The 55,933-nt window shown below is 64.5% G+C and carries 54 protein-coding genes and 1 riboswitch (1 of these 55 cut by a window edge); of the genes, 21 read left to right on the forward strand and 33 right to left on the reverse strand.

The annotated features are described in order from the left end of the window. A partial coding sequence (locus RFM40_RS22120; RefSeq protein ID WP_320278232.1) for a caspase family protein occupies positions 1 to 1,718 on the forward strand: 1,718 nt, incomplete at its 5' end. 92 nt (positions 1,719 to 1,810) lie between these two features. Here the strand turns inward: RFM40_RS22120 and RFM40_RS22125 are convergent. The 4 genes from RFM40_RS22125 to thiB form a co-directional block, all read right to left on the reverse strand. After that, positions 1,811 to 3,280, reverse strand: coding sequence for a M48 family metalloprotease (locus tag RFM40_RS22125; protein ID WP_320278233.1), 1,470 nt, complete (start codon positions 3,278 to 3,280; stop codon positions 1,811 to 1,813). A gap of 153 nt (positions 3,281 to 3,433) precedes the next feature. Then, on the reverse strand, positions 3,434 to 4,222 hold the full coding sequence (gene thiQ / locus RFM40_RS22130; RefSeq protein WP_320227648.1) for a thiamine ABC transporter ATP-binding protein: 789 nt from the start codon (positions 4,220 to 4,222) through the stop codon (positions 3,434 to 3,436). Continuing rightward, entirely contained in the window at positions 4,219 to 5,799 is a 1,581-nt protein-coding gene (gene thiP, locus RFM40_RS22135) for a thiamine/thiamine pyrophosphate ABC transporter permease (RefSeq protein ID WP_320227659.1), read from the reverse strand. Before thiP ends, thiQ begins: the two co-directional genes overlap by 4 nt. A gap of 190 nt (positions 5,800 to 5,989) precedes the next feature. After that, the gene (gene thiB, locus RFM40_RS22140; protein WP_320227647.1) at positions 5,990 to 7,000 is read right to left on the reverse strand and encodes a thiamine ABC transporter substrate binding subunit; all 1,011 of its coding nucleotides are present in this window, start codon (positions 6,998 to 7,000) and stop codon (positions 5,990 to 5,992) included. Positions 7,001 to 7,043: 43 nt separating this feature from the next. Then, positions 7,044 to 7,158: riboswitch (TPP riboswitch) on the reverse strand. Between the two features lie 145 nt (positions 7,159 to 7,303). On the opposite strand from thiB, the gene RFM40_RS22145 reads away from it, so the two are divergent. From RFM40_RS22145 to RFM40_RS22155, 3 genes are read left to right on the forward strand one after another with little or no spacing between them, the layout of a single operon-like run. After that, a complete protein-coding gene (locus RFM40_RS22145) occupies positions 7,304 to 7,948 on the forward strand; it encodes a thiamine diphosphokinase (RefSeq protein WP_320278234.1) in 645 nt (214 codons plus the stop codon). 1 nt (position 7,949) lies between these two features. After that, positions 7,950 to 9,770 carry an ABC-F family ATP-binding cassette domain-containing protein gene (locus RFM40_RS22150; protein ID WP_320278235.1) on the forward strand — a complete coding sequence of 607 codons (1,821 nt, stop codon included), beginning with the start codon at positions 7,950 to 7,952 and terminating at the stop codon, positions 9,768 to 9,770. Between the two features lie 57 nt (positions 9,771 to 9,827). Next, complete coding sequence (locus RFM40_RS22155; protein ID WP_320227644.1) at positions 9,828 to 10,070, forward strand: type II toxin-antitoxin system CcdA family antitoxin; 243 nt, start codon at positions 9,828 to 9,830, stop codon at positions 10,068 to 10,070. A gap of 29 nt (positions 10,071 to 10,099) precedes the next feature. On the opposite strand, the gene RFM40_RS22160 is transcribed toward RFM40_RS22155, so the two are convergent. Continuing rightward, positions 10,100 to 11,869, reverse strand: a complete 1,770-nt coding sequence (locus tag RFM40_RS22160; protein ID WP_320227643.1) for a hypothetical protein — start codon at positions 11,867 to 11,869, stop codon at positions 10,100 to 10,102. A gap of 67 nt (positions 11,870 to 11,936) precedes the next feature. Beyond that, positions 11,937 to 13,235 carry an adenylosuccinate synthase gene (locus RFM40_RS22165; RefSeq protein WP_320278236.1) on the reverse strand — a complete coding sequence of 433 codons (1,299 nt, stop codon included), beginning with the start codon at positions 13,233 to 13,235 and terminating at the stop codon, positions 11,937 to 11,939. A 216-nt stretch (positions 13,236 to 13,451) separates the two neighbouring features. Here RFM40_RS22165 and RFM40_RS22170 point away from each other — a divergent pair, with 216 nt between their 5' ends. Beyond that, positions 13,452 to 14,390, forward strand: coding sequence for a DMT family transporter (locus RFM40_RS22170; protein ID WP_320278237.1), 939 nt, complete (start codon positions 13,452 to 13,454; stop codon positions 14,388 to 14,390). Positions 14,391 to 14,469: 79 nt separating this feature from the next. Here RFM40_RS22170 and serA read toward each other — a convergent pair whose 3' ends face one another. The 5 genes from serA to glmM form a co-directional block, all read right to left on the reverse strand. After that, positions 14,470 to 16,071: a phosphoglycerate dehydrogenase gene (serA, locus tag RFM40_RS22175; protein WP_320272486.1), complete on the reverse strand. Its 1,602-nt coding sequence runs from the start codon at positions 16,069 to 16,071 to the stop codon at positions 14,470 to 14,472. Between the two features lie 70 nt (positions 16,072 to 16,141). Continuing rightward, entirely contained in the window at positions 16,142 to 17,317 is a 1,176-nt protein-coding gene (locus tag RFM40_RS22180) for a phosphoserine transaminase (protein WP_320278238.1), read from the reverse strand. Positions 17,318 to 17,511: 194 nt separating this feature from the next. Continuing rightward, complete coding sequence (locus tag RFM40_RS22185) at positions 17,512 to 18,282, reverse strand: outer membrane protein (protein WP_320227638.1); 771 nt, start codon at positions 18,280 to 18,282, stop codon at positions 17,512 to 17,514. 198 nt (positions 18,283 to 18,480) lie between these two features. Continuing rightward, positions 18,481 to 19,323 (reverse strand): outer membrane protein, encoded by an 843-nt coding sequence (locus RFM40_RS22190; protein WP_320227637.1) that lies wholly within the window; start codon positions 19,321 to 19,323, stop codon positions 18,481 to 18,483. Positions 19,324 to 19,591: 268 nt separating this feature from the next. Beyond that, positions 19,592 to 20,944 (reverse strand): phosphoglucosamine mutase, encoded by a 1,353-nt coding sequence (glmM, locus tag RFM40_RS22195; RefSeq protein WP_126097456.1) that lies wholly within the window; start codon positions 20,942 to 20,944, stop codon positions 19,592 to 19,594. Between the two features lie 369 nt (positions 20,945 to 21,313). Between glmM and RFM40_RS22200 the strand changes: the two genes are divergently transcribed. Beyond that, on the forward strand, positions 21,314 to 22,171 hold the full coding sequence (locus RFM40_RS22200) for a hypothetical protein (RefSeq protein ID WP_320278239.1): 858 nt from the start codon (positions 21,314 to 21,316) through the stop codon (positions 22,169 to 22,171). Positions 22,172 to 22,241: 70 nt separating this feature from the next. Here the strand turns inward: RFM40_RS22200 and RFM40_RS22205 are convergent, their stop codons facing one another. Both RFM40_RS22205 and RFM40_RS22210 read right to left on the reverse strand, forming a co-directional pair. Next, positions 22,242 to 23,123, reverse strand: a complete 882-nt coding sequence (locus RFM40_RS22205; protein ID WP_320227636.1) for an NAD(P)-dependent oxidoreductase — start codon at positions 23,121 to 23,123, stop codon at positions 22,242 to 22,244. 40 nt (positions 23,124 to 23,163) lie between these two features. Beyond that, positions 23,164 to 23,928: an SDR family oxidoreductase gene (locus RFM40_RS22210; protein ID WP_320227635.1), complete on the reverse strand. Its 765-nt coding sequence runs from the start codon at positions 23,926 to 23,928 to the stop codon at positions 23,164 to 23,166. A 185-nt stretch (positions 23,929 to 24,113) separates the two neighbouring features. On the opposite strand from RFM40_RS22210, the gene RFM40_RS22215 reads away from it, so the two are divergent. Further along, on the forward strand, positions 24,114 to 24,482 hold the full coding sequence (locus RFM40_RS22215; protein ID WP_320227634.1) for a winged helix-turn-helix transcriptional regulator: 369 nt from the start codon (positions 24,114 to 24,116) through the stop codon (positions 24,480 to 24,482). Positions 24,483 to 24,550: 68 nt separating this feature from the next. Here the strand turns inward: RFM40_RS22215 and ftsH are convergent, their stop codons facing one another. The 9 genes from ftsH to ybgC form a co-directional block, all read right to left on the reverse strand. Further along, a complete protein-coding gene (ftsH, locus tag RFM40_RS22220; RefSeq protein ID WP_320227633.1) occupies positions 24,551 to 26,485 on the reverse strand; it encodes an ATP-dependent zinc metalloprotease FtsH in 1,935 nt (644 codons plus the stop codon). A gap of 105 nt (positions 26,486 to 26,590) precedes the next feature. Beyond that, positions 26,591 to 28,003 (reverse strand): tRNA lysidine(34) synthetase TilS, encoded by a 1,413-nt coding sequence (gene tilS / locus RFM40_RS22225; protein WP_320227632.1) that lies wholly within the window; start codon positions 28,001 to 28,003, stop codon positions 26,591 to 26,593. Positions 28,004 to 28,054: 51 nt separating this feature from the next. Beyond that, a complete protein-coding gene (gene ybgF, locus RFM40_RS22230; RefSeq protein WP_320227631.1) occupies positions 28,055 to 29,200 on the reverse strand; it encodes a tol-pal system protein YbgF in 1,146 nt (381 codons plus the stop codon). 278 nt (positions 29,201 to 29,478) lie between these two features. Continuing rightward, on the reverse strand, positions 29,479 to 29,985 hold the full coding sequence (pal, locus tag RFM40_RS22235) for a peptidoglycan-associated lipoprotein Pal (protein ID WP_192245805.1): 507 nt from the start codon (positions 29,983 to 29,985) through the stop codon (positions 29,479 to 29,481). Positions 29,986 to 30,254: 269 nt separating this feature from the next. After that, complete coding sequence (gene tolB / locus RFM40_RS22240; RefSeq protein WP_320227658.1) at positions 30,255 to 31,535, reverse strand: Tol-Pal system beta propeller repeat protein TolB; 1,281 nt, start codon at positions 31,533 to 31,535, stop codon at positions 30,255 to 30,257. Positions 31,536 to 31,614: 79 nt separating this feature from the next. Further along, positions 31,615 to 32,769 carry an energy transducer TonB family protein gene (locus RFM40_RS22245; protein WP_320227630.1) on the reverse strand — a complete coding sequence of 385 codons (1,155 nt, stop codon included), beginning with the start codon at positions 32,767 to 32,769 and terminating at the stop codon, positions 31,615 to 31,617. 8 nt (positions 32,770 to 32,777) lie between these two features. Beyond that, complete coding sequence (gene tolR / locus RFM40_RS22250; RefSeq protein WP_127857324.1) at positions 32,778 to 33,239, reverse strand: protein TolR; 462 nt, start codon at positions 33,237 to 33,239, stop codon at positions 32,778 to 32,780. A 9-nt stretch (positions 33,240 to 33,248) separates the two neighbouring features. Further along, complete coding sequence (gene tolQ / locus RFM40_RS22255) at positions 33,249 to 33,959, reverse strand: protein TolQ (RefSeq protein WP_126097447.1); 711 nt, start codon at positions 33,957 to 33,959, stop codon at positions 33,249 to 33,251. Positions 33,960 to 34,271: 312 nt separating this feature from the next. Further along, the gene (gene ybgC / locus RFM40_RS22260) at positions 34,272 to 34,745 is read right to left on the reverse strand and encodes a tol-pal system-associated acyl-CoA thioesterase (protein ID WP_320278240.1); all 474 of its coding nucleotides are present in this window, start codon (positions 34,743 to 34,745) and stop codon (positions 34,272 to 34,274) included. Positions 34,746 to 34,876: 131 nt separating this feature from the next. Here ybgC and RFM40_RS22265 point away from each other — a divergent pair, with 131 nt between their 5' ends. After that, positions 34,877 to 36,127, forward strand: coding sequence for a glycoside hydrolase family 5 protein (locus RFM40_RS22265; protein WP_320278241.1), 1,251 nt, complete (start codon positions 34,877 to 34,879; stop codon positions 36,125 to 36,127). A gap of 6 nt (positions 36,128 to 36,133) precedes the next feature. Here the strand turns inward: RFM40_RS22265 and RFM40_RS22270 are convergent, their stop codons facing one another. The 7 genes from RFM40_RS22270 to rcdA form a co-directional block, all read right to left on the reverse strand. Beyond that, positions 36,134 to 37,036 (reverse strand): metallophosphoesterase, encoded by a 903-nt coding sequence (locus RFM40_RS22270; RefSeq protein WP_320278242.1) that lies wholly within the window; start codon positions 37,034 to 37,036, stop codon positions 36,134 to 36,136. 134 nt (positions 37,037 to 37,170) lie between these two features. Continuing rightward, the gene (gene ruvB, locus RFM40_RS22275; protein ID WP_292040719.1) at positions 37,171 to 38,208 is read right to left on the reverse strand and encodes a Holliday junction branch migration DNA helicase RuvB; all 1,038 of its coding nucleotides are present in this window, start codon (positions 38,206 to 38,208) and stop codon (positions 37,171 to 37,173) included. Positions 38,209 to 38,251: 43 nt separating this feature from the next. Further along, complete coding sequence (ruvA, locus tag RFM40_RS22280) at positions 38,252 to 38,872, reverse strand: Holliday junction branch migration protein RuvA (protein WP_320227625.1); 621 nt, start codon at positions 38,870 to 38,872, stop codon at positions 38,252 to 38,254. Between the two features lie 10 nt (positions 38,873 to 38,882). Next, entirely contained in the window at positions 38,883 to 39,302 is a 420-nt protein-coding gene (locus RFM40_RS22285) for a type II toxin-antitoxin system VapC family toxin (RefSeq protein ID WP_320227624.1), read from the reverse strand. Next, positions 39,280 to 39,549, reverse strand: a complete 270-nt coding sequence (locus RFM40_RS22290) for an AbrB/MazE/SpoVT family DNA-binding domain-containing protein (RefSeq protein WP_320272472.1) — start codon at positions 39,547 to 39,549, stop codon at positions 39,280 to 39,282. Before RFM40_RS22290 ends, RFM40_RS22285 begins: the two co-directional genes overlap by 23 nt. 56 nt (positions 39,550 to 39,605) lie before the next feature. Continuing rightward, positions 39,606 to 40,115 (reverse strand): crossover junction endodeoxyribonuclease RuvC, encoded by a 510-nt coding sequence (gene ruvC, locus RFM40_RS22295; protein WP_320227622.1) that lies wholly within the window; start codon positions 40,113 to 40,115, stop codon positions 39,606 to 39,608. A gap of 113 nt (positions 40,116 to 40,228) precedes the next feature. Then, positions 40,229 to 40,759: a protease adaptor protein RcdA gene (rcdA, locus tag RFM40_RS22300; RefSeq protein ID WP_320272470.1), complete on the reverse strand. Its 531-nt coding sequence runs from the start codon at positions 40,757 to 40,759 to the stop codon at positions 40,229 to 40,231. Between the two features lie 401 nt (positions 40,760 to 41,160). On the opposite strand from rcdA, the gene RFM40_RS22305 reads away from it, so the two are divergent. Continuing rightward, positions 41,161 to 41,331, forward strand: a complete 171-nt coding sequence (locus tag RFM40_RS22305; RefSeq protein ID WP_320278243.1) for a hypothetical protein — start codon at positions 41,161 to 41,163, stop codon at positions 41,329 to 41,331. Between the two features lie 276 nt (positions 41,332 to 41,607). Next, entirely contained in the window at positions 41,608 to 42,159 is a 552-nt protein-coding gene (locus RFM40_RS22310) for a DUF2269 family protein (protein ID WP_320221547.1), read from the forward strand. Positions 42,160 to 42,351: 192 nt separating this feature from the next. On the opposite strand, the gene RFM40_RS22315 is transcribed toward RFM40_RS22310, so the two are convergent. Further along, the gene (locus tag RFM40_RS22315) at positions 42,352 to 43,122 is read right to left on the reverse strand and encodes a sulfite exporter TauE/SafE family protein (RefSeq protein ID WP_320278244.1); all 771 of its coding nucleotides are present in this window, start codon (positions 43,120 to 43,122) and stop codon (positions 42,352 to 42,354) included. 203 nt (positions 43,123 to 43,325) lie between these two features. Between RFM40_RS22315 and RFM40_RS22320 the strand changes: the two genes are divergently transcribed. Then, positions 43,326 to 43,784, forward strand: coding sequence for a GNAT family N-acetyltransferase (locus RFM40_RS22320; RefSeq protein WP_320278245.1), 459 nt, complete (start codon positions 43,326 to 43,328; stop codon positions 43,782 to 43,784). A 27-nt stretch (positions 43,785 to 43,811) separates the two neighbouring features. On the opposite strand, the gene RFM40_RS22325 is transcribed toward RFM40_RS22320, so the two are convergent. Further along, positions 43,812 to 44,540 carry a methyltransferase domain-containing protein gene (locus RFM40_RS22325; protein WP_320278246.1) on the reverse strand — a complete coding sequence of 243 codons (729 nt, stop codon included), beginning with the start codon at positions 44,538 to 44,540 and terminating at the stop codon, positions 43,812 to 43,814. A gap of 397 nt (positions 44,541 to 44,937) precedes the next feature. Beyond that, on the reverse strand, positions 44,938 to 45,990 hold the full coding sequence (locus RFM40_RS22330; RefSeq protein WP_320278247.1) for a methyltransferase: 1,053 nt from the start codon (positions 45,988 to 45,990) through the stop codon (positions 44,938 to 44,940). Positions 45,991 to 46,203: 213 nt separating this feature from the next. On the opposite strand from RFM40_RS22330, the gene RFM40_RS22335 reads away from it, so the two are divergent. From RFM40_RS22335 to RFM40_RS22375, 9 genes are all read left to right on the forward strand, one after another. Next, positions 46,204 to 46,851 carry a thiamine phosphate synthase gene (locus RFM40_RS22335; RefSeq protein WP_320227616.1) on the forward strand — a complete coding sequence of 216 codons (648 nt, stop codon included), beginning with the start codon at positions 46,204 to 46,206 and terminating at the stop codon, positions 46,849 to 46,851. Position 46,852: 1 nt separating this feature from the next. Continuing rightward, positions 46,853 to 47,950: a tetratricopeptide repeat protein gene (locus tag RFM40_RS22340; RefSeq protein ID WP_320227615.1), complete on the forward strand. Its 1,098-nt coding sequence runs from the start codon at positions 46,853 to 46,855 to the stop codon at positions 47,948 to 47,950. Between the two features lie 164 nt (positions 47,951 to 48,114). Further along, positions 48,115 to 48,681, forward strand: a complete 567-nt coding sequence (efp, locus tag RFM40_RS22345) for an elongation factor P (RefSeq protein WP_320227614.1) — start codon at positions 48,115 to 48,117, stop codon at positions 48,679 to 48,681. Positions 48,682 to 48,722: 41 nt separating this feature from the next. Continuing rightward, entirely contained in the window at positions 48,723 to 49,523 is an 801-nt protein-coding gene (locus tag RFM40_RS22350) for an inositol monophosphatase family protein (protein WP_320227613.1), read from the forward strand. Between the two features lie 206 nt (positions 49,524 to 49,729). Further along, positions 49,730 to 50,458, forward strand: coding sequence for a PAQR family membrane homeostasis protein TrhA (gene trhA / locus RFM40_RS22355; RefSeq protein WP_320221555.1), 729 nt, complete (start codon positions 49,730 to 49,732; stop codon positions 50,456 to 50,458). 102 nt (positions 50,459 to 50,560) lie between these two features. Continuing rightward, positions 50,561 to 51,580 (forward strand): MotA/TolQ/ExbB proton channel family protein, encoded by a 1,020-nt coding sequence (locus RFM40_RS22360; protein WP_320227612.1) that lies wholly within the window; start codon positions 50,561 to 50,563, stop codon positions 51,578 to 51,580. A gap of 1 nt (position 51,581) precedes the next feature. Continuing rightward, positions 51,582 to 52,610: a peptidoglycan -binding protein gene (locus RFM40_RS22365; protein ID WP_320227611.1), complete on the forward strand. Its 1,029-nt coding sequence runs from the start codon at positions 51,582 to 51,584 to the stop codon at positions 52,608 to 52,610. A gap of 258 nt (positions 52,611 to 52,868) precedes the next feature. Then, positions 52,869 to 53,261, forward strand: coding sequence for a hypothetical protein (locus tag RFM40_RS22370; protein WP_320278248.1), 393 nt, complete (start codon positions 52,869 to 52,871; stop codon positions 53,259 to 53,261). Positions 53,262 to 53,673: 412 nt separating this feature from the next. Next, positions 53,674 to 54,099 (forward strand): hypothetical protein, encoded by a 426-nt coding sequence (locus RFM40_RS22375; protein ID WP_320227609.1) that lies wholly within the window; start codon positions 53,674 to 53,676, stop codon positions 54,097 to 54,099. A 54-nt stretch (positions 54,100 to 54,153) separates the two neighbouring features. On the opposite strand, the gene RFM40_RS22380 is transcribed toward RFM40_RS22375, so the two are convergent. After that, positions 54,154 to 54,507 carry a DUF1304 domain-containing protein gene (locus RFM40_RS22380; protein ID WP_320227608.1) on the reverse strand — a complete coding sequence of 118 codons (354 nt, stop codon included), beginning with the start codon at positions 54,505 to 54,507 and terminating at the stop codon, positions 54,154 to 54,156. Positions 54,508 to 54,653: 146 nt separating this feature from the next. Here RFM40_RS22380 and RFM40_RS22385 point away from each other — a divergent pair, with 146 nt between their 5' ends. Beyond that, on the forward strand, positions 54,654 to 55,933 hold the 5' portion of the coding sequence (locus RFM40_RS22385) for a carboxypeptidase M32 (RefSeq protein ID WP_320278249.1). It continues 205 nt past the right edge of the window; only the first 1,280 of its 1,485 coding nucleotides appear in the window; it begins with the start codon at positions 54,654 to 54,656; the stop codon falls past the right edge of the window.

Genomic DNA, 55,933 nt, shown 5'->3' on the forward strand with positions numbered 1-55,933 from the left:
GCTCGAAGTCGAAGATCCAGGTGATCATCCTCGACGCCTGCCGCAACAATCCGTTTCCGCGCAAGGACTATTGGCTGCGCGACCAGTTGATCGTCGCTGGCGATACCGGCCTGGCGCAGGTGAAAAGCTCGCTGAACACGCTCATTGCCTTTGCCACAGAGCCGGGAGCGGTCGCCTATGACGGCACTGGTGCCCTCAGCCCGTTTTCGTCCGCCTTCTCCCGCCGCGCGCTGGCGCCGAACCAGGAGATACGCACGGTCATGGCCGCCATTCGCCGGGACGTCGTGAAAGCGACCAATGGTAAGCAGGTTCCATGGGAGAATTCCTCGCTGGTCGACGAGGTGGTGCTGATGCGCCACGATGAGCCCGAGGGTCGGCAGGTCATGGTCGAGCAGACGCAGCCGGCGTCGGAGCGCGGCATCCACATCACCGGCGCCGCCGAGGCGATCGAAAATCGCGACGTCAGGATTCCGGTCGGTGTCGGCCCGGTGCCGCTAAAGCTGGATTTTCCGACCAAGGACCCCGCGGTCAGCCTGAAGCTCGCGAGCTACCCGGCGACCGGCACGCTGTCGCTGCCGGATCGGACCTTGTCTCCGGATTCGAGCCTCATGGCCGACGAAGTCGACCATTTGCGCTACGAGCCCCAGATCGGCGCGGCGGCTCCCGTCGAGGTCGGCTTCCAGATCCGCGCCGACAAGGCGTCCAAGCGAGCGACGATGAAGCTGTCGCCAAGCGTCGACCCCTGCGATCAGGCGGCGGGCGCGCCGCTCGATCTGCAGGGCGTCGCCCCCGGCCGGCAGCCGAATGAGATTGGCGGTGGGGCGGTTGAAGCCTGCGAGGCAGCGGTGAAGACCTATCCCGATGTCAACCGTTTCCGCTACGAGCTCGGGCGGGCGCTGCTGGCGGCCGGCAAGGTCGACGAGGCCAGGAAGGCCATTCAGGATGCGGCTGACAAAGGGCATGTGCGGGCCATGTTCGAGCTCGGCTACATCGCCGCGTCTGGAACAGGGACGGCCGTGGATCCCGCGAAAGCCAACGGCCTCTATTCGCAAGCGTCCGACAAGGGAGACCCCTACGCCATGGCCGCCTGGGGACGAGCCCTGTTCAACGGTCTCGGCGTCCAGCCCGATACCGGCAAGGGATTGGACCTGATGCTCAAGGCAGCGGCTATGGGTCATATCAACGCCATGAACGATCTCGCGCTGATCTTCCAGGAAGGCCGCAACGGCGTGCCCGCCGATTCGGCCCGCGCCCTGGCTTTTCTCAAAGCCGGCATCAAGCGGCAAGGCGCGTATTCGATGAGCATTCTCGGCCTCCCCGCGCGCAGCGACTTAACGGTCGCGGTGTGCAAGCCCAAGATCGTGCGAAAAATAGTCACGAAGATAAAGGTGGTCCGCATACCCACGCCAAAGGCCGTCGAGACACCGGTCAAGCCAAGACAGAAGGATACTGGTCCAGCGTCCTGGCGCGGCAATGGCGGTGATCATCCCGAGCCCCGCGGCCGCGGCGGCGGCGGATCTGACAGTGGCAGCACTGATGGCGGCACTGAGGGCGGCACGACCGGCGGCACTGACGGAAGCACGACCGGCGGCACTGACGGAAGCACCACCGGCGGCGCTGACGGAGCCACCGCCGGCGGCACTGACGGAAGCACCACCGGCAGCACGGACAGTGGCACCAGCGGCGGCTTTGACACCGTCAGCAGCGACGGGCTCTGACGGACAGCGGCAGCGACGGCATGCCCGGACCGACCGAATAGACAGCGTCGAGCTAAATCCTGGCGGAGCCGCATGAACGCGGACGCCGGCCCCTACTTGTCGGTGACGATCTTTACCTTGTCGCCGGCCGACACGGTCGCGCCGGGCGACATGGCGTTCAGCACGCGGAACAGGTCGAGCTTGCGGTCGACCCCGACCATCTGGGCCGCGAGCGTGCCCATGTTCTGGCCCGGCTGCACGGTGACCACCCTGATATGCAGCGGCTTCAGCGCCGCCTTCTCGGCCGCGCTCAATGTACGGAACGAACCGCTGACCGAACGCGCAACCGGCTCCAGCGCTGTGCTGGCCGAAGGTGCCGCGGTCAGCAGCCGGTAGACCTGCCCGCCGGCCCGGATGACCGCGATATCGAACTGCCAGCCTTGCGCGGTGGCATGGGCCATCGCGGCTTCGTTGCCGTTGACCGTTTCCTGGCGCACGCTTGAGTCTTCCAGTCCGGCGACCCAGCCGCTGCGGATGTAATCGGCCAGCGCCACCGACTTGTCGATCGCCACGCCGTCGAAGCGGATGGCGATGTCGCCAGGTCCGGTCGCTGTCACAGCCGCCGCCGAATTGTCGATGACGAAGCCGTCCGGCACCGAGAACGACACGCCGAGGCCGGGATGCATGAAGGTCTGGCCGCGCACATAGCCCTCTTCCGGCGTATCGCCGTAGAGCAGGCCGTCTATGCCGGCGAGGAAGGCGTCGCGATCGCGCCTGCCGACGCCCGGTGGCCCGAAGTTGCGGGCCAGCCGCTGCGCCAAGTCGATGCGCTGCGGCGTGTTGGGGTGCGTGGCCAGGAAGTCGAGGCTGGCGTCGGTGGCGCCGCTGACCGAGCGGAAATCGGTATAGGCCGACATCGACTGCAGGAAGCGGCCGGCGGCATACGGATCGTACCCTGCCTCGCCGATCGACTTGATGCCGATGGCGTCGGCCTGCAGTTCCTGGTTGCGGGAGAACTGCGCGAGCTTCAGCTTGCCGCGGATGAGCGCTGCCTTGGCCGTCGGATTGTCGCCGAGCACATCGGAGACCACCTTGGTCGCCAGACCTTCCTCGGCCTCGAGCTGCTGCCGCTGCAATCCGTGATTGGCGGTGACGTGGCCCATCTCATGCGCGATGACGGCGGCGAGCTCGGAGGAATCATTGGCCAGCGCGAGCAGCCCGCGCGTGACATAGAGATAACCGCCCGGCAGCGCGAAGGCGTTGACGTTGGGTGAATTGAGGATGGTGATGCGATAGGTCTGCGTCGGATTGGCCGACACCACCGTCAGGTTGCCGACGACCTTGGCCACCATGCGCTCGAGCTTCGGATCGGAATATTCGCCGCCATAGGTCGCCAGGATGCGCGGGTGCTGCGCCTTCGCCATGTCGGCGAGCTTGGCATTGGCAACGACATTGTCGACCGTGATCGGCCTGTCGGAGGGCTGGAAGCCAGATTCCTGGACATCCGGCGGCGTGAACATTTGGCAGCTCGCCAGCGCCACGGCAAAGCCGGCCCACGCGAAAAATCGCGTCAGCGGCTTCATCCACACTTTCTCCGCGCCGGTCGGCAGATCGGCTTCCTTTCGAACTCTTTCGGCAAATCGCAGCCCACCCGGACCAGCATGGCCGGACCTAGCCACACTCCCCCGGACAAGGCAAGCAAACGCCGGATCACCCGTTGCCGGTTTGGCCGTAAATTATGTCCGCTTCCGGGCAATATGTTGTGATCCGGCCACGCTGCCGCCTCGATCGCCGATATAGCGCCGGAAGGCGTCCGGTCCAGAGCGGTCGAAGAAATCGGCGGCCGGTCCCGTTGCCGCGACCCTGCCCTCGTCCACAAACACGATCCCCTGGCCGATGCGGCGCGCATCCTCCGGCTGGTGGGTGACGAAGAGTACCGTCATGTGCCGTTCGGCGTGGATGTCGGCGACCAGATCCAGCATGTCGTCGCGCAGCGCCGGACCGAGCGAGGCGAAAGGCTCGTCGAGCAGAAGCACAGGCCGGTCGCGCAAGAGCACCCTCGCCAGCGCGACGCGCTGCCGTTCGCCGCCGGAAAGCTCGCGCGGCAGCCGTTTCTCTTTGCCGTCAAGGCCGACGCGCGCCAGCGCTTCCGCGACCGCGTGGCGGTCGGCGGAGGTGAGCTTGAGCGATGGTGAGCGGCCGAGCCCGACATTACCCTCCACAGAGAGATGGGCGAACAGATTGTTTTCCTGGAACACCATCGACATCGGGCGCGCCGAAGGCGGCGCATTGTCGACATCGATCCCGCCGATCAGCACTTTGCCAGCGCTTGGCTTTTCGAAGCCGGCGACCAGATTGAGCAGCGTCGATTTTCCGGAGCCGCTCGGTCCCATGATGGCGGTGATCCTGCCGGCCGCGAATTCGGCATCGAAGCGGAACGATGCCTCGCCATAGCTGAACCAAACGTCCTCCAGCCTGACGGCCAGCCCGGTCCCCGCCACAATGCCGTTGTTGGTCGTCATCATGCCTTTGCTTCCCGCCCCAGCCAATCGGCAGCGACCACCAGCATCAGGCAGACGAGGCCGAGCAGCAAGGCCAGCCCCGCGGCGTCGGCGGTCCGGTAGCTGCCCATGCGCGCGAGCAGAAGATAGGGCAATGTCTGCACCGCATCGCTGCCGAACAGCGCGATCACGCCGAGATCGCCGAGCGACAGCGCCATGGCGAAGGCAAAGCCGGTGGCCAAAGGCCGCCTGAGCGACGGCCAGTCGACCAGGCGCAGCCGGTTCCAGCCGGAGATGCCGAGCGCTACGCAGAGCCGCTCATGGCGCTCGCTTGCCGCATCGTAGGCCGGACGAACGGCGCGGATGGCGAAAGGCATCGCCATCACCGCATTGACGGCGACGACCATGACGGGCGCGATGGCGAAGACATCCGTGATGCCGCGCAGCGCCAGGAACCAGCCGGCGCCGACCACGATCGGCGGCACGACGAGCACGAAACCGGCGCCGGTGTCGGTGGCATGCTCGAGCAGCGACATGGCGCTGCCCGCGCGACGGCGCAAGGCCAGCGCGCGCCGGGCCGCGATGAGCGAGAGCGACAAAATCACCGAAAGCAGCGCCGAGACGAAAGAGAGACCGGCGCTGGTGAGCGTCGCCAGGCGCACGGCGTCCTCGCCGGCCAGCCGGCCGAGATCCGCATCCAGCCCGGCGAGTACGGTTGCCGCCATCGGTCCGGCGACGAACAGCAGGGCAAGCGCGATCAAGCCGGCGTTCAGAACGGCCTCGACCTTGCCGGTTGCAAGATAGCGGCGCGGCGCCACCGGCAGATTGGCGTCGCCGACGGTGTTGGCGCCGAGCCGCATCAGCACGGCGACGACAACGACGGTCAGGCCGATCTGCAGCAGCGTCAGCACCACCGCCCGGGCCGGATCGAAATCGAAGCGCAGCGCCTGGTAGATGGCGACCTCCAGCGTCGTCGCCGACGGCCCGCCGCCGAGCGTCAGCACGATGGTGAAGGAAGTGATGCAGAGCATGAACACCAGGCCGGCGATGCCCGGCAATGCCGCGCGCAGCGCCGGCCATTCGATCAGCCGCAACGCCGGCCAGGCGCCCATGCCGAGCTGGCTCGCCAGCCGCCACTGGTCGGTGGGCACGGTAGCCAACGACTCCAGGAACAGGCGCGTGGCCAAAGGCAGATTGAAGAACACATGCGCGACCAGGATGCCGGACAGGCCGTAGATGCCGGGCCATTCCCCGCCGCCGAATTTACCGAGGATGCCGGCGAAATAACCGGCGCGGCCATAGAGTGCCAGCACGCCGAGCGCCGCGACGATCGCCGGCAGCGCCAGCGGGACGGTGAAGAGCTGCAGGATCAGCCGACGCCCGGGAAAGGTCGGATGCCTGGACAGGGCGCGCGCGACCAGCAGCGCCGGCGCGACCGACAACAGCGTCGACAGCAGCGCCTGCCACAGCGTGAAGCGGGCGACGCGCAAGAGATAGCCGTCGAAGGCAGCGAGAGCGCCGGACGGGTCGTGCGCGCCTTCGAGGATAAGCCCGGCGAAAGCGCCGCCGATAAGCAAGGCGATAGCGGCGAGGGCAACGATGCCGGCGGTGACGCGGGTGTCAAGCGCCGGCCTTCCACCCTCCCCCTTGTGGGGAGGGTCGGTGAGCGGATGCCGCGAAGCGGCATCAGCGAACCGGGGTGGGGGTAAGGAAATGCGCAACGCCGCTACCCCCACCCCGCTCCGCTTCGCGGATCGACCCTCCCCACAAGGGGGAGGGTGAAGGGCGCCGTCATTTGCTCATCGCCGCCAGCCACTCATCCACCCAGGCCTTGCGGTTGGCCGCGACCTCTTCGGGGCTGAACAGCAGGGTCTTGGTCGGCTTCACCAGTCTGTCGAAGGCCGGGTTGAGCGGCTTGTCGGTCTTGCCGGCCGGGAACATCCAGTTGGTCTCGGGGATGACGTCCTGGAATTTCGGCCCGGTCATGAAGGCGATGAATCTTTCCGCCAGCGGGTTCTTCGCGCCAGTCGTGGTGATGCCGGCAACCTCGATCTGCAGGTACTCGCCCTCCTCGAACGAAGCCGCCTGGTAGCGTTCGGTGTTCTCCGCCACCATGTGGTAGGCCGGTGAGGTGGTGTAGGACAGCACCATCGGCGCCTCGCCCTTGGTGAACAGGCCGTAGGCCTCGCTCCAGCCGGGCGTCACGGTCAGAACCTTGGACTTGAGCTTGGCCCAGGCTTCCGGCGCCTTGTCGCCGTAGACGGACCTTACCCAGAGCAACAGGCCAAGGCCCGGCGTCGAGGTGCGCGGATCCTGGATGACGATCTTGTCGGCGGCGCTGCCCTCGACCAGTTCCTTCAAGCTCTTCGGCGGGCTCTTCAGCTTCTCGGTGTCGTAGACGACGGCGAAATAGCCGTAGTCGAAGGGCACGAAGCTGTCGTCTTTCCAGCCGCCGGGGACGTTTATGTCAGCGACCGCGCCATGCGGCGCGAACAAGCCGCTCGCCTTGGCGTCCGCGGTCAGGTTGGTGTCGAGCCCGAGCACGACGTCGGCCTTGGTGCCGGCGCCTTCCAGCTTGACGCGGTTGAGCAAGGCAACGCCGTCGGCGACCGAGACGAATTCGAGATCGCAGCCGCATTCGGCTTCGAACTCTTTCTTCACCGCGGGCCCCGGACCCCAATCGGCGGTGAAGCTTTCATAGGTGTAGACGGTGAGCTTGTCCTTCGCCTCGACAGGCCCGACGCCCGCCAAAAGCGAAACCAGGCCCGTTGCGAGAATAAGCTGGGACAACAATGAGCGCATCGGCGCCTCCTTCGTTCGCGTGACAAGGAATTGAGGCGCCGGATGGTCCGAAACGTCTAATCCCTCCGCCGGTACAAACCGGATCAGGTTCAGCGGGTTGGCATTGTCGCCTCTCAGCCGGTTCGCAAAGTCAGCGTCCGGCACCCCGTTAGAGCGTTTCGAGACATAGGCCCGGCCGAAGTGCCGCGCAAGCGGAAGTTTGCCGGGCATCCAAGGCATCACGGCTTACCCGACAACGCAGCGCCCTTCGTTTGGATGCGCCAGGCTTCCGTTTCGCGGGCGGGGCTGGTAAGGGCGACGGCCATGGGCACATTCACCATCCTGCTTGGCGGCGAGCTCGTCCGCACGCCTCGGCTCGATCGCCAGATCGAAGGCTCGCGCATCATCGCCGCCGATGCCGGCATCGGCCATGCGCACATGCTCGGCCTCGTGCCCGAACTCTGGGTCGGCGATTTCGACTCGGTGCCGGCGAACCTGCCGGACGATCTCGCCGCCGTCCCGCGTAAAATCTTTCCGGCCGAAAAGGACATGACCGATGGCGAGCTCGCCATTGCCGAGGCGCTTGCGCGCGGCGCCACCAGCCTGGTGCTGGCCGGCGCCTTCGGCGGCAAGCGCGCCGACCATGCCTTCCTGCATCAGGCTCTCAGCGTGCGACTGGCCGAGGCGGGCACGACGGTGCTGCTGACCAGCGGCGCGCAGGAAGGCGTGCCCGTCCTGCCGGGCAAAGCCCGCTTCGACTACGCCGATGGCACGCTGTTCTCGGTGCTCGGCTTCTCCGATCTCGCCGGCCTGACGGTCACGGGCGCCAAATGGCCGCTCGACCGTGTCGAGGTGGCCTTCGGCTCCTCGCTCACTATATCAAACGAGGTCAAAGGGCAGCTTGGCATCGCGCTGGAGCGCGGCCGGGCGCTGCTGCTCGCCCACCCCTATCCTCTTCCCGAAAGCTGACATGGCGCCGCCACTCCTCAATCTCGACGGCATTAAACTGACCTTCGGCGGCACGCCGCTGCTCGACGGCGCGGCGCTGAGCGCCTCCGCCGGCGAGAAGATCGCGCTGGTCGGCCGCAACGGCTCCGGCAAGTCGACGCTACTCAAGATCGCCGCCGGCATGATCGAGCCGCAGGACGGCGAGGTGTTCCGCCAGCCCTCGGCCACGGTTCGCTACCTGCCGCAGATGCCCGACATGGACGGCTTCGCCAGCGTGCGCGCTTATGTGGAAGCCGGGCTCGGGCCGGCCGACGACCCGCATCGCGCCACCTATTTGATGGACCATCTCGGCCTCACCGGCGAGGAACAGCCGAACGACCTTTCCGGCGGCGAGGCAAGACGCGCCGCGCTTGCCCGGGTGATGGCGCCGGAACCCGACATCCTGCTGCTCGACGAGCCGACCAACCACCTCGACCTGTCGGTCATCGAATGGTTGGAAGAGGAGCTTGCCCGCACCTCATCCGCCGTGATCCTGATCTCGCACGACCGCCGATTTCTCGAGCGCGTCTCGCGCGCCACAGTCTGGCTCGACCGCGGCCAGACGCGGCGGCTGGACAAGGGATTTGCGCATTTCGAGGAATGGCGCGACCAGGTTCTGGAAGAGGAAGAGCGCGAGCAGCACAAGCTCGGCCGCCAGATCGTGCGCGAGGAGCATTGGCTGCGCTATGGCGTGACGGCCAGGCGCAAGCGCAACATGCGCCGCCTCGGCGAGCTGCAGGCCATGCGCCAGCGCTTTCGCAGCCATCGCGGCGCCGAGGGCACGGCCACCATGGTGGCGAGCGACGCTGCCGAATCCGGCAAGCTGGTGATCGAGGCCAAGAACATCGAGAAGAGTTTTGGCGACCTTACCGTGGTCAAAGGCTTTTCGACCCGCATCCAGCGTGGCGATCGCGTCGGCCTGGTCGGGCCGAACGGCGCCGGCAAGACGACGCTGTTGAAGATGCTGACCGGCGAGCTGGCCCCGGATGCAGGCTCGGTGCGGCTCGGCGTCAATCTGGAGATCGCCACGCTCGACCAGAAGCGCGAGGCCGTCGACCCGCAGGAGACGCTGGCGCATTATCTGACCGACGGACGCGGCGAGAACCTTCTGGTCAACGGCGAGCAGCGCCACGTCGTCTCCTATATGAAGGATTTCCTGTTCAAGCCCGAGCAGGCGCGCACGCCGGTGCGCGAGCTTTCGGGCGGTGAACGCGCGCGTCTTCTGCTGGCCCGCGTGCTGGCGCGGCCGGCGAACCTGCTGGTGCTCGACGAGCCGACCAACGATCTCGACATGGAGACGCTGGAGCTGCTCCAGGAGCTGGTCGCCGGCTTTGCCGGAACGGTGATCCTGGTCAGCCACGACCGCGACTTCCTCGACCGCACCGTCACCAGCGTGATCGCGCCCAACGGCGGTGGCCGCTGGATCGAATATATCGGCGGCTATTCCGACATGCTGGCGCAGCGCGGCGGCTCCAGGCTGGAGGACCGCAAGGCAAGGCCCAAGGTCGAAACCGCCGACGCAAGCGCCGCGCCGAAGGCCGAACAGGCCGCCCCGAAAGGCCCGGCGAAGAAGCTTTCGTTCAAGCAAAAATTCGCGCTGGAGTCCCTGCCGAAGAAAATCGAGGCAGTGACGGCTTCGATCTCACGGCTGGAGAACAATATCGCCGACCCGTCCTTCTACGAGCGCGACCCGGTCTCGTTCCAGAAGACCATCGCCGCGCTTGACAAGGAGCGCACCACACTGGCTGCGCTGGAGGAAGAGTGGCTGGAGCTGGAGATGCTGCGCGAGGAGATGGAGGGGTGACTGGCTTGCCCGCGAGCGTCCAGGCGTTTTACGATACGCATGATCGGAGGCTCCAACATGCTTCGACTCAGTTCCAAATCTCAGCGGAAATCCGTCAGAATCTCGATCGGTGCCCGGCTGATTGAAGACGCGAAGGCTCTGGGCATCAACATCTCCAGAGCTTCTGAATCGGGCATTGCGACAGCGGTCGCGGCTGAAAAGACGCGCCGATGGCAAGAAGAGAATAGAGAAGCCATCGATAGCTGGAATGACTACGTCAGGCGCAACGGACTACCCTTAGCCAAATACCGGCTGTTTTGATGCGGTAGAATCCGAGGGGCGTCCCTTCCTCAGCCCGACGTCTTCGTCGCCCAGGCCTTCAGCGCCTCATCAAAAACCTTCTCGCCGGGGATGCCCTTTTCCATGGTGAGCAGGGCGCGCCGTCCGGTCTTGTAGACCACCGGCACGTCGATCCAGGCCTGTCCCCTGAGCAGTGTCAGGTTGGCGTCCTCGTCGGCCTTGGTGTCGTTGAGCGCGACGAGGAAGAAGCCGTCGGCGATCTTGGCCGGGATGCCGATCAGCGGACTGCCGGCGTCCTGTTCGGAACTCTTCATGGCGATGCGCAGGATGTTGTCGACGCCGCCGCCGTCAAACCCTTCCGGCGTCAGGAAGATCATCTCGATGATGTGGCTGGCCGGCAAGGTCTGGTCGGTGTTGCGCCGGATCGTCATGCGCAGCTGGATGTCCTTGCCGGGAATGGTTGCCTCGGCGCGGATTGCCGGCTCCGGCGGCAGGTCGCCGCCCGGCGATTCCTGCACCAGCGACCAGACGATGCTGCCGGGCTCGGCGGTGCCCTGCTGCGTGCTGGTGCGCTCCTCATAGAAGATCGCCTTCTGGCCGACCGGCACGGTCGCTTGCGCCGTCGCGGGTGCCGGCGTTGCGCCAGCGGGGGGTGGCGTTGCGCCAGCGGCAGGCGGTGTGGTCCCCGCTGCAGGGGTCCCGGCTGCCGGCGCGGGCGGATTGGCGGCAGCACCGGAAGGCGGCGTTCCCGCGGCAGGCGGGGTCGCGGCCGGCGTTTGCGCAGCCGGTGGCGTGCCGGCAGGGGCCGGCGGAGTAGTCGTCGCCGGCGCGGCCGGCGGCGGTGTGGTCAGCGCGGCGACGGATTCGCCCTCGCCGATGGTGCTCTGCCCGCCGGCCGGACCGGGATCGGTCTCCTTGCCCTCAGGCGTCAGACGCTGGGTGAATTTCGCTGTTTCGGCTGGCTCATTGGCAGTCGTCGCGTTGTTGCCCGCGGCGGGCGGCGCGGCCGCCGTCTCGGTGGCCGGTTTTGCCGGAGCAGGCTTGACCAGAGGCTCGGTCGAGACCGTCTTGCTGCCACCGCCTTTCAAGCCGAGCATCGAGCTGAACGCATCCTTGTTCAGCCAGATGCCGTAACCGCCCCCGCCCAGCACCAGCAACGCGACAACGGTCGCGATCAACCCGCCATAGCTGCGCTTGCGTGGCGGCGGCCGCAGCCGCTGGAAAGTGTCTGCGGCCGGCTGCTCGTCATTGGCGAAGACATTGCCGCCGTCCTCCGGCTCGGCGGCGTTCATGCCGGGCATGCCGACATCGTCCTCGCGCGGCGAGGGCATCGGCGGTGGCGCCGAAGGCACTTTGTGCCAGCCGCCGGACTCCGTCTCCGTTGCCCCTTGCCAGCTCGGTTCCGTCTTTGATGCGCTTTGCCAGCTCGGTTCCGTCTTCACCGGCACCGGCGCCGGCTTGAACGGCTCAGGCTTGGCAGGTTCGGGCTTCGCTATCGGCGGCTGCCGGACATGGCTCGGCTGGTTCTTGTTGCGGTCGATCGACGAGAAGATGTGCTCCAGCTCCGCCAGCGGATCTTCCGCCAGCACGGGCTTGGGCGCCGGAGCGGGCTTGGTGTACTCCCGCTCGACGCTGGAAATCGCGTCTTCCAGCGAGCGTTTCTGTTTGCTGACGACATCGGGAGCCAACGGCGGAGAATACTCCGCGAGCTTCTTCACCAGTGCCGCACGAACGTTCTCGTAGATCCGCTTGCGAAGCTCGGACGAGGGCTCGACGTGCTTCTCAAGCTGCTTTTTCAGAACACTAACGAAATCTGCCATGCGTCAGTTGACCTGCATTCTTTCCCCGGCGCACAAATCAGCCGTTACGCCGGGAAGGGCTGTGAAACTAGTCTTGAAACGGATCGGTCACAAGTATCGTGTCGTCCCGCTCCGGGCTGGTGGAAAGCAGCGCCACCGGGGCGCCGATCAGCTCCTCGATGTAGCGGACATATTTGACCGCTTGCGCCGGCAGATCGTTCCAGCTCCTGGCGCCGGCCGTCGTCCCCTTCCAGCCTTCGAGCGTCTCATAGACCGGCTCGACGCGCGCCTGGGCGCCCTGGCTGGCCGGCAGATAGTCGATCATCTCGCCATCGAGGCGGTAGCCGGTGCAGACCTTGATCTCGTCCAGCCCGTCGAGCACGTCGAGCTTTGTGAGCGCGATGCCCTTGATGCCGTTGACGGCGACGGCCTGGCGCACCAGCACCGCGTCGAACCAGCCGCAGCGGCGCTTGCGGCCGGTGACGACGCCGAATTCGTGGCCGCGCGTGCCGAGGAACTCGCCGACCTCGTTCTCCTGTTCGGTCGGGAACGGGCCTTCGCCGACGCGCGTCGTATAGGCCTTGGTGATGCCGAGCACATAGCCGATGGCGCCGGGGCCGGTGCCGGAGCCGGCGGCCGCCTGTCCCGCCACCGTGTTGGACGAGGTGACGAAGGGGTAGGTGCCGTGATCGATGTCGAGCAGCGTGCCTTGCGCGCCCTCGAACAGGATGCGCTCGCCGGCGCGCCTTTTGTCGTCGAGCACCTTCCAGACGCGGTCCATGTAAGGCAGGATCTCGCCGGCCACCGAGGTCAGCTCCTGCATGATCGCCTCATGCGTCGCCTCGGCATGGCCGAGCCCGCGGCGCAGCGCATTGTGGTGCGTGAGCAGCCTGTCGATCTTCAGGGGAAGCGTTTCCAAATCCGCCAAATCCATTACCCGCACCGCGCGCCGGCCCACCTTGTCCTCGTAGGCGGGGCCAATGCCGCGGCGGGTCGTGCCAATCTTGGTTCCGGAATTCGAGGCGGCGTCTTCGCGGTATCCGTCCAGCTCCCGGTGCAGCGACAGGATAAGCGCGGTGTTTTCGGCTATTTTCAGGCTTTCAGGCGTCACGTCCACGCCCTGTTCCTTGAGCTTCTTGACTTCCGCGACGAAGGCATGCGGATCGAAGACGACGCCGTTGCCGATGATCGACAGCTTGCCCTGCCTGACCACGCCGGACGGCAGCAGCGACAGCTTGTAGACCTTACCGTCGACGACCAGCGTATGACCGGCATTGTGGCCGCCCTGGAAGCGTACGACCACGTCGGCGCGTTCCGACAGCCAGTCGACGATCTTGCCCTTGCCTTCGTCGCCCCACTGCGAGCCGACGACCACCACATTGGCCATGTTCTTTTCCCTTGAGATGCCGCCTTGGCGGCTTGAAACGACAGGCCTCTATAGCCTCATGTGCAGGCCGATGCGACCCTTTCTTTGCCGTCGAAACCGCCCTGTCTGCAACAGCCCAGGCACAACAAATTCCGGCTTTCGCATCATTTACTTGGCCTCGCCGACGCAATAGGCCGGCTTCGATCTTCGAACGCAGCTTCCGAGCCGGATTAAGCGATGCATCGAGCCGCCTATCTGTTCCTTCTCTCCACCATGCTGCTATGGGGCGGCAATTCCGTGGCCGGCAAGCTTGCCGTCGGCCATGTGTCGCCGATGACGCTGGTTTTCCTGCGCTGGGTGTTGGCGGTGCTGATCATGCTGCCCGTCGGCTGGCGGGCATTTCGCGAGGACTGGCCCGAGCTGCGCCGCCATTGGCCGCTCCTTGCCGGCCTGGGCGCCTGTGGCTTCACGATCTTCAACGTCATCTTCTACACGGCATTGAACTACACGACGGCCATCAATGTCTCGATCGAGCAGGCCGCCATACCGATCGTCATCATTCTTGCCAATTTCGTGCTGTTCCGGCTGCACGTGCAGCGGCTGCAGATCGTCGGCGTCGCGCTGACCATCGTCGGTGTCGCCCTCACCGCGAGCCACGGCGATCTCGGCCAGTTGCTGAAGCTCGATCTCAACTTCGGCGACGCGATCATGCTGGTCGCGGTTCTCTGCTACAGCCTCTATTCGGTGGGGCTGCGCCTGAAGCCGGCCATCCGCTGGCAAAGCCTCATGCTGGCTCTGTCGTTCGCCGCGCTTTTGACCTCGTTGCCTTTCTTTGCCTGGGAAGTGGCGGCGGGTCGCGTCATCGTCCCGGACGCGCGCGGATGGGCGGTCGCGTTCTACACCGCGCTCGGCGCCTCCGTCGTCTCGCAGATCTTCTACATCAGGGCCAATGAACTGATCGGCGCCAACCGCGCCGGGCTGTTCATCAATCTGGTGCCGATCTTCGGCACGCTGCTTTCGGTGCTGATCGTCGGCGAGCAGTTTCAACTCTACCAGGGCCTAGCGCTTGCGCTCGTGCTCGGAGGCATCGCGCTCGCCGAATACAGCGGCAGAAGGGCTCCCTTGCAGGTGTCGCGCTCGCCTTTGCTGAATTTATCAGGCAGTCGCCAGAAATAGCGACCTCGTCGGATAGGGATCTGATGTTATCAAAACGCCCCGCTTGCTGCAGCAGCCGGGGCGTTGCCATTTCAGACCTTCAGACGCCGCCGACATCGAAGTGCAGCGGCTTGGCCGAGTCGATCGACTGGTGCGCCCGCAATTGATCCAGCACCTTCTCCGGGAATGGCGCGTCGAGATAGAGCAGCGCGATCGCATCGCCGCCCGGCCGGTTGCGGCCGAGCTGGAAGTTGGCGATGTTGACGCCGTTCTCGCCGCAGACGGTGCCGAGCAGGCCGATGATGCCAGGCGCATCGGCATTGGTCGTATAGAGCATATGCTGGCCGACCTCGGCGTCGAGGTTGATGCCCTTGATCTGGATGAAGCGCGGCTTGTGGTCCGAGAAGCAGGTGCCGGCGATCGAGCGCGTCCTGTGCTCGGTCTTGACGGTAAGCTTGATGTAGCCGTCGAAGACGCCCGATTTGTCACGCTTGACCTCGGCGACGATGATGCCGCGCTCCTTCACCATGATCGGCGCCGACACCATGTTGACGTCGGAGACCTGCGGCCGGATCAGCCCGGCAAGGGTTGCACTGATCAACGCGCGTGTGTTCATCGTCGCGGTCGAGCCGTCGAACAGGATCTCGACTTCCTTGATCGGATCCTCGGTGACCTGGCCGACAAAGGCGCCGAGCACCTCGGCCAGCTTGACGAAGGGTTTCAGCCGCGGCGCTTCCTCGGCGGTGATCGAAGGCATGTTGATGGCGTTCGAGACGGCGCCCTTGATCAGGTAGTCCGACATCTGCTCGGCGACCTGCAGGGCGACATTCTCCTGCGCCTCGGTGGTCGAGGCGCCGAGATGCGGGGTTGCCACGACATTCTCCATGCCGAACAGCGCGTTGTTCTCCGCCGGCTCGACCTCGAACACGTCGATGCCGGCGCCGGCCACCTTGCCGCTCTTGAGCGCCGCGACCAGGTCGGCCTCGACGACCAGCCCGCCGCGCGCGCAATTGATGATGCGCACGCCGTCCTTCATCTTGGCGATCGCAGCCGCGTCGATGATGTTGCGCGTCTTGTCGGTCAGTGGCGTGTGCAAGGTGATGAAATCGGCACGGGCAAAGAGCTCGTCGAGTTCCACTTTCTCGACACCGAGCTCCTCCGCCCGGCTGTCCGACAGGAACGGATCGAAGGCGACCACATGCATCTTCAGGCCGACGCCGCGCGTCGCGACGATCGAGCCGATATTGCCGCAGCCGACGACGCCCAGCGTCTTGCCGGTAATCTCGATGCCCATGAAGCGGTTCTTCTCCCATTTGCCGGCATGCGTCGAGGCGTTGGCCTCCGGGATCTGGCGGGCCAGCGCGAAGATCATCGCGACCGCGTGCTCTGCCGTGGTGATCGAATTGCCGAAGGGCGTGTTCATCACGATGATGCCCCTGCGGCTTGCCGCGGGGATGTCGACATTGTCGACGCCGATGCCGGCGCGGCCGACGACCTTCAGCCTGGTGGCGGCGTTGATCAGCTTCTCGGTGACCTTGGTCGCCGAGCGGATGGCGAGGCCGTCATACTGGCCGATGACTTCGGCGAGCTTTTCCTTGTCCTTGCCGAGATCGGGCAGGTAGTCGACCTCGATGCCGCGATCCTTGAAGATCTGCACGGCGGTGGTTGAAAGTTTATCCGAAACGAGAACGCGGGGCGCCATGGCGGCCTCCTTCAAAAATGGAAATGATCCGTTAGGGGATCGGCGGCCCGAAGGCCGCCGTGAAATGATCTCAGGCCGCTGCTTTCAGCGACGCCTTCTGCGCGGCGAAGGCCCAGTCGAGCCAGGGCAGCAGCGCTTCGAGATTGGAAGTCTCGACGGTGGCGCCGCACCAGATGCGCAGGCCGGGCGGCGCATCGCGATAGGAGCCGATGTCGTAGGCGACACCCTCCTTGTCGAGTGCCGAGACGATGCCCTTGGCGAACGCCGCCTGACCATCGGCGTCGAGCGCCGCGACATCGGGATCGGTGAAGGACAGGCAGACCGAGGTGTTCGAGCGTGTCGCCGGATCGGCGGCCAGATGGCCGAGCCATGGTGAATTGTCCACGAACCGGTCCAGCACCGCGGCGTTGGCGTCGGCGCGGGCGATCAGCGCCTCCAGGCCGCCGATAGATTTCGCCCACTCAAGCGCATCGAGATAGTCCTCGACGCACAGCATCGACGGCGTGTTGATGGTCTCGCCCTTGAAGATGCCCTCGATCAGCTTGCCGCCCGAGGTCAGGCGGAAGATCTTTGGCAGCGGCCAGGCCGGCTTGTAGGTTTCCAGCCGCTCGACGGCGCGCGGGCTGAGGATCAGCATGCCATGCGCGCCTTCGCCGCCCAGCACCTTCTGCCAAGAGAAGGTCACGACGTCGAGTTTTTCGAAATCGAGCCTTTGCGCGAACGCCGCCGAGGTGGCGTCGCAGATGGTCAGGCCGCGACGCGCGGCCGGAATGAAATCGCCGTTCGGCACGCGCACGCCGGAGGTCGTGCCGTTCCAGGTAAAGACCACGTCGCGGTCGAAATCGATCTTGGTGAGATCCGGCAGTTCGCCGTAACCGGCCTCGAACTTGCGTATGTCGGCGAGCTTGAGCTGCTTGACGACATCGGTCACCCAGCCGGCGCCAAAGCTTTCCCAGGCGACCATGTCGACGCCGCGCTCGCCGAGCAGCGACCACAGCGCCATCTCGACCGCGCCGGTATCGGATGCCGGCACGATGCCGATACGGTAGTCGGCGGGAACCTTGAGGATCTCGCGCGTCAGCTCGATCGCCTGCCCGAGCTTCACCTTGCCGATCTTGGCGCGATGGGAACGTCCGAGCGCGGCGGCTTTCAGCGCCTCGACCGACCAGCCGGGGCGTTTTGCGCAGGGACCTGAGGAGAAATTGGGATTTGCCGGACGGAGTCCGGGCTTGGTAAGCGTCGTCATCGTGGTCTATCCTTCCAGATAGTGGCCCCTCGTTGGGGAGGGGTGGCCCACGGACGGCGATATGCTTTCAGCCTTCCGGCGTCAAGAGCAAAGTTTTTGTCGCTGGCGGGATACTGGCTTCAATCTGCACTTCGGCTCAAACGAGAACGACGGATCTCCCGGGATCCGCCGTCGGCATCTCCTGCTTGTGCTGCTCACCAGAGATCGTAGCGCAAGCCGAGCTTGACCTGGTGGTTGCTGATGCCTTTGTGGACCGGGAACGAATTCAGGCTCGCGGCGGTGACGTATTCCGCATCGGGGGCGGAAAAATACTGGTAGCCCAGGTCGATCAGCACATTCTTCGAGACCTGGTAGCCAACACCCGCGTTCAACGTATAGGCGAGCGAATATTTCGCCTTGGAGCTACGCTCGACAAAATCGTCGGTGTCGTCGCCGTTGTCGGTAAAATAGTTCGCCGAGAGCTCGTATTTGCTGCGGACGATGCCGACGCCCGCGCCAACGTAAGGCGTGAAGCCGACATATGTGCCGAGATCGACATAGCCGTTGAGCATGCCCGAGATCGCATAGTTCTTGAGGCTTCCGGATGCCACCGTTGCCGTCGCCGGCGGTGTGACCGTCGCGGTGTCATCATAGCTGAAGCTGAACTTGTTGCCGGGCAGATAGCCGAGGTTGAGATCGGCGCGGAGATAATCGTTGAAATGATATCCGAAACCGATGCTTGCGAAATACGCGTCCTCACTCTCGCTTTGACTGGCAGGCGTGAAGCTGAAGTCCTGGTCCCTGAAGCTCTTTTCCACCAGATAGGAGACATCGCCGCGCAGGTACCAGCCCGAGCCTACCTCGACCGGCTGATAGTCAGGGGCCTGGTCGACATAGATCGGCGGATCGTAGTCGGCCGCGAGCGCTGGCGTCAGCGGCAAAAGGGTTGCGGCAAGCGCTGACGCAATACGCGATTTGAGTGTCATGGTCCCCGGCTCCCGAAATTGGCGCCAGCCGCGAGCGCAGGCGCCGTTTCAAGGAGCCATTGTTAACCATAGTGGTTAAGTGCCGGTTAAGGATAACAGGCGGTTACCGAATTGATTTCGATGCGATTTTACCGGCCGCGCAAAAACGAAAACCGCCCGGGCTGGCGCCGGGCGGTCGAACTGTCGAATGCGGAAGGTCTACTTGGTATAGATCGGCTCCGGCTCGGGCACATAGGGTTCCGGCGGCGGGGCGCAATCGGACCTGCCGAACTGATAGCGCAGACCGCCGCGCACTTCATGCACGTTAATGCCGCGGTCATACCCCGGGCCGACATTGCTATCTGAAGCATATTCGAACATCTTGCCGCCATTGATGTGGCTGTAACGGTAGCCGACATCGAGCTTGACGCGATCGGTCAGGCAGTAGGAGGCACCGGCCATAAGCGCATAGGCAAAGCGCCAGCCCTTGCCGCCCTGATGGAAGAAGTCGCCGTCGTCATCGCTGTTGTGCAGCGTGTCCCACTTGACCCAGGCGCCGCCGATGCCGGCGCCGACGTAAGGCGTGACACCATGCCAGGTGCCGATGTCGACATAGGCGTTGGCCAGAAGCAGCAGCGCCGAATAGGACGAGGTATCGGTCGATACGCAGGGTACGCCGCCGCCGCAGAAGCCGACCGTTGAACCCCGGAAGTTGGACTTGCCCATCCAGTCTGCGGTAAGGTCGGTGCGGAAATACTGATTGACCTGATAACCGATACCGGCACCGGCGGAGAAGGCGCCCTTCAGCTTGCCGCTGTCGAAGCTGCCCTGGGTCTGAGGCGCCGCGCCGTAGGTGATGTAGTCGCCACCGCCGAAACGCGACCAGTGATAGTCGATGTCGCCGCGGATATACCAGCCGCCGACATCGATCGGCTGCTGTTCGACGATCGGCGGCGGAGCCTCCTCGACCGGCGGCGGTTCCGCGAAGTCGGCGGCGAGGGCCGGCCCGGCCACCCCCGCGAACAGCGCGGCAAACAATGCCATTCTTGCTGTATTGAACATGCTGTCACCCCTAAGAAGCCTCGGGACGACACCGCCCGAAGTTGAACCTCGGCGTGGATAATGAATTGCAAAGGTTAAAAGCCGTTTAACCGTACCGATTAACCACGAATCTATACAATTTTAGAGGGTAGGCCGTTGCCCCGCCGCGACGGCGCATGAAAAAGCCCGCCAGGGGGCGGGCTTCCGAACGCAGTGGGCGGTTGCCTGTTTTACGCAATTCCGGACGGAAAACCGTTACACTTTTCCTGGAATTGCGCTTGCGGCTCCGTCAGGCGGCGCTGCGGGTTTCCGAGATGATCCCGACAATGTCGTTGACCACGGTCTCGACCAGTTGCGGATCGTCGCCTTCGGCCATGACGCGGATCAGCGGCTCGGTACCGGAAGGCCGGATGACGAGGCGGCCGGCCTTGCCCAACCGGTTGCGAGCATCCTCGATCGCCGCCTTGACCGGCGCTTCCTCCAGCGGCTTGCCGCCGGAGATGCGGACATTCTTCAAAAGCTGCGGCACCGGTTCGAACTTCTTCGACAGTTCGCTGACCGGCCGGTTCTGCCGCTTGATACAGGCCAGCACTTGCAGCGCCGAAACCAGGCCGTCGCCGGTGGTCGAGAAATCGGAGAGCACGATATGGCCGGACTGCTCGCCGCCGACATTGAGGCCGTGCGCGCGCATGTGCTCGACGACATAGCGGTCGCCGACCTTGGTGCGGTGCAGTTGCAGCTTCATGTCACCGAGGAAACGCTCGAGGCCGAGATTGGACATCACCGTGGAGACGACGCCGCCGCCGGCAAGCCGTCCGTTCTGGTGCCAGGATTCGGCGATCAGCGCCATGATCTGGTCGCCGTCGACGATGGCGCCGTTCTCGTCGACGATGACCACTCGGTCGGCGTCGCCGTCGAGCGCGATGCCGATATCGGCGCGCACCTCATGCACCTTCTTCTGCAGCCCGGCCGGATGGGTCGAGCCGCACTCCTTGTTGATGTTGAAGCCGTTGGGCTCGACATTGATGGCGACCACTTCGGCGCCGAGCTCCCATAGCGCCTCGGGCGCCACCTTGTAGGACGCGCCGTTCGCGCAATCGACGACGATCCGCAAGCCCGAAAGCGACATCGAGCGCGGCAGCGTGCGCTTGGCGAATTCGATGTAGCGGTCATGCACGCCATCGACGCGCTTGGCGCGGCCCAGCCCGTCTGAATCGGCAAGCGCAAGCTCGATGTCCTTGTCGAGCATGCCTTCGATCCGCTCCTCGATCTCGTCGGAGAGCTTGTAGCCATCGGGGCCGAACAGCTTGATGCCGTTGTCGTAGTAGGGGTTGTGCGAGGCCGAGATCATCACGCCGATGTCGGCGCGCAGCGAGCGCACCAGCATGGCGACCGCCGGTGTCGGTATCGGTCCGAGCAGGAACACATCCATGCCGGCGGCGCACAGGCCCGACACCATCGCGTTCTCGATCATGTAGCCGGAAAGCCGCGTGTCCTTGCCGAGCACGACGCGGTGCCGATGATTGCCGCGCTGGAACGAAAGCCCGGCGGCCATTCCGACCCGCATGGCGACCTCGGCCGTCATCGGAAACTTGTTGGCGCGTCCGCGGATGCCGTCGGTGCCGAAATACTGCCCTGCCATGCTTGCCAATGTCCCCGTCGGTTTTTCAGCCGCCCGTATTGCCACAATTGGGCCGCATCCGATCATCACATTTCATGATTATATATTACCATTCCTTAGAAAATCATTGTCGCGGGCGGTTCAAGTGATTCGACAGCCTACCACGACCCCTCACTGTAGCGGCAATATACCAGCTAGGGCGAGCTTTTCTGCCCAAAACCGCCTGGCAAAACCTTGTTTGCGCGACCGACGCCAAGCAATTCATCACCTTATCGGGAGGAACACACTTTGTGAGGGCATCCGCGCCGGAAGCATCTGGCGCAGTCTGAAGTTGAGAGCTATTGATTTGGTATAGGGACACCACCTGGCGGCAGCAAGGGAGAAAACGCCATGCTTATTCATAGACTTGCAACGTTGACGGGCATCGCCGTCGCAACATTGTTTCTGGCGGCGCCGGCCAACGCGCTGACCATGGCCGAGTGCAGCACCAAGTATAACGCGGCCAAGGACGCCGGAACGCTCGCCGGCCAGACCTGGAACCAATTCCGCAAGGCGCAATGCGGCAGCGACGCCTCCGCCGCGACCGACACCAAGGCGGCGACCGATACCAAGGCGGCTGACACCAAGCCGGCCAAGAAGGCCAAGGACACCACCGCCGCGGCCGACGACAGCTCGGCCAAGGGCCTGACCGCCAAGGAATGCAGCACCAAGTATCAGGCCGCCAAGGCCGCCGGCACGCTGAACGGCATGAAGTGGAACGACTTCCGCAAGACCGAATGCGCCGCCGGCGCCACCGCCGCTGCGACCGACACCAAGCCCGCCAAGGCGACCAAGACCGAGTCCTCGACGGCGGCTGCAGCCGACGGCGGTAAGGGCCTCAGCATGGCCGAATGCAGCACCAAGTATCAGGCCGCCAAGACCGCCAACAAGCTCAACGGCATGAAGTGGAACGACTTCCGCAAGGCCGAGTGCGGCGCCGGCGCCGCCGACGACGACACCGTGCCGGCTCCGACGGAAGCGACTTTCACCAAGGAACCGGCGAAGCCGACTGCGGCCGCCCCGAAGGGCGTGACTTTCCCGACCGCTATCTCGCCGAAGTTTGCCACCGAGACCCCGGCCAAGGGCCGCATGCACACCTGCCTCGAGCAGTACTACGCCAACAAGGACGCCAACACGCTGAACGGCCTGAAGTGGATCCAGAAGGGCGGCGGCTTCTACAGCCTCTGCAACGCCAAGCTGAAGAGCTGATCCGTAGTAGCATCCGAAGATCGAAAGGCTCGCGAACTCCGGGGTTCGCGGGCCTTTTGTTTGAACTTGGTCAATCCCGCGTGGCTTGCTTCGAAAGCTGCAAGAGCCCGACCAGACTTGAAAGATCGGCATTGGCCTTGCCGGCGGCCACACCGCGCCTCATCAGGTCTTGCATCGGCAAAACGAGTTCCGTGCTTATGCCCGCGGCCGTGCTGGCGTCGATCAGATTGACATAGGCATCGGCCTGCATGCCGAGGTTGGACACGACTGCGCTGGTATGGTCGTCACTGTCGATCCGCTCCGCCCATTTCGGCAACGCACCTTGCATCGCGTTAAGCCATGACATCAGCAACGGCATGAATTCGCCGGCACGGATTCCGACGGCTCCCGTCAACGACAATGCCTGCAGCACGCCTGCGAAGAGCCCGTACATGCCGGCCAGCAGCGAGATATCGTAGAGCGGCGCGAGGCCTGCGTCCTCGCCAAGATACATGCTGGTGCCAAGCGCATCGAGTTGCCCGGCATGAGTGTCGAACGCTTGCCTGGAGCCGCTGTAGAGGATCAAGGCGTGCTGCCCGCCGATCATCGGCGGCACCGCCATGATGCCTCCGTCGATGTAGTTGGCGCCGTGCCCGACCGCCCAGTCGGACATCGCTCGCGCCTGCTCGGGCGTGCCGTTGGTGAGGTTGACCAATGTGCGGCCGGAAAGCGCCTCCTGCGCCGCGGCGAGCGCCTCGTGAACCGTATCGTAGACGAGAAGGCACACCATGATCAGTTGGCTCGACCTGACAGCGTCCTCGAGGCTCGCGGCCACGACGGCGCCCTTGGCCGCCAGGACCTGCGCCTTTGCTGGCGATCGATTCCACACCGTCACCGAATGTCCCTTGTTCAGAAAGGCTTCGGCAAGCGCCGTGCCCATGGCGCCAAGGCCGATTACTGCAACATCGCTCATCTATATCTCCTACATCTCCAGTTTCAGATTTGGTTCCGGCTCACGCCGGCAAGGGGCTCAGATCCTGCCCAAGGCCGCCATCGACGGTCAGCCGGGCGCCTGTGGTGAAGGTGGCATCGAAAGCGAGGAACAGCACCGCGCGCGCTACCTCTTCGATCGTGCCATGGCGCTTCATCGGCGTGACCGCGTCGCCGATCGCCATGAAGGCCGCCCGCTCCTCGGAGGAGGCGTCGGCCACACCCATGGTCGGCGTATCGATGAAGCCGGGACTGACGACATTCACGCGGATTCGGCGCGGCAGAAGTTCGGCGGCCAGCACTTTGGCGAAAGCACGAAGTGCCGCCTTCGATCCGGAATAGACGCTCATGCCGCCTGTACCGGATTCATCGGCGATCGACGAGGTGAAGACGATCGCGCCACCATCCGTGATGAGGGGCAGCAGGCGCTGCGCGGTGAAAAAAGCGCCTTTGGCATTGATGTTGAAGATGCGGTCGTAACTGTCTTCGGTGACCCGTTCCACCGGCTCGAGATTGGCGGCCCCGGCATTGATGTGAAGGAAGTCGATCTGGCCGAGCTTCTGTCCCACTTCGGCCCCGAGTGTGACGATTTCGGCCATGTCGCTGATATCGCACCGCACGACATGAGCTCGCGAAAACAGCCTGGCTCGCGCGGCTTCGATGTTGCGCTGGTTACGGCCGGAGACCAGGACCTCGGCGCCGCCTTCGATCAGGGCTTCTGCAACGGCGAGCCCCATGCCGTGCGTCCCGCCGATGACCACGGCCTTCTTGCTTGCGTATCGTGTCATGATCCATTCCTTCTTGACAAAATCCGGCCGCCGACGGCCTTTGCAGGTCGAAGCGAGGTACCGATGTGATGTGGTGGTGTTCGCCGTTGCCGGCGATCTGGCTTGAAGCTATGGACCGGCTTGGTTTTTCTCAAGTACCGACAAAAATGTAAGCTACCCACCGATTGCTCAGAATTGGATGAAACATGGGAAAGAAACAGCCAGATAGCTGCGGATTGGGGCCAGCGCTGGAGGTCATCAGTGGCAAATGGAAGGCGTTACTGCTCTGGCAGATTCACAAGGCGCCGGCCCGATTCGGTGAACTGAAGCGTCTGGTGCCTGACATCAGCGAAAAGATGCTGATCCAGCAACTCCGCGAAATGGAGGCTGACGGTATCGTTCACCGCGAGATATTCCCCGAAGTGCCGCCCCGGGTCGAATACTCGATCACCGAATTCGGTGTCGAGCTGGACAACGCCCTGATCCCGCTCGCCAGATGGGGCAAGCAGCATGCCAGGCGGACTGACAGGCAGAGCCCGCGCCAGGCGCGCGAGCCCGCGTCGCACAGCCTGTAATCAGCCGGCAAACAGCAAAACGCCGCGGTCAAGCCGCGGCGTTTTCAATCAATCTCTCGCGAGAAGCCTCAACTTGAGGGCTGCGGCTCCATGCCGCCCTCGGGCTCGGGGCCCTTCTTGCGGCGGCCGCCGGTGCCGGCCTTCGGCACGGCCGAGCCGCGGCTGGGCGGCGTGTCGTCGCCAAGGTCGCGGGCGGGCTTGTGGCCGGCGATCAGCTGCTTGATCTCCTCGCCAGTCAGCGTTTCGTATTCGAGCAGCCCTTCGGCCAGCGCGATCCAGTCCTTCTTCTTCTTGGTCAGCACGGTCTTGGCGGTCGAGTAGGCTTCGTCGATCAGCCGGCGCACCTCGCCGTCGATGATCTGCGCCGTCTCTTCCGAGATGTTCTGCTGGCGCGCCACCGAATGTCCAAGGAAGACCTCTTCCTGGTTGTCGCCATAGGCGACATGGCCGAGCTTGTCGGAGAAGCCCCAGCGCGTGACCATGGCGCGCGCCAGCTTCGTCGCCTGCTCGATGTCGGAGGAGGCGCCGGAGGTGATGTTCTCCTTGCCGAACTTGAACTCCTCGGCGACGCGGCCGCCCATCATGATCGCGAGCCTGGAGATCATGTATTTGTAGCTCATCGAATAGCGGTCGCCTTCCGGCAGCTGCATGACCATGCCGAGCGCGCGGCCACGTGGAATGATGGTCGCCTTGTGCAGCGGGTCGGCCGTCGGCACGTTGAGCGCCAGGATGGCGTGGCCGGCCTCGTGATAGGCGGTCAGCTCCTTCTCGGCCTGCGTCATCGCCGACGAGCGGCGCTCGGCGCCCATCATGATCTTGTCCTTGGCATCCTCGAACTCGGCCATGGTGACGAGCCGCTTGTTGCGGCGCGCCGCCATCAGCGCGGATTCGTTGACGAGGTTCATCAGGTCGGCGCCGGAGAAGCCCGGCGTGCCGCGCGCGATCACCTTGAGATCGACATTGGGCGCCAGCGGCACGTTGCGCACATGCACCTTGAGAATCTTCTCGCGACCGACGATGTCGGGGTTCGGCACCACGACCTGGCGGTCGAAGCGGCCGGGCCTCAGCAGCGCCGGATCGAGCACGTCGGGCCGGTTGGTGGCGGCGATCAGGATGATGCTCTCGTTGGACTCGAAGCCGTCCATCTCGACCAGCAGCTGGTTCAGCGTCTGCTCGCGCTCGTCATTGCCGCCGCCGAGGCCGGCGCCGCGGTGACGGCCGACCGCATCGATTTCGTCGATGAAGATGATGCAGGGCGCGTTCTTCTTGGCCTGGTCGAACATGTCGCGCACACGCGATGCGCCGACGCCGACGAACATCTCGACGAAGTCCGAGCCGGAGATGGTGAAGAACGGCACGTTGGCTTCGCCGGCTACGGAGCGGGCGAGCAGGGTCTTGCCGGTGCCGGGCGGGCCGACAAGCAGCACGCCGCGCGGGATCTTGCCGCCGAGCCGCTGGAACTTCTGCGGATCGCGCAGGAATTCGACAATCTCCTCGAGATCCTCCTTGGCCTCGTCCACGCCGGCGACGTCCTGGAAGGTGACGCGGCCGTGCGCCTCGGTGAGCAACTTCGCCTTCGACTTGCCGAAGCCCATGGCGCGGCCGGAGCCGGACTGCATCTGGCGCATGAAGAATATCCACACGCCGAGGATCAGGATCATCGGCAGCCACGAGATCAGGTAGCCGAACAGCGAGTTGGAGCCGTCGGTTTCAGGCCGCGCGTTGATGGTGACGTTCTTGTCCTGCAACCGCGAAACCAGCGACGGATCGCCGGGCGAATAGGTCTGGAAACCGTTGGCATTGTCCGTGTAGTTGCCTGAGATGCGGGCGCCGGCGATGGTCACACTCTTGACCCGGCCGGCCGAGACATCCTGCAGGAACTGCGAATAGGCAATCTCGCTGGAGGCGCCGCGCGTCTGCGGCGTCTGGAAAAGATTGAACAGGGCGATGAGCAGGACCGCTATGATCGCCCAGAGCGCGAGGTTGCGATAATTCGGATTCATCTATTGTCCTGTTGGCGTCCGCATGCGGACCCACGATGATGATGGAGGCTTGGGCCTAACATAGGGAGAGCGCCCCCCCTTGCCAAGCATAACAGCACGCCTCGGTTAAGCTTTCGCCCATGCTCCGCCGCGATCATGGCCGCGGAAAGGCAATGGCGGCAGCGGCGGCGCGCCGATCAGCGCGGCGACTGCCGCGGCGACCAGCAAATCGAAGGACGGCAGGAAGCGGGCGAAAGGCGAGACCACCGGCACGCTGGCCATCGGCTGCGGCGCATCACCGCCGCCAGCAAAATCAAGACGTTCAGCGCCGCGCCACAATGCCGGTTCGGCGGCGAGCGCCCTGCGTAGCAGGCTTGCCGGAACGTCGCCCTCCCGGACGGATCGTTTGGCAGCGACGGCCCCCGCGGGCGCGATCACCAACCCGCCCGACCTGTCGCTCAATGTGATCCGGCGCCGGCCGTCCCAAAGGGCCTGATCCTCCGCCGGAACGGCGGCGGGGAGATTGCGCGCCTCGCGGTGAAGGAAGATGCCGCTCCGGCGCGCATCGACCACGGTCCGCGACAATGTGGCGCAAAGCGTTCCGGACCGAAGACGCTCGAACAGCGCCCGGCAGCGCGCCTGATCGACAAGGAACGAGACGCCGCCGACCGTGGCGAGCAGGATGCGCAGCGCATAGACGGCCGCTTCGCTGTCTTCACCATGAGCGAAAGCGCGATCGAGGCGGATGAGCCCCGGAGCCGGGCTGCCGGCAAAGGCGCCGATCAGCGCGGCCGCGCGGCGGCCGAGGTCCTCGCGTTCGGCGGCCGCCTGTCCGGCCTTTGCGATTGCCTGCGCGAAGCGCGTCTCGCCGTCGTCACCGGCAAGCGAGACGCGCATGCGCGGCCGCTCGAAACGCTGGTCGACATTGGTCGGATCCTCGATCCAGCCGATGCCGCAGCGCTTCAGCATCTCGCGCAGTGCCGCCCGGCGCGTGTCGAGCAGCGGCCGGGCGATCCATGTGCGCCAGTCGTAGAGCGTGGCGGGCGCCATGCCGGCGAGGCCGCGAACCCCCTCGCTCGACTCTTCTTCGCTGGCCCTTTCATCGCGGGTCCCTTCGGCGCGGACTCGCCGCATAAGAACCGTCTCTGCCTGGTCGTCGGCGGTGTGGCCGGTCACCACCACGCGGATGCCTTCCGCTTCGGCCGCCTCGGCCAGCAGCCGGTAGCGCGCCTCGCGCGCGGCGGCTGCCAGACCGGTCGTCGGCTTGCGCCCGGACCAGACCAGCGTGCGGTGCGCGATCCCGTGCTCGGCGCAGACGCTCGCCACGGCCTGCGCTTCCGCTGCCGAACCTGGTCTGAGGTCATGATCGATCGTCACCGCGAGCAGTTTTGCCGCGGGCAGGGTTCGGTCGAGATGATGCTTGAGGAGAAAGAGAAGGGCGGTCGAGTCGCTGCCGCCGGACACGGCTGCAACGGCGCCGTTGGAAAAGTCGAAGTCTGAGAAAAAGCGATCCGAAATGTCAGGCTCGGTGTCGAGCATCGGCGCATGTCGCCCAAAAGTGGTTCCGGGTTTGGAACAACGGCATTCAGGCTAGCACGACGCCAGCGCCTTTTCCTGCTTGATGCGCTCCCTGAGCGTACCGGAAACATCCGGATAGCGCTTGCCGATCTCGTTGAAGGTGGCGCAGGCCACGTCGTTCTGCTTGAGGCCGACCAGCGACACGCCGAGCTTCAGCAGCATGTCGGGCGCCTTCTTGGCCTTCGGATAATCCTTGCTGGCGGCTAGGAAGACCTCCGCCGCGTCGCGGTATTTCTGCTGGCCGAGCAGGGACTCGCCCAGCCAATAATGCGCATCCGGCGCCTTGGCGTCCTTGGGGAAGCGGGAAATGTGGTCGCGAAAACCCTGCTCGGCGGTGGGATAATCGCCCGACAGGATGAACTGGTAGGAGTTGCGGTAGAGTTCGTCCGGATTGTTGGTCGAGGGCAACGAAGCCATGACCGTGCCGCCGGACTTGCCCTTGCCGCTCTTGGTGCTTGTCTCGGCCGAAGGCGCGTTTGCCGTGGCTGCGGGAGCTTGCGCCTGCGCACCCGCCTGCGGATCGGCGTTGACGACATTGCCGTTCTTGTCGACCGTGATGGTGCCGAAGGTCTTCGGCGGCGCACCGGTGATCACCTTGCCGGGATCGCCGGTCTGCGACTCGACGATAACCTCGCCGACGCTCTTGCCGCCGCCGCTCTGCGCACCCGCATCGGCCGGAGCCGGCGTCGCCGGAGCTTCGGCGACGCCGGTGTCGGCGCCGTTGTCGCCGGTACCCGCATCGCCCAGATTCGTGTTGCCATTGCTGGTGTTGCCATCCTGCGGCGCGGCCTCGGACTTCTTCTGGCCGGTTGGCTTCGCCCCTTGCGAGCCGCCTTCGAGCTGCTGGAAGCGGAACTCGTTGTCTTCCTGCTGCTTGCGCATCTGCTCCTGCATCTGCAGGATCTGGAAATTGAGCTCCTCGATCTTGCCGTTCATCTGGCGCAGCTGATCTTCCAGACCGGTCATGCCGGTGCTGTCCTGCTGCGCCATCTGAGCCTGCCCAGTCTTCTTCTTGTCGCCGAAGATGCCGAGCGTCGGCAGATGGAAGGTGAACCCGCTGTCCGATGATTGCCCGCTGTCCGCCGGGGCGGCAACGCTCGATATGCTTGACACAAGCAGCAGCGCAAGCGTGCCGCTCAGGACCGTTCTGAAATGCATTCTATCTCTCGCCGTGAAATCTGTTGGCCTGATGCGCCTTTCCAAATCGGAATGGGAGGAAGCGCCCTCGCGCTCATAACAGGACGCGAGACTTCGGCCAAATTTTGTTTCAACCTGTCGCATACGAAAAAGGCGGCCCTGGGGCCGCCTTTCGTTTCGCGATGTTGTATTTTTGCCGCCCACAGCGCCGCGCGTCGTCAGACGCTGTGGCGCTTATGATCCTTTCCGAACCGAAGGTCAGCGAAGCAAAAATCGATATCGATTTTCGGCGCGGAGACTCAGGAGCCGGCGCCGGAGAGCGTGGTGACGGCGCGGCGGTTCTGCGACCAGCACGAGATGTCGTCGCAGACGGCGACCGGGCGTTCCTTGCCGTAGGAAATCGTCTTCAGGCGGTTGGCCCCGACGCCCTTGGAAACCAGGAAGTCGCGGGTGGCGGCGGCGCGGCGAGCACCCAGCGCCAGATTGTATTCGCGCGTACCGCGCTCGTCGGCATGGCCTTCGATGACGATGGCATACTGCCTGTACTGGTTGAGCCACTGCGCCTGGCGCCCGAGCGTCGTCTGCGCGTCGGCGCGGATCGACGAGGAATCGGTGTCGAAGAAGATGCGGTCGCCGATGTTGACGGTGAAATCCTGAGCCGAACCGGGCGTGGCGGCGCCGGCACCGTTCAGGCCGAGATCGGCCGCGCTGTTCGGGGTCTTCTTCGAAGCGCAACCGGTGATGGCCAGCGCCGCCACCAACGCGATCATTGCCGGATTTCTGGTAAGTGCTGCGATACGGCCCATGCCGCCCTCTCCTTAGCATTCGAGTGATTTCGTTGATCACCCAGTAACCACGTTTGGGTTAACCGGCATTCAAGAAACACAGTTAATTTTTCGTTTCGAGCCGCCGTCCTCGGCCATTTTTGCCAGGCCCACGATGCGCGCGCACGGTAGGCGGAAATGCGGCCAAAACGGGACGAGCCTGTGAAAAAAGGGGAATTGAAGAACTGAGGAAATTGAAGAATTGAGGAAAAGATTCAATTCAATCTCTCCCTCAGATTCCTCAGTTCCCCTCACTCCAGCAACGGCGACCAGGCCGGGTCCGACGCAAAATTCGACGTCGGGATCTGCTGTTCGTTGCGGCCGGTGAGATCGACCGAAACCAGCTTCGGCCCGCCGGCCGAGTCGCGGAAGAACATCAGCACGCGGCCGTTCGGCGCCCAGGTCGGCCCCTCTTGCTGGAAACCGGAGGACAGGATGCGCTCGCCCGAACCATCGATCTTCATGACGCCGATCTGGAACTCGCCGCCGGACTGCTTGGTGAAAGCGATGAGGTCGCCGCGCGGCGACCATACCGGCGTGGAATAGACGCCGTCGCCAAACGAAATGCGGTGCGGGTTGGAGCCGTCGGCGCCCATGACATAGATCTGCGAACGGCCGCTGCCGCCGCCGCGGTCGGACGTGAAGACGATCTGCGAGCCGTCCGGCGAATAGGATGGCGAGGTGTCGATGGCGACCGAATTGGTGAGCCGCGTGGTCGTGCGGCTTCTCAAGTCCATGGCGAAGATGTTGGAGTTGCCGTCGTCGCGCAGCAGGCTCATGATCACCTTCTGGCCGTCGGGCGAGAAGCGCGGCGCGAACGTCATGCCGGGGAAGTTGCCGACCAGCTCGCGCTGCCCGGTTTCGATCTGCAGCAGGTAGACCTTCGGCTGCCCGCTCTCGTAAGACATGTAGGTGATTTCCTGCCGGTTCGGCGAGAAGCGCGGCGTCAGAACGATGGAGCGGCCGTCGGAGAGATAGCGCACATTGGCGCCGTCCTGATCCATGATGGCGAGGCGCTTTTTGCGCGCGTTCTTGGCGCCGGATTCGTCGACGAAGACGACGCGCGTGTCGAAATAGCCCTTTTCGCCGGTCAGTCGCTCATAGATCGCATCGGCGATGATATGGGCCACCCGCCTGGTGTTGGCATCGTTGGCAAAGAACTGCTCGCCGGCCATCTGCTGGCCGGCAAAAGTGTCCCACAGCCGGTACTGGGCGCGGATGCGGCCATCGGCCTCCTTGCCGACGCTGCCGGTGACCAGCGCCTGCGCATTGATCACCTTCCAGTCGTCGAAGCGCGGCGTGGCGTCCGGGCCCGAGATCTTCTCGATGAAGGCGCTCTTGTCGATCGGCGCGAACAGGCCGGACCGCTTCAGGTCGGCGGTGACGATCTCCGTGATCTGTGCGCCGAGCGCATCGTTGGACTGGAAATCCGTGATGGCGATCGGCAGCGGCTCGACATTGCCCTTGTTGACGTTGAGTTCGACGAGGGCCCAAGCCGGCAAGCTGGCGCCGGCCGTCATGCCCAGCGCCATGGCTGCAATCGTCAAGAGCGGCTTGAGGAAGGATCTCATATTTTCTCGCTTCTTTTCTTTGATGGTTCAGACGCCGGGCCTAGAGGCCAAGCATCTCCCTTGGATCGAAGGTGACGCGGATGTCGTTCCAGATGTCCTGCTTGCCGGCGGGAACCTGCAGGCCGGCCACGTCGCATTTCTGAACGGCGCGCACGGCGCTTTCGTCGAACTGCCGGTTGCCGCTCGACTGCTCGACCGAGGGGCGGCCGTCGAGCTTGCCGTTGGTGTCGAGATTGAACCGGACCACGACGACGAAGTTCTCCGAGCCTTCCAATCCGACAGGCAAGGTCCAGCAACCGCCGAGCTGAGCTTCGAGGGCTCCCTGCTCCGACTTGGAGAGCTTCTGGCCCTGGTCTTTCTCGCCACCGAGCGACGACTGCTGGGTCGAGCGCTTGGCGCCGCCGCCGGACGGCTTCTGCTTGTCGAGCAGGGCCGAAATTTCGTCGGCGTTGAACTGCTTGTCATCCGACTTCGGCTTCGAGGAGGCCTCCTTGACCGGCTTTTCCGCGTCCTTGCGTTCCGGCGCCTTGGCGCTCTCTGCGGGAGCCGGCTGCGGCTTCGGTCGAGCCTCCGGCGCCGGAGCAGAGTCCGGAAGCTTGGCTTCTTCGGTCGGCTGCTCCTTGGCGATCGCCTCGGCGACGGCGTCGGGTTTCACCTCTTCCTTCTGGATGGCGGCGGTCGTGTCCTTTGGCGGCGCCGGCGTCGGCTCCTTGGCCGGCGTCGGCTTGGGATCCGTCTGCTTGACCGGCTCGGGCTTGACTTCTTCCTTCGGCGCCGGCGTCGGCGCCACTTCGGTCGCGGGCACCGGCTTCGGCTTTTCCTGCGGCTTCGGCACGTCCTCGACGGCCGGCTTTTCGGTCGGCGTCGGCGCCGGCGGCGGCGCGGAGGTCTTCTCGACCGGCTTCGGCTTGGCCTCGTCCGTCACCGGTTTCTCGGTGTCGACGGTATTCTCGCCAACCTTTTGGGCGTCGGGAACGACATCCGGTCGCTTGGTCGGCAGCGGCGCAGGCTTGTCATGCATGACCGCTTTCTTGTCGCCTTGCAGCGTCTGCGCGATCGCCTCCATCGGCACGATATCGACCGCCACCGACTCCACGTCGGAAGCCGGCATCGCCGGCGGCGAGGACAGCGTGAACAGCCCGAAGGCCAGCGCCACCGCATGCAAGATCACCGAAGAGGTGAGGCCGGTCCGCATTTCGCGTCCTACTGATCCTGTTCCTGCAGCGAGACCAGGCCGATGTTCTTGTAGCCGGCCGCCGAAATGCGGGCCATGACCTTCATCGCGGTGCCGTAGTCCGTCGACTTGTCGCCGCGGATGAAGATGCGCTCGTCGTAGCCGGTCTTCGAGATCGCCTGCAGCTTCGCCACCAGCTCCTCGATCGGAATCTCGGTTTCCTGCAGATAGATCTGGCCGGTCGCGTTGATCGACACGGTGATCGGCTGGGTGTCGACATTCATTGCCTTGGCCTGCGTGTCCGGCAGGTCGATCGGCACGCCGACGGTCAAGAGCGGCGCCGCGACCATGAAGATGATCAACAGCACCAGCATCACGTCGACCATCGGCGTGACGTTGATCTCCGACATCAGGCCATGATGGCGGCCGCGCCTTCTGTGGCCGCGTCCGCCTCGCCCTATGCCACCTGCGCTAGCAGCAGACATCCCCATGATCGTACCTCAGGCCTTCTGCGCCACTTTTTCATCGATTTGGCGCGAGAGTATGGCGGAGAACTCGTCCGCGAACCCTTCCATGCGCACCGCGATCTTGTTCGCATCCGACGACAGCTTGTTGTAGGCGATGACCGCGGGAATGGCCGCGAGCAGGCCGATGGCCGTCGCCAGCAGCGCCTCGGCGATGCCGGGCGCCACGACCGACAGGCTGGTGTTCTTCGAGGCGGCAATCGCCTGGAAGGATGTCATGATGCCGATGACGGTGCCGAACAGGCCGATGAAGGGCGCGGCCGAGCCCGTGGTGGCGAGGAAGCCGAGGCGTCCTTCCAGCCTTTCCATCTCGCGGGTCAGCGCCAGGTCCATCGCCTTGTCGATGCGCGTCTGCAGCGCCAGCGCCGATTTTGCGCCCTTTTCAAAACTCTTTTTCCATTCGCGCATGGCTGCAACGAAGATCGCGCCCATGCCGGTGGTCTTGCGGTCTGACAGCGTGCGATAGAGGTCTTCGAGCGACTGCCCCGACCAGAACACCTGCTCGAAGCGGTTGAGCGCCAGCCGCATGCGGCTATAGGCGACGAGCTTGTCGATGATGATCGCCCAGGTCCAAATCGAGGCGCAGAGCAGGCCGATCATGACCAGCTTGACCACCCATCCGGCCTGCATGAACAGGGCCCATATCGACAAATGCGCGCCCGGGTCGGCGAGTGCAATGTTTTCCATGACTCAAGTCCTTAAGAATTTTTCGGGCATCGCTGGCGGCTGGCCCATGGGCATCCCTTTGGTCCGATCGTGCGAAGCTTAAAGCTTGCGGGACAAGCCCCGAATGCACCGTTTCGCGGCCTTTTCAGGGCAAATATTGGTGAAAGGAAGGCGCACGAATTGCGCCGATCTTCACCAATTCCTTCATGAACCGTTATGGTTAAGGATGGGTTAGGATATAAAGCGCGGCGCATTGCCGCGCCCGGTAGCCCGGCGCTACGCTTGGAGCGGCCGGTTAACGGCTTCAGAAGTATGGCGATGCCACCGTTGGGATCAACTGCGACCCATCGGTATGAAAGCCGCGACCCACTCCTTCGGAAAACGCCTCGGCCGGCCGTTCTCGCCGACGATCGCCGCCTCGACCTTTGCCTCGACCAGCACTTCGCCGCCGCGTTTCAATTGCTGCGCCATGAAGATGCGGGCACCGGAAATGTCCTCGGTGCGCGTGTCGATGGTGAGGATGTCGTCCATGCGGGCTGGCGAACGGAAGTCGATCTCCATGCGTCTGACCACCCAGACGATGCGCTCGCCATGCTTGCCGTCCAAAAGCTCGGTGTGATGAACGCCGGCGAGCCTGAGATAATCGGAGCGCCCGCGCTCGAGGAATTCGAGATAGCGCGCATGGTAGACGACGCCGGAAAAATCGGTGTCGGCATAATAGACGCGAGCCATCAGGCGGTGACCGAACTCGGTCAGCGCCCCGGAAAGCCCGGCGCCGAGTGCCGCCGATTCACCATGATCGTCCATCGCGCTTTCCTTTTTGGGCCCGAACAGGCACCTAAAGCCCGCTGGGGCTTTACGTTTTTTCTGTGCGTGTCGTTGTCCCAAAACCGCTGCACACTTTTGGGCGACACACATTGGTGTGGCGCGGGAACGGGATGGCACTGTTGGGCGCGATGATCAAGACCTTGACGGCGGCGCTGCTGGCGCTTGGCGCTCTCGTGCTGCCCGCCGAGGCGGCGACGTTCTCGATGAAGCGTGGCCTCAATCTCGACCAGTGGACGACCTGGACCGGCGAGGAGAAATGGAACGACCCGAACGCCATCCTGCCCTATCCGGAATGGCGCAAATTCCTGAAAGTGGATGACCTCAAGGCGCTGAAGGATGCCGGCTTCGATTTCCTGCGCATGCCGGTCGATCCCTCGCCCTTCCTGTCCGACGAGACCCTTGCACTGCGCGACGACCTCTATGCCAGCGTGCGGGACTCGGCGCGCCTGATCAACCGCGCCGGGCTGAAAGTGATCGTCGACCTGCATCTGATCCCAGCCGGCGGCAACCGCAAGATCGGCATGAGCGAGGTGATGGACGGTCCCGCCACCTTCGACGCTTATGTCGAGGTCGTGCGCAAGATGGCGCATACGCTGTCGGGGGAAGACCCAGGCCAGGTTGCCTTCGAGCTGATGAACGAGCCGATCGTCGATTGCGACGACAACGGCACGAACCTATGGCCGGATCGCCAGAAGAAATTGTTTGCGGCAGCGCGGTCTTCCGCCACCAGGTTGACGCTTATCCTCACCGGCGGCTGCTATTCCAACGCGGCCTCGCTGGCGAAGATCGACCCGAAGGCGATCCCCGACGATAACATCATCTGGGCTTTCCATTCCTACGATCCGTTCCTTCTGACGCATCAGGGCGCGACCTGGGCCGGCGACTTCATCCGCTATGTCACCGGCCTGCCCTATCCGCTGACCGCCGTGCCGCGCGCCCGGCTCGATGTGGCGCTGGAGACGATCCGCGACCGGATCAGGGCCGAGGCGCCATGGACGCGCCGGAGCGGCATGCTTGCCTATCTCGACGAGCAGGTCGCTGGCATGGACACGCCCGACAAGCTCATCGGCCAGATGGATGCGCCTTTCAAGACCGTCGAGGACTGGGCGAAAGCCAACGGCATCAAGCCGGAAAACATCACGCTCGGCGAGTTCGGCATGATCCGCCAGGAATACGGCAATGCCTATGTCATGCCCGCCGAATACCGCGCCGCCTATGTCAAGGACATGATCGCGCGCGCCGAAGCGCATGGTTTTTCCTGGTCGGTGTGGGGCTATGGCGGCGCTTTCGGCATTGTCGATGCCTTCGACGACGACAAGGCCGAGCCCGACGTGATGGACGCGATCAGGTCGCTTCGCTGAGGTGGCTCAACCCAAGTCGATTTGCAGGATTTCCGGCCGCACACCGAAACGCACCGGCATGATGCTGAAGCCGAGCCCGCCGGAAACGATCAGGTTGCGGTCGTTCTCGACGACATGGCCATAGGCGTAGCGGTTGCCGAAGTCGGACGGCACGACCGGCGAATAGCCGAACAGCCGCACCTGCCCGCCATGGGTGTGGCCGGACAGCGTCAGCGAAACCCGCCTGGGCACTTTCGGGAAGATGTCGGGCTCATGCGCGAGCAGGACGATCGGGTCGCTACCCCGCACCTTGGCCAGCGTGCCGTCGAGATCGTCCAAACCCTTGAAGCCGTGGCGGCCCAGGGCCTTGCTCGGCCGGATCGCCAGCTGGTCCGCAAGTCCGGCGATCCAGAAGCCATGCCCGTCTTTCTCCAGCCGCACGACGTCGTTTTCCAGCACCGGGATGCCGACGCTCTCCAACGCCTTGCGCGCGACCGTCGGCCCGGCTCCGGCCACCTGGGCGGCATAATCGTGCCACCAGTCGTGATTGCCGAGGATCGACAGCACGCCAAGCGGCGCTTTCAGCCCTGAAAGGGCGGACGCCCAATCCGGTGCGGACACGTCGGCCGTCACCAGGCGCATTCCGTCGACATAGTCGCCAAGCAGCACGATCAGGTCCGGCTGTAAGGCATTCGTCGTTTCGACGAGCGAGGCGATCCGCTCCGGCGTCATCCAGGGCCGGCAGGCATGGATGTCGGCCAGCGCCACGACGCGCAGCTTGAGTCCCGAGGGCCAGTGCGGCGGGGTCAAGGCATAGCGTTTCACATGGGTGAGCAGCATCGGCTCGATGCCGACCGCATAGGCACTGAGCGACACCATCGACAGGACCGAGCTGCCGATGAGGCGCAGGAAGCCACGTCTGGTGATCATCGGTCAGCCCAAGCCCTTGGGATCCATTAAGCGAGCCTCGCCTTAAAGCCGGCAATTGTGCCTTCAGCTAGGCCAAGGCGAGCAGATTCCGCGCAGACAAGCCGTTTTCTGCCCAACAGGCGGACAAATATCCGTTACTCTTCCTGGAACAGGCTGATCTGCTGCTGGGCGAGATCTTTCGGCGCTTCGAGGCCGAGATGCCGCCAGGCATTGGCGGTCAGCACGCGGCCGCGCGGCGTGCGCTGGATGAAGCCCTGCTGGATGAGATAGGGCTCGATGATGTCCTCGATCGCGTCGCGCGGCTCGGAGAGCCCTGCGGCGATCGTCTCGATGCCGACCGGCCCGCCGCCGAAATTGCGGGCGATCATCGAAAGGTAACGGCGGTCGAGCGCGTCGAGGCCCAGCCCGTCGACTTCCAGCCTGGTCAGCGCCTCATCGGCGATGCGCTTGTCGACATGGCCGTTCCCGGCGACGGAGGCGAAGTCGCGCACCCGGCGCAACAGCCGGCCGGCGATGCGCGGCGTGCCGCGGGCGCGGCGCGCGATCTCCAGCGCGCCGTCGTCGCCGAGCGGCATCGAGAGGATGCGTGCGCCGCGGCGCACGATCTGCTCCAGTTCCTCGACCGTGTAGAAATTGAGCCTGACCGGAATGCCGAAACGATCACGCAACGGATTGGTCAAAAGCCCGAGCCGGGTCGTCGCGGCAACCAGCGTGAAGCGGGCGAGATCGATCTTGACCGAGCGTGCCGCCGGCCCCTCGCCGATGATCAGGTCGAGTTGGAAATCTTCCATCGCCGGATAGAGGATTTCCTCCACCGCCGGATTGAGGCGATGAATCTCGTCGATGAAGAGCACGTCGCGCTCCTCGAGGTTGGTGAGAAGTGCGGCCAGATCGCCAGCCTTGGCGATGACGGGACCGGACGTCGAGCGGAAATTGACGCCGAGCTCGCGCGCCATGATCTGCGCCAGCGTCGTCTTGCCAAGCCCCGGCGGGCCGACGAACAGCACATGATCGAGCGCCTCGCCGCGGCTCTTGGCGGCGTCGACAAAGACCTTGAGGTTGGCCCTGACCGCTGCCTGGCCGACGAATTCGTCGAGCGATTGCGGACGCAAGCTCTGGTCGGCATCCTCGCCGCGCTTGTCGGGGGCAATGAGGCGGGGCGAAAGGCTCATGCCGCCTTCCTTGCATATGGCTGATGGCGGGACAAGCGCTCCCTCACCGCGCCAGCTCCTTCAGGCCGAAGCGGATCAGCTTCGAGGCGTCGGCGCCCTCGCCGGCCGACTTCAGCGCCGCCGACACCGCGTTGGCGGCGATGTCGCGCGAATAGCCGAGATTGACCAGCGCCGAGACGGCATCGGTGATGGGTGCCGCCGCAACACCTTCGCCGAGTTCCTGCTTCAAACCGATCGTGCCGGTGGCGGCGCCCGCATAGGCCGGCGCCTTGGTGCGCAACTCCGTGACGATCCGCTCGGCCACCTTCTTGCCGACGCCGGGCGCGCGCGAAACCATGGCGATGTCGCGCAGCGCGATCGCATTGGCGAGATCGGCTGGCGCCAGCGTCGACAGCACCGCCAGCGCCACCTTGGCGCCGACGCCCTGCACGTTGCTCATCAAAAGGCGGAACCACTCGCGCTCGAGCGCCGACTGGAAGCCATAGAGTCGGATCATGTCCTCGCGCACATAGGTCTCGATGAACAGCACCACCGCCTCGCCGGGGGACGGCAGCGACGCCAGCGTGCGGGCTGAACAATGGGCGACGTAGCCGACGCCGTGCACGTCGACCAGGCAGGAGTCTTCGTCGATCTCGTCCAGCGTGCCTTTCAGCTTGCCGATCATGTCCTGGCTTTCATGGGTGCGTTTCCGGAGAGATGATTTCGAGGTTGGGAAAATAGCTGCGGTAACGAGCGGGATCGCGCGTCAAAAGCCGGTGCCCGGCAACGGTCGCATGAGCGCCAATGAAAAAGTCGGGCAACGTCCTTTCCCGAACACCGCCGGCGCGACGGTAACGAGAATGCGCGACGCCGGCCACAAACGCCGCCTCCCAAGGCATAAGCTCGCGGTCGATCTCGAGCATGTCCGTTGCTCTTTTAAGCTGCGCTTCTGTTGCGATCAGCGGGGCAAGCTCGGACCAGACAATCGTGTTGACCACCAACGCGCCTTCGCGCCGGCAGGAGGCGATTGCCTTGGCAGACCATTCCGTCGCGGGTCCGCCCGGACCCCAGACGTCGATCAGCACATTCGTGTCAACCAACGTCGAGATTTTCACGCGGGCCCCTCAACCACTCCATATACTCGTCGGTCGTCATGCCACCCAGATCCAGCGTCCCCTCCATTTTGTCGAGAACTTCTCTGAATTTGCGGGAGGCTTCCTCCTCGGATAGGTTTTCGTTGACGGCGACGAGCCGGGCGCCCTCGTCCGTCGCCACGAATTCCACCTCGGAGCCCGGACCTATGCCCAGGTGATCCCTTATCTGCTTGGGGATCGTGACCTGTCCCTTGGTTGTCACTCGCATGGTAATACCTCGTAGGTATTACTTATCGCACCGATGAGAACAAGTCAAGAACACACCTATCCGGCAACGGCTAGCCGGTAGGCGACGCTCTGGCGGTGATGCGCGTGGCAGATGGCGATGGCCAGCGCATCGGCGGCATCGTCGGTTTCGAAAACCGCCTTCGGCATCAGCACCTTCACCATCATGTGGATCTGCTTCTTCTCGCCGTGGCCGACGCCGATTACCGCCTTCTTGACCGCGTTGGGGGCATATTCGGCGACCACCAGTCCGGCGAGCGCCGGCACCAGCATGGCGATGCCGCGCGCCTGGCCGAGCTTCAGCGTCGCCGTCGCATCCTTGTTGACGAAAGTCTGCTCGACCGCCGCCTCGTGCGGCATGGCCTGATGCAGCACCTCGGCCAGCCCGTCATGCAACTGGCAGAGTCGCGTCGCCAGCGACGCCTTGTCGTCGGAGCGCACGGTGCCGGAGGCGACGAAGCGCAGCGAGTTGCCGAGGCTCTCGATGATGCCCCAGCCGGTGCGCCTCAGGCCCGGATCGATGCCGATGATGCGAATCGCTTCCCCCATGCGCCAAGTCTAACCTCGGCGTACGGCGATGCCAGCGAATTGTGAACAAACCAGAAACAGTTGCCCGGAAAGCGCCATCTGTCTCGTCAGAGGAGAATTATCAGGCAGCCGGATCAGCCGCGGGCGAAGGCGGTATTCAAAAGACTGATCTGGTCGGACACCGGGTTGGCGCGGCGGACGGCGGCCGGCGCGTCGTTCATCGCGCCGCCATAAATCTCCTCGTCCATGCGCCGCACCAGCGCCTGCAGGCGCAGCGACCGGCTCACCAGATCCAGAAAATCGTTCGGCAGTTCGTTCCAGCCCAGCGCCTCGTCATGCGCCGAAGCAGTGTCGAGCCGCACCTTGGATTTTTCAGAAGCGACCTGGTCGCGGGTCATTTCACCCGAATTCGCGGCCCGCTGCAGAAGCAGCCAGGACGCGACCTGCATCAGCCGGGTGGTGAGACGCATCGATTCGGCCGCATAGAGCGTTGCCGCCGTGCGCGACAGCTTCTTGGCCTCGAGCCTGCCCTTGCCGTCGAGATATTCGGCCGCCTGTTCGACCAGGCCCATGCCCTCCTGGTAAAGCGGCTTGAAGGATTGGGAGAAAACCCGGCGTTCCGCGAGCTTTATTGTTTTCGCGCTGCCCTTCGAAGGCTCGGTCATGGATACGCCCCTGCACTGCCGCAAGCCGATTCGGCATCCTTGCCGATACGTCCTGCACCCTTAAACGACTGAGGCTTGAAAATGCGCTTCGATGCCCGTGAAGGCAAGCGCATGTTTAACAAACGGTTAACGCCGAACCGCGCCCCGCCGGCCAGCGGCGGACAAAAAAAGAGCCGCGGATAAGGCGGCTCTCAGGAGTTTAACAGGGAGGCGTCAAACAAAGTGGCTCCAACCACTCGGTAAGAATCCAGAAAAACTGGATGCGCATAGTAAACGCCTGTAAAGCTTAATGAAGCCTTAACGCCGGGCGGAATTTTTAACCGAACGGACTTTCCTGTGCCGGAACGGGACAGCTCTGGCGGTCAGGATCGCCTCAGCTTCTCCAGATCGCAGGCAAGGCGATGAAGGCGAACAGCAGTGCCTGCGTAGAACGCGAGCGAGGATATGCCGAGCAACGGCTCGATCGCGGGATTGCCGGCAAGCAGGGTGTAAAGGCCGACGAGCAGGCCGATGCTGCTGATCGCGGTCAGCCAGAAATGGATCGCCGCGAGACCAGACGATGGCGAGCGTAAAGAAGTTTCGGGCTACCCCTTGCATTGGTCCTCTCCAATGGCTGTTGCGGTGCTGAACCGGATCGATCGTCAGGCGATTGCGCGCCGGTCCGGCGTCGGTGCCTCGGCGATGTTTCCGGATTATGCCGCGACCAACCGCTCAAGGTTCCAGATGAAACAGACATTTGTTCTTCGCGACATCGTTCCGAAACACGTCCCCCGCAAAACGCGCGCTCCTCTCGACGGCCGGCGCAAACCGGTGCCGCCCGCAAGACAAGAACGACATTGGAGCACATCATGGACTGGTACTCGATCGTCAAATTCCTTCACGTCGTCTCGGCCATTTTGTGGGTCGGCGGCGGTTTCGTCCTGTTCCTGCTCGGCGTGCTTGCCGAGCGCGCCGGCAAGATCGAGGACAAGCTGCAGGCGATGCGCGCCAGCGGCCAGCTCGGCGGCCGCTTCTTCGCGCCGATGTCCCTGCTCACCCTGATCTTCGGCCTCGTCATGTGCGGCTTCTGGGTCGGCTTTTCCGAGCTGTGGATCGTCATCGGCCTTGTCGGCTACGCCACGACCTTCTCGATCGGCATGCTCGTCTTCAAGCCGACCGGCGAGCGCATGGGCGCCATGGTCGCCAAGGAAGGCGTGACGCCGGCGGTTCTCGCCATCGGCCAGCGCATGATGAGCTGGGCGCGTTTCGACTATGCGGTGATGCTGGTGATCATTGCCGATATGGTGCTGAAGCCCGCTATGCACGACATCGGCATCCTCGCCGGCATGGCGCTGGTGATAGCGGTCGGCGCCGCACTCGCCCTTGGCGGCAGCCGTCAGATGGTGCCGAGCGCCGCCTGACGTTAAGGCCCTCCGACATTGAAAGATTGACGGTCCCGTCCCGCCCGTCGAAGGCGCGTTGAGATTCAGGTCAGGCCGAGTCGAAAATGGTGGTTTCCGAGAACCGGAGCGGAGCGTACTCAAAGTACGTGAGCACCGGAAGCGCAGGAAACCGGCATTTGCAGGCCGGCCTCACCTGAATATCGGCACGCCTCACATCAGGCCGGCAATACCGTCCCAGAGCAGCTTGACGGCCACCACGGCCACCGTCGCGTAGGTGAACGGATAGAAGACTTCCGGCCTCATGCGGCGCACCAGCCAGGCGCCGGCGATGGTGGAGAGCGGCGCCAGCGGCATTAGCACGCCGGAGGCCATCAGGTTGGTGGTGTCGAACTGGCCGAGCGCGAAGTAAGGGATGAGCTTCAGCGCATTGGTGGCGGCGAAGAAGATCGCCGCCGTCCCCGACAGCACCTTCGGGTCGAGCCGGATCGGCAGCGCGTAGACCTGGAACGGCGGGCCGCCGACATGGGCGACGAAGCTGGTGAAGCCGGCAACCGTGCCCCAGAAAGCCGCCGCGATCGGATTCGGCTCCGCCGCATGGTCGGCGCCGTGGCGAAATTGCAGATAGATCCAGCGCAAGACGAAGATCAGCGCGACGGCGCCGACGATGAGCCGCACCATTTCCTCGGTCACCAGCGCCGCCGTCAGCCAGCCGAGGCCGATGCCGACGACGGCGCCCGGCATCATGTCGACCAGCATCTTGCGGTCATAGACGCCCCACCAGGTCCACACAGAGACGATGTCCATCAGGCAAAGGATCGGCAGCAGGATGGCGGCCGCCTGCACCGGCGGAATGGTCAGCGCCATCAGCGGCACGCCGACGAATCCTACGGCGCCGCCGAAGCCGCCCTTCGACAGGCCGACGAGGATGACCGCCGGAATGGCGGCGGCATAGAAACAGGGATCGCTGAGCAGGCCTGACATAAGGGGGAACGGGGATGAGAGCGGGTGGAGATGAGCGGCTGGAGAATGGCGGGAGACCTGCAATAGACCACAAAGCGGAACACCGCGATAGCCAATGCGCTCGTCAGCCGGCCGGCGTGATCAACTGTCCGTAACCGGCCAGCCGGTTTGCGGCAAGCGCCGAGCCATGCATAAGCTCACCGACCAGCACAAGGTTTTTGACAATGAGCGAAATCCTGATCCGCCGCGCGGAAAAAGCCGACCTCCCGGCGATCGTCGCGATGCTTGCGGACGACGCGCTTGGGCGCACCCGCGAGGACACCAGCACGCCGCCGGCGCAAGCCTATCTGGATGCCTTCGCGGCGGTCGACAGCAACCCGAACCAGTTCCTGGCGGTGATGACCGTCGGCGACGATGTCATCGGCACGCTGCAGATCAGCTTTCTCCCAGGGCTGTCATTACAGGGCGCCTGGCGCGGCCAGATCGAGGCGGTGCGCGTCGCGGCGAACCGGCGTGGCGAAAGGCTCGGGCAGCGCCTGCTGGAATGGGCGATCGAAAAATGCCGCGAACGCGGCTGCAGGGTCGTCCAGCTGACGACCAACAAGAGCCGGCTCGACGCGCACCGCTTCTACGAGCGGCTCGGCTTCAAAGCCAGCCACATCGGCTACAAGCTGGATCTTTAACTCACGGCAGGCGATGCGACAGGCGTGTCATCGCCGTGCTTGAACCAGGAGGAACATCGGCCGCTCGAGCTCTTCGGCCAGTTCCGGCCTGGCGGCGATTTGCGCCTTCGTCGGTCGGAATTCCTCCACATGGCCGATGGCGAAGCCTGCCTGGATCAGACTGTTGAGCGTGGTGCCGATGGTGCGGTGATGCTTCACCACGCCCTTGGTGAACCAGTCGGTGGTGCGGGGTCCTTCGACCAGATACTGGTCGACCGGCCATTTCTTCTTTCCCGCGGCATCGACGGACCAGCCCGGATTGGTCGGCGCCATGTAGATAGGATGTTCCGTCGAGAAGACGAAGAACCCACCGGGAACCAGCGCCTGGTAAATCGTCGCGAACAGGCGCGAGACATCGCCGACATAATGCAGGGCAAGCGAGCTGTAGGCGAGATCGAAGCGCGCCTTCGGCATGCTGAGCTCGTCGAGGTCAGCCCGCTCATAGGTGATCGCGGCATCGGAGCCGGCGGCGCGTGCCCGGGCGAGCATTTTCTCCGACAGGTCGAGGCCGAGAACCTCCCTGGCTCCATGCGCGCGCACCCAGCGGCAGAACCAGCCGAAGCCGCAGCCGAGATCGACGATGCCTAAGCCGTCGACCTCGGGCAGCATGGCGCGCATCACCGGCCACTCGGGCGCGCCGTCCAGACCTTCCACCGAACGGTCGAGGCGGCTGTAGCCCTCGAAGAAATCAGCCTGGTCGTAGATGTTTTGCGCCATCGCTCTTCCCGTGTTCTCGCTCGCTGACCTAGCGGTAAAAACCAAAGGTTGCGTACGTGCAACGGGAATACCTCGCTCTCGACCCATTCAAGACATACGCCGGCAGCGTTTGAGGTCAGCATTCTTGGATAAATCAACCCTTTCGTCGCGGCTCGCCGTCACGCTCGCGCAGGCGGTCGAAGCACGGCTGTCTTGACCGTCGGGTGCACGGAGGATCGCGTGATGCTGATACCCAGATCGGCGAGCACCGTTGTCGCTTGCGCGACTACCCTTCCGGCATCGGAGCGAAGCTGGTTGGCCGATACCCATTTGAGGGGCATAGCCTTGGTTTCCCGCTAAACAACGCCATGCGCTCAATTTGAGCCGCGGGGGCGCCTATTCAACTCCGCTTTGCGCCTTACGGTTTGCGGCCGATCACGGCGCCGTTCGCGGCGGGTGCGTCGAACCAGACCGTCTCGATGTGCCGGAATCCGGCTTCCTCGAGCCACGCCGAATATTCGGCCGGCGTGTAGTTTCGCCCTTCCGTCTCGATCAGCATGTTGAGGCTCATCAGCGCGGCCGGCGCCGGTCCGGTCTTTTCGTCATTGACCAGAAGCTCGCTGATCACGACTGCGCCACCGCTCGGCAAAGCCTCGAAGGACCGGCGCAGCAAGGCGCGGTTCTTCGCCTCGTCCCAATCGTGCAGGATCATCGACAGGAGATGCACGTCGTGATCTCCGGGAAGCTGCTCGAAGAAGCTGCCGCCGGCGGTCTCGATGCGGTCGGTCAAGCCGGCCTCGGCAATTTTTCCCGCCGCGATCGCGGCCACATGCGGCAAGTCGAACACGGTCGCGCGCAGTTCTCCATACTGTTTGCAAAGCTCGATGTCGTACGCGCCCGATCCGCCGCCGATGTCCAGAAGGCGGCGGAAATGATTGAGATCCACGGCTTCGCCGAGCTTGCGCGCGGTCATCGTGGAGAGCGAATGCATCGCCTCCCAGAAGAGTGCCAGCACCGTCGGATCCTCGCCGTCGAACATCGAGGATTGCACTGCTGGGTCCCACGTGGTTGGCCGGTTCGTGCGCAGCGCCTCGGTAAGTTTATCCCAGCCCGCGTAGAGCCGCTTGTCGGCCATCTGCACAAAGCCACCGAAATAATACGGTTTCCCGCGCACGAGATAGGCTTCGCTTAAGGGCGTATTGCGATAACGGCCGTCCGTCTTCTCCAGAAGCCCGAGCGCAGCGCAGCCGGTCAACAGCATCTCGGCCGGGCGTGGATTGAGACCGAGCGCTTCCGCCAGCCCGGCAACCGTGATGCCGGCGCCGCCCGCAAGGCGGCTGAAGAGGTCCAACTCGTGCGCAGCGGCCAGGGTCTTGAAGGCCCAGAAACCGGTCGAAAGCGCCATCAGCGGGACGGCGGAAGGAAGCTCCGCCGCGATCGCCGTGCGCCTTCCACGGATTGTGGTTTCCATGATCATCTCCTGCAACTTGATTCGACGACACGCACATTGTCGAAGAGCGTCGTTGCAGGGTGATTTCGCGGCCGAGAAATTCGGTTACATCTGAAATCATGGACCTCCTCAGCGGTGATCGTCCCACGCCTGCTGTTCAAGCCGGACGCTTTGCTCTATGCCGCAATGCAACCATCTTCGCCCGGCATAGGCGAAAACCGGGATCGAAGACCAATGAACGATTTAACGCCGCCCAACCGCTGCCGTATCGTGCTGATCGCGCCGCCGCTTGCGACGGCCGAGCACGTCTGCGCGGCGTTCGACGGCGGCGACGTCGCCTCGCTGATCCTGCCCGACAATGGCATGGACGACGCCACCTTCCAGACCTTCGCCGAAAAAATCGTGCCGATCGCTCAAGCCGCCGGCATCGCCGTCATCATCGCCGGCGACAGCCGCATTGCCGGCCGCGTTCACGCCGACGGCATCCATGTCGAGGCCAACCGACAGGAGCTCGCCGAGACGATCGAGCGCCTGGCGGACAAGATGATGGTCGGCGCCGGCGGCGCCAAGACCCGCGACGACGCGCTGGAGCTCGGCGAGGAGCGCCCCGACTATATGTTCTTCGGCCGCTTCGGTTACGACAACAAGCCGGAGCCGCATCCGCGCAATCTCTCGCTCGGCCAATGGTGGGCGCAGATGATCCAGATCCCCTGCATCGTCATGGCCGGGTCCGATCTCGCCTCGGTGGAAACGGTGGCGGCCACGGGGGCAGAATTCGTGGCGCTCTCCAGCGCGGTCTTCGCCGACGGGCTCGATCCGCGCGCGGCGGTCGCCGCCGCCAACGCGCTGCTCGACGAAACCGCGCCGCGCTTCGAGGACTGACGTGCGCTGCCTCCGGCTTCCCCTCGCGGCGTTGGCCGCTGCCTTGACGATCCAGGCGGCAACGGCGGCAGGCGCGGAGACCGTGCCGGTGCCGCAGCCCAGGCCGGATACAAATGTGCCGGACGCGAGCGCCCCGAATGCTGACGCCCCTAATACCGGCGCCCCGAATGCTGGCGCTGCGCGGGCCGACAAGCCGATAGAAACACCGCTGCCGCAGCCGGCGACGCTTGCGCCATCGCCCGACACCGTCAATCCCGATCGCTTCGGCGCCAAGCCGCCGGACGCCGCCTATGGCGCCTTCCAGCGCGGGCTCTACAAGACCGCCTACAACCTCGCCATTGTGCGGGCCAATAATGGCGACCCCGCCGCTCAGACACTGGTCGCCGAGATCCTGTCGCGCGGGCTGGGCGTGCCGCTCAACGCAGCCGAGGCTGCGAAATGGTATGGGCTTGCCGCCGAGCAGGGCGTGCCGGAGGCGCAGTTCCAGTACGCGCTGATGCTGCTCGACGGCCGCTATGTGAAGAAGGACAGCAAGGAAGCCTATGCGCTGATGCAGGCCGCCGCCGAGGCCGGCAACCGCCTGGCGCAGTTCAACTTCGCCCAATTGCTCGTCCAGCAGGATCCGGGCGACGCCGGGCTCGCCATGGCCGCCGTCTACTATGAGCGTGCTGCCGCGACCGGACTTGCCGACGCCGAATACGCGATGGCGCAGATCTACGCCAACGGCGCCGGCGGCAGGCCGCATGACGACGCCAAGGCGCGCGTCCTGTTGGCTCAGGCCGCCCGGCAGAACTACGACACCGCACAGATCGATCTCGCCGCCTGGATGATCGAGGGGCGCGGCGGCGAGCGCGACCTGAAATCGGGCTTCGCCTGGATGAAGCGCGCGGCCGAGGGAGGCAACGTCGCCGCCCAGAACCGCCTCGCCAAGCTCTATATGGGCGGCATCGGCACCGACCCCGACCTGATCCTGGCAGGAGCCTGGTACATCCTCGCCCGCCGCGCCGGGCTGATCGACCCGCAGATGGACGATTTCCTCCAGGGCCTCGACGACGGCCAGACCAAGCAGGCGCTGCAGAAGGCGAATCGCCTGCGCTGAGACCACTTGCCACGCCGGACCCGTTCGAGATCCGCTCGCTCGCCGCTCTCCCTTGCCAATCCCTCCCTTGCCTCCCCTCCCTTGCCTCCTTGGGCGATTTGTGGTCTTGGAAGCGCCAAAGCGCGCTTCCCGCGCGAAAAAATCTCATTCCGGATCAGTTCATCATGGCCAAGATCAGCGGCAGCGAAATCCGTCCCGGTTACGTCATCGAGCACGATGGCGGCCTGTGGGTGGCGGTCAAGACCAACACCGTCAAGCCGGGCAAGGGCGGCGCATACAACCAGGTCGAGCTGAAGAACCTGATCAACGGCACCAAGCTCAACGAGCGCTTCCGCTCGGCCGAGACCGTCGAGCAGATCCGCCTCGACCTGAAGGATTTCTCCTTCCTCTACGAGCAGGGCGACGCGCTGGTGTTCATGGACACCGAGAGCTACGAGCAGCTCGAACTGGCAAAGGACTTCGTCGGCGAACGCGCCGCTTTCCTGCAGGACGGCATGATGGTGACGGTCCAGCTCTACGAGGAACGGCCGATCGGCATCTCGCTGCCCGACCAGGTGACGCTGACCATCACCGAGGCCGACCCGGTGGTGAAGGGCCAGACGGCGGCGTCCTCCTACAAGCCGGCGGTGCTGGAAAACGGCGTCCGCGTGCTGGTGCCGCCCTTCATCTCCGCCGGCGAGCGCATCGTGGTCGACACCAACGAAATCACTTACGTGCGCCGCGCAGACTAGACGGCCCAGGCAACAGGAAGAAAAGACAGCAGGAAGAAAAAATGGCGCGTTCCGCTCTCCTCAATGTCATGGTCCAGGCCGCGATGAAGGCCGGCCGGTCCCTGTCGCGCGATTTCGGCGAGGTGCAGAACCTGCAGGTCTCGATGAAGGGACCGGGCGACTATGTCAGCCAGGCCGACCGCAAGGCGGAAGAGATCGTCTTTGCCGAACTGTCCAAGGCGCGGCCGGGCTACGCTTTCCTGATGGAGGAGCGCGGTGCAGTCGAAGGCGAGGACGGCCAGCATCGCTGGATCGTCGACCCGCTCGACGGCACCACCAATTTCCTGCACGGCATCCCGATTTTCTCGGTCTCGATCGCGCTCGAGCGCCAGGGCCAGATCGTCGCCGGCGTCGTCTACAATCCGGCGATGGACGAGCTCTACACCGCCGAGCGCGGCGGCGGCGCCTTCATGAACGACCGCCGGCTGCGGGTCGCCGGGCGCGCCAAGTTGACCGATGCCGTGATCGGCTGCGGCGTGCCGCATCTCGGGCGCGGCCAGCACGGCAATTTCCTGATCGAGCTGCGCAACGTGATGGCCGAAGTCTCCGGCGTTCGCCGCCTCGGCTCAGCCGCGCTTGACCTTGCCTATGTCGCGGCCGGCCGCATGGACGGTTTTTGGGAGACCGGCCTGTCGTCCTGGGACATCGCCGCCGGCACGCTGCTCATCCGCGAGGCGGGCGGCTTCGTGTCGGACATGGATGGCGGACAGGACATGCTGGAGGCCGGCTCCATCGTCGCCGGCAACGAACTCATCCAGCGTGCGCTCTTGAAGACCGTCAAGAAGCCCCTGGCATCGCGCTAACAGGCCAGCCACGCCGGCGGCGCGGCGCGTTGAAGCGCCTGCGCATGATCCCCGAACCAAAGGTTCGGAAAGGATCATGCGCAAATCAGAGTGCTACAGCGTCCTTTTGCGCGTCGAAAGGACGCGCGGCGCTGTAGTCGCAAAACCGCAACCGAAGCTTGAAATACTGGTCCGCGACTGCCCAGATAAGGGTTGCAGGATCACTCATGAACGACGCGCGCGCAGAGTCCCGGATCGGAATTGGGCCCCAGGTCGAAATCGGGTCCCAGATCGAAATACCCTTTGTCGGCCGCTGGCATTATTCGCGCGCCGAAATGATCGCCGATGGCATAGTTCATGCCGTGGGTATCGTGCTGGCGATCGCGGCCGGTTCGGCCTTCCTGGCGCTTGCTGCCTTTCATTCCGGCCCCGGTGAATATGTCGCGGCGGTCTTCTACGTCGTATCGCTGCTCACCGTGCTCTCGGTATCGCTGGCCTACAATCTTTGGCCGATATCGTGGCCGGCGAAGTGGATATTGCGCCGTTTCGATCACGCCGCGATCTACCTGCTGATCGCCGCCACCTACACGCCCTTCCTCGCTCAGCTCCAGGCCTCGTCGCTGGCTCTGCCGATGATCGTTGTGGTGTGGGCCGCCGCGGTGATGGGCATCGCGATCAAGATGTTCCTGCCCGGCCGCTACGACCGGCTGGCGATCGTCTTCTACCTCGCCATCGGCTGGAGCGGCGTCGTGCTCGCCGGACCGCTGGTCGAAACGCTGCCCACGGCCTCCGTCGTGCTGCTGATCGCCGGCGGCATCGTCTATTCCTTGGGCGTCATCTTCTTCGCCTGGAAGGGCCTGCGCTTCCACAATGCTGTCTGGCACGGCTTCGTCGTCGCCGGCGCCGGGCTGCATCTGGCCGCCATGGTCGACTGCCTGGTGATCAGCCGGTTCTGAACCTTGGCGGCGGCGATATTGCCAAGCGCCATTCAATTTGGTCACAATTCCGTTTAGAGTCGCGGCAAATTCGCGGCGGGTGGCATCGGAAACGGGGCACGGATGGCTTTTCTCAGATCCTTCGGCAGGCGCTCGGATGTGCTGGTCTACGATCCGCACAAGCTGTCGAGCCCGCAGGTCTTCCTGCTCACCATGGTGATCTTCCTGGTCATCGTCGCCTTCATCGCCGCCATCCTCACCCGCCAGATCTCGAGAGCCTTCTCCGCCAATCCCGGCCTCAACGGGCTGATCATCGGCGTGCTCGCCGTCGGCATCCTGCTCGCCTTCGTCCAGGTCGGGCGGCTGTTCCGCGAGGTGCGCTGGGTCAATTCCTTCCGTGCCGGCTCCGAGACCACCGAGCCGGTGCTTTTGGCGCCGATGAAGGCGATGATCGGCCGCTCGTCGGCGGTCGCCTTCTCGACCAGTTCGATGCGCACCATGCTCGATTCCATCGCCACCCGCCTCGACGAAAGCCGCGACACCTCGCGCTATCTCGTCGGGCTCTTGGTGTTCCTCGGCCTGCTCGGCACCTTCTGGGGCCTGCTCGGCACCATCGCCTCGATCCGCGAGACCATCGAAGCGCTCGACCCCGGCAGCGGCGACGCCGCCGCCGTGCTCGATGCGCTGAAGCAAGGGCTGTCGGCGCCGCTTGCCGGCATGGGCACGGCCTTCTCGTCCTCGCTGTTCGGCCTCTCCGGTTCGCTGGTGCTCGGCTTCCTCGACCTGCAGGCCGGCCGAGCCCAGACCCGCTTCTACACAGAGCTCGAGAACTGGCTCTCCTCGGTCACCGACCTGTCGTCCGACATCGTCGTCTCCGAGGCGTCCAAAGCCGAGCCGTCCGAGGAAATCCGGCTGCTCTCGGAGCGGCTGCGCAGCCTGCAGGAGAATGGCGGCGGCTCAAATCCGCGCGTCGCCACCGCCATGGCCAACCTCGCCGACGGCATTTCCGGCCTGGTCAAGAACATGCGCTCCGAACAGCAGATCATGCGCGACTGGGTCGAGGCCCAGTCCGACGAGCAGAAGGCGATGCGCAACACGCTGGAAAAGATCGCCGACGCGCTGAAGAAGCAAGGGGTCCACTGACGTGGCGCTGGCAAGACGGCGCGCCGATCGCCGCATCGACTACTGGCCGGGTTTCGTCGACGCGCTGTCGACGCTGCTTTTGGCGATCATGTTCCTGCTGACTGTCTTCGTGCTGGCGCAGTTCCTGCTCAGCCGCGAGATTTCCGGCAAGGACACGGTGCTCAACCGCCTCAACTCGCAGATCAACGAGCTGACCCAGCTGCTGGCGCTGGAGCGCTCGAACAGCCAGGACAAGGAAGATACGCTCGCCAACCTGCAGGCCTCGCTGTCGGCGGCGGAAGCGGAAAGAAGCCGCCTTCAGCAATTGCTGGATCAAGGGGCTGGCGCCGGCGACGCGGCCAACAAGCGCGCCTCGGCCCTTTCAGGCGAGCTCGACAACCAGCGCCAGATCAGCCAGCAGGCGCTGAGCCAGGTCGAGATCCTCAACCAGCAGATCGCGGCATTGCGCAAGCAGATCGGAGCGCTCGAAGACGCGCTCAACGTCTCCGAGCAGCGCGATCGCGACTCCAACACCAAGATCGCCGACCTCGGCCGCCGGTTGAACGTGGCGTTGGCGCAGCGTGTCCAGGAGCTCAACCGATACCGCTCCGATTTCTTTGGCCGGCTGCGCGAGATCCTCGCCGACCGCGAGAACATCCGCATCGTCGGCGACCGCTTCGTCTTCCAGTCGGAGGTCTTGTTTCCCACCGGCTCCGACGTGATCAACGATGCCGGCAAGGTCGAGATGAAGAAGCTCGCCGACGCCATCATCGAATTGCAGAAGGAAATCCCGCCCGAGATCAGCTGGGTGCTGCGCGTCGACGGCCATACCGACAACAAGCCGCTGTCGGGCACCGGCCGTTATCGCGACAACTGGGAGCTTTCGACGGCGCGCGCGACCTCGGTGGTGAAGTTCCTGATCGAGAACGGCGTGCCGGCCAACCGGCTGGTCGCCGCCGGCTTCGGCGAGTTCCAGCCGCTCGATCCGGCCGATACGGACGAGGCGCGCAGCAAGAACCGCCGTATCGAACTGAAGCTCACCGAGCGCTGAGCGGTCGCTGGAGCCCCGCTCGCGCGAGAAAGTTTGCAGCCCGTACCTCGCTTTTAGGGCAGGGTGCGCGCGCGGCAAGGCCGCAAAAGATTACCGTTTTTTAATTCCACTTTGGCGGGTGCCGTTCCTAAGTTTCTCCATAGGGCCGAGGACCGCCGGCGGTGCCTCCCACATCGCGACGCGACGGAACCGGACGGCCCAGGCCGGAAGGCAGGTCGTTTCCGGCGCCGCCTTCCCCAGCAACAAGGAGACGCAACCATGCGCTCTTTCAAGCTACCCAGGACTGCGGCACTTGCCGCACTTGTCGCCGCCGTTCCGTTTGCCGGCGCCTATGCCGCATCAGCCGGCTTCTACACCCCGCGCACGGCAGGCCTGATCGACCAGGCGCAGAGCGTTGATCAAGGTGTCACGGCGGCGCGGCAGACGGACAAGATCAAGCCGGACGAAGCGCGCGACCTTCACAGGCAGGCCGTCCGTATCAGCCGCGTCGCCCAAAGAGAGGCTGCGGCGGGACATGGCTCGATATCGGCCGCGCAGTATCAGCAGTTGGTGGCGCAGCTCGATGATGTGAGCCAGAGCCTGCGCAACGCCACGGGCAGCAACTTCCTCATCGGCAACGGCGCGGACGCCGGATATTATCCGAACGGCTGAACCTTTCCATCGCAGCGACTTTGTCGCGACGGCCCCGCGCGTCTCCTGACGCGCGGAGCCGCTCTGCCGCTTTGGCCGGTTTGCTTCAACCGCTCGATCCGTTCGGTATGGGATGACGCGGCAACGACGACCGGAAATTGACGTGAAGCTCACCGAACGTTGATCCGCTATCACGCAAATTCACGCGAATTTGTTCGCCGGCTCAACTCTAGGGCGCAGAAAGCCAGCGGCAAGGCCTGAAAACATTATCTTTTTTTAATTACCCGCGGCGATTTGGCGCTCCTAATTTGCCGCGCAGGGCCGGGGACCGCCGGCGATGCCTCCCATCGCGACGCGACGGAACTGGACGGCCCGCAAGGTCGGAAGGCGGAGCGGATGGCCGCTCCCTTCCCCAGCAGGAGGATGCGCCGTCATGCGCGCTTCGACATCTCTCAAGACTGCAACCCTCGCCGCGGCTCTGATTGCCGCCCCGCTCGCCGGCGCTTCCGCCGCCGGGCGTCACAAGGGCACCCTCGACGCGAGCGATCCAACAGATTTCACCGGACCGCGCGTGACCAGCCTGATCCAGCAGATCCAGGGCGTCGACCAAGGCATCAGGGATGCGCGGGAAGCGAACACCATCTCGGCTGCCGAGGCGCAGCAGCTGCATATGCGCGCCGCTCACATCAGCCTGGCCGCCGAGAATGTCGCCGCCTCCGATCGCGGCAGAATTCCCGCCGCGCAATATCACGACCTGCTGCGCCGGCTCGACCATGTCGACCAGAAGCTGATGGTCGATACCGGCAGCGGCTTCCTGATGGGCGACGGCGCCGACGGCGGCCACTACCCGAATGGCTGAAGGTCTTCCGAGGAAGGGACCACCTGGCGCCCGAGCCCTAAGGGCGCCCTTTTTTCACCAGCTCAGCCAAACCGCGGCGATCGCGAGCACCGCCGGCACCGTCTGGATGAACAGAATCTTGCGGCCGACGGTCGCCGCGCCGTAAAGGCCGGCGATGGCGACGCAAAGCAGGAAGAAGATCTTGATCTGGAATCCGCCGGCGCCGAGATAGAGGCCCCAGATCAGGCCCGCGGCGAAAAAGCCGTTATAGAGCCCCTGATTCGCGGCGAGCACTTTTGAAGCGCTGGCAAAGTCCGGCTTGAGATTGAACGCCTTGTGCCCGCGCGGCGTATCCCACAGCACCATCTCCAGATAGACGATGTAGCAGTGGATCAGCGCCACCAGCCCGGTCAGGATATTGCCAATCATTGTCCCCTCCAGCTTGTTGTTTCCTGCATTGATCACTGAGCGCCGCTGCAAGGCAAGACGGGCTGCTCCGCCGCTGGCCGATCAGGGTTGCCAAGCTCGATGCGTTGGTATCTTTTCGCGCCAGCCAACTTGAGCTGGAATCCATCATGTCCTTCCAAAAACTCGATCAACTCGGCCACAGGCTAGAAGCGCTGGAGCATGCGCTGGCCATCCTCGGCGCCGACGAGGCGACCCACATGGCGGTCGGCGGAGGCGAGAAGCGCGCCGAGGCGATGTCGGCGCTGGCCGGCATGCTGCACACCCAGGCGACCGCGCCGGAGATCGGCGACTGGATCGCCGCCGCTGAAGCCGAGCCGCTGAACGATGAGCAGCAGGCGGCGGTGCGGGAACTGCGCCGGCAATACACCAATCTCACCTGCCTGCCGGTCGAATTCGTCGAGCGCCAGACGACGGCGCGCATGCGCTCCGAGCAGCTCTGGCGCGACCTGCGCGCCAAGAATGACTGGGCAGGCTTCCTGCCGGCGCTGGAAGGCGTGGTGGCGCTGGTGCGGGAGGAGGCAGCGCTGCGCGCCGACGCGCTCGGCCTCGCCCCCTATGACGCGCTGATGGAGCAATATGATCCCGGCAACCGCGCCGCCGACATCACGCCGGTGTTCGCCGAGCTGAAGGCCTTCCTGAAGGATTTCCTGCCCCACGCATTGGCCGTGCAGGACGCGCGGCTGGCGAAGCATCCGCGGAAGCTGCTCTCCGGCAGCTACGCCGTCGAGAAGCAGCGAGAGCTCGGCCTTGCCATGATGGCGGCGGTCGGCTTCGACCTCACCCACGGCTCGCTGTCGGTGTCGCACCATCCCTTCTGCGGTGGCGTGCCGAGCGATGTGCGCATCACCACCCGCTACAAGACCTCCGATTTCCTGTCGGCGCTGATGGGCGTGCTGCACGAGACCGGCCACGCGCTCTACGAGCAGAACCTGCCGAAAGCCTGGTCGCACTGGCCGCTCGGCAAGGCGCGCGGCATGGCGGTGCATGAGAGCCAGAGCCTGTTCGTCGAAAAGCAGATCGGCCGCAACCCGGCCTTCTGGCGCTGGGCGCTGCCGGTGGTCGAAAAACATCTCGGCGAAGCCTGGTCGCTCGACGACATCCTGCCGCATGTCCATCATGTGGAACGCGGCCTGATCCGCGTCGACGCCGACGAGGTCACCTATCCGCTGCATGTCATCCTGCGCTACGAGCTCGAGCAGGAGCTTGTTGCCGGCCGGCTGGAGCCCGCCGACCTGCCCGAGGCCTGGGACGCCAAGATGCGCGACTATCTGGGCCTGTCGACCATCGACAACCCGGCCGACGGACCGATGCAGGACGTGCACTGGCCGGGCGCCGCCTTCGGCTATTTCCCGTCCTATACGCTGGGCGCCATGATGGCGGCGCAGCA

The sequence above is a fragment of the Mesorhizobium captivum genome (assembly GCF_033977165.1).
Taxonomy (GTDB): Bacteria; Pseudomonadota; Alphaproteobacteria; order Rhizobiales; family Rhizobiaceae; genus Mesorhizobium; species Mesorhizobium captivum.

Coding starts and splice junctions, on each gene's coding strand:
- RFM40_RS22125 (WP_320278233.1), bottom strand. CDS start 3,280: ATGAAGCCGCTGACGCGATTTTTCGCGTGGGCCGGCTTTGCCGTGGCG.
- thiQ (WP_320227648.1), bottom strand. CDS start 4,222: ATGATGACGACCAACAACGGCATTGTGGCGGGGACCGGGCTGGCCGTC.
- thiB (WP_320227647.1), bottom strand. CDS start 7,000: ATGCGCTCATTGTTGTCCCAGCTTATTCTCGCAACGGGCCTGGTTTCG.
- RFM40_RS22145 (WP_320278234.1), top strand. CDS start 7,304: ATGGGCACATTCACCATCCTGCTTGGCGGCGAGCTCGTCCGCACGCCT.
- RFM40_RS22150 (WP_320278235.1), top strand. CDS start 7,950: ATGGCGCCGCCACTCCTCAATCTCGACGGCATTAAACTGACCTTCGGC.
- RFM40_RS22155 (WP_320227644.1), top strand. CDS start 9,828: ATGCTTCGACTCAGTTCCAAATCTCAGCGGAAATCCGTCAGAATCTCG.
- RFM40_RS22160 (WP_320227643.1), bottom strand. CDS start 11,869: ATGGCAGATTTCGTTAGTGTTCTGAAAAAGCAGCTTGAGAAGCACGTC.
- RFM40_RS22165 (WP_320278236.1), bottom strand. CDS start 13,235: ATGGCCAATGTGGTGGTCGTCGGCTCGCAGTGGGGCGACGAAGGCAAG.
- RFM40_RS22170 (WP_320278237.1), top strand. CDS start 13,452: ATGCATCGAGCCGCCTATCTGTTCCTTCTCTCCACCATGCTGCTATGG.
- serA (WP_320272486.1), bottom strand. CDS start 16,071: ATGGCGCCCCGCGTTCTCGTTTCGGATAAACTTTCAACCACCGCCGTG.
- RFM40_RS22180 (WP_320278238.1), bottom strand. CDS start 17,317: ATGACGACGCTTACCAAGCCCGGACTCCGTCCGGCAAATCCCAATTTC.
- RFM40_RS22185 (WP_320227638.1), bottom strand. CDS start 18,282: ATGACACTCAAATCGCGTATTGCGTCAGCGCTTGCCGCAACCCTTTTG.
- RFM40_RS22190 (WP_320227637.1), bottom strand. CDS start 19,323: ATGTTCAATACAGCAAGAATGGCATTGTTTGCCGCGCTGTTCGCGGGG.
- glmM (WP_126097456.1), bottom strand. CDS start 20,944: ATGGCAGGGCAGTATTTCGGCACCGACGGCATCCGCGGACGCGCCAAC.
- RFM40_RS22200 (WP_320278239.1), top strand. CDS start 21,314: ATGCTTATTCATAGACTTGCAACGTTGACGGGCATCGCCGTCGCAACA.
- RFM40_RS22205 (WP_320227636.1), bottom strand. CDS start 23,123: ATGAGCGATGTTGCAGTAATCGGCCTTGGCGCCATGGGCACGGCGCTT.
- RFM40_RS22210 (WP_320227635.1), bottom strand. CDS start 23,928: ATGACACGATACGCAAGCAAGAAGGCCGTGGTCATCGGCGGGACGCAC.
- RFM40_RS22215 (WP_320227634.1), top strand. CDS start 24,114: ATGGGAAAGAAACAGCCAGATAGCTGCGGATTGGGGCCAGCGCTGGAG.
- ftsH (WP_320227633.1), bottom strand. CDS start 26,485: ATGAATCCGAATTATCGCAACCTCGCGCTCTGGGCGATCATAGCGGTC.
- tilS (WP_320227632.1), bottom strand. CDS start 28,003: ATGCTCGACACCGAGCCTGACATTTCGGATCGCTTTTTCTCAGACTTC.
- ybgF (WP_320227631.1), bottom strand. CDS start 29,200: ATGCATTTCAGAACGGTCCTGAGCGGCACGCTTGCGCTGCTGCTTGTG.
- pal (WP_192245805.1), bottom strand. CDS start 29,985: ATGGGCCGTATCGCAGCACTTACCAGAAATCCGGCAATGATCGCGTTG.
- tolB (WP_320227658.1), bottom strand. CDS start 31,535: ATGGCGCTGGGCATGACGGCCGGCGCCAGCTTGCCGGCTTGGGCCCTC.
- RFM40_RS22245 (WP_320227630.1), bottom strand. CDS start 32,769: ATGCGGACCGGCCTCACCTCTTCGGTGATCTTGCATGCGGTGGCGCTG.
- tolR (WP_127857324.1), bottom strand. CDS start 33,239: ATGGGGATGTCTGCTGCTAGCGCAGGTGGCATAGGGCGAGGCGGACGC.
- tolQ (WP_126097447.1), bottom strand. CDS start 33,959: ATGGAAAACATTGCACTCGCCGACCCGGGCGCGCATTTGTCGATATGG.
- ybgC (WP_320278240.1), bottom strand. CDS start 34,745: ATGGACGATCATGGTGAATCGGCGGCACTCGGCGCCGGGCTTTCCGGG.
- RFM40_RS22265 (WP_320278241.1), top strand. CDS start 34,877: ATGGCACTGTTGGGCGCGATGATCAAGACCTTGACGGCGGCGCTGCTG.
- RFM40_RS22270 (WP_320278242.1), bottom strand. CDS start 37,036: ATGATCACCAGACGTGGCTTCCTGCGCCTCATCGGCAGCTCGGTCCTG.
- ruvB (WP_292040719.1), bottom strand. CDS start 38,208: ATGAGCCTTTCGCCCCGCCTCATTGCCCCCGACAAGCGCGGCGAGGAT.
- ruvA (WP_320227625.1), bottom strand. CDS start 38,872: ATGATCGGCAAGCTGAAAGGCACGCTGGACGAGATCGACGAAGACTCC.
- RFM40_RS22290 (WP_320272472.1), bottom strand. CDS start 39,549: ATGCGAGTGACAACCAAGGGACAGGTCACGATCCCCAAGCAGATAAGG.
- ruvC (WP_320227622.1), bottom strand. CDS start 40,115: ATGGGGGAAGCGATTCGCATCATCGGCATCGATCCGGGCCTGAGGCGC.
- rcdA (WP_320272470.1), bottom strand. CDS start 40,759: ATGACCGAGCCTTCGAAGGGCAGCGCGAAAACAATAAAGCTCGCGGAA.
- RFM40_RS22305 (WP_320278243.1), top strand. CDS start 41,161: ATGAAGGCGAACAGCAGTGCCTGCGTAGAACGCGAGCGAGGATATGCC.
- RFM40_RS22310 (WP_320221547.1), top strand. CDS start 41,608: ATGGACTGGTACTCGATCGTCAAATTCCTTCACGTCGTCTCGGCCATT.
- RFM40_RS22315 (WP_320278244.1), bottom strand. CDS start 43,122: ATGTCAGGCCTGCTCAGCGATCCCTGTTTCTATGCCGCCGCCATTCCG.
- RFM40_RS22320 (WP_320278245.1), top strand. CDS start 43,326: ATGAGCGAAATCCTGATCCGCCGCGCGGAAAAAGCCGACCTCCCGGCG.
- RFM40_RS22325 (WP_320278246.1), bottom strand. CDS start 44,540: ATGGCGCAAAACATCTACGACCAGGCTGATTTCTTCGAGGGCTACAGC.
- RFM40_RS22330 (WP_320278247.1), bottom strand. CDS start 45,990: ATGGAAACCACAATCCGTGGAAGGCGCACGGCGATCGCGGCGGAGCTT.
- RFM40_RS22335 (WP_320227616.1), top strand. CDS start 46,204: ATGAACGATTTAACGCCGCCCAACCGCTGCCGTATCGTGCTGATCGCG.
- efp (WP_320227614.1), top strand. CDS start 48,115: ATGGCCAAGATCAGCGGCAGCGAAATCCGTCCCGGTTACGTCATCGAG.
- RFM40_RS22350 (WP_320227613.1), top strand. CDS start 48,723: ATGGCGCGTTCCGCTCTCCTCAATGTCATGGTCCAGGCCGCGATGAAG.
- trhA (WP_320221555.1), top strand. CDS start 49,730: ATGAACGACGCGCGCGCAGAGTCCCGGATCGGAATTGGGCCCCAGGTC.
- RFM40_RS22360 (WP_320227612.1), top strand. CDS start 50,561: ATGGCTTTTCTCAGATCCTTCGGCAGGCGCTCGGATGTGCTGGTCTAC.
- RFM40_RS22370 (WP_320278248.1), top strand. CDS start 52,869: ATGCGCTCTTTCAAGCTACCCAGGACTGCGGCACTTGCCGCACTTGTC.
- RFM40_RS22375 (WP_320227609.1), top strand. CDS start 53,674: ATGCGCGCTTCGACATCTCTCAAGACTGCAACCCTCGCCGCGGCTCTG.
- RFM40_RS22380 (WP_320227608.1), bottom strand. CDS start 54,507: ATGATTGGCAATATCCTGACCGGGCTGGTGGCGCTGATCCACTGCTAC.